Below are 57,671 nucleotides of genomic sequence, written 5' to 3' on the forward strand. Positions count from 1 at the left end.
TGCCATACGGGGACAGCATCTGGGCAACCTCCCTGTACGTGTAATTGCCCGGGGCGTTCAACAAGATTTGACTCAGTTCGGTATTAGTAAGCGCGGAAATGATCAGATCGAACAAAGCTGGCAAATGGGACAGCGCGAGATGCTTAACATCTCTACAAACAGCAAATTTATTGTTGCCAAGAAGAGCGAGCATATGATCATCCATGATCAACCGGAGCTTGTCATCCAGGTCATCCGTGAACTCATCACCGACACCAGTCATTTTCAGTCAACCATGTCTAAAGCATACACAGATGATTAGGGACTTTATATGTTAAGGACAGCATAAAAAAACAAAAGACGCCCGAGTTCCTTCTATATAAAGGAATCCGGGCGTCTTTGCTACCCTACACTATTCTCGTTGATTGATCTTAGGACAGAATAGGCTTGTTTTTAGATGAGGCTTCTGCAATTTTACCAAGTATTTGTTTCAGTACTTTAGCATTTTCCCCGACAAAACCGGAATCAAGCAGCACATCATGCGTTCCGATGACTTCGTATTCTTTGTATTGACCATGCGTCGCCTTTTGCCATAACAATTTATCTAATGATGTATCCGGACCAATACTATCATCCTCTGCAATCAGAGCATGGATATTCGCATGAACTTCACCTGCGTTAATAAGCTCATCGCGGTAGGTGGAGTAAACCAACATTTTGTCCATGACTCGCTCCCTGTCGGCTGGATCGGCGAGGAATACTTTGTACTGCTCCCTAATGCTATCCAGCACCGTCTCGACAATCTCTTCAAGCTCCTCAGGTGTCGATTCATCCTTGGACATCTTTCTCATAGCATCTACCATAATAATGTCACCAACATGGTAGCCTCGGCTTTCCATAGCTTTAGCTACCTCGAAGGCGAGATTTCCTCCAAGTGAGTATCCAAGGAATACATATGGGCCCTCGGCTTGAATGTTCACGATGGCATCGATGTATCGATCCAGCATATCTTGGCCCTGGAAACGATCGCCGATAAATTCCATCCCGTACACCTCGCAAAGCCCATCCAGCTCCTTGGCCATCTCATAGTACCCCAGAGAGTGACCTACCCGAGGAGGGAAGCAAAATACTTTAAGCGTTCCTTTCCCTGGGAAGTGGATAATTTCCATTTCTTGTTCGTCGGCAGTAGTTGTTGCCTGCAGCTTGAAAATTTCATGCGCCATTTCTTCCACAGTTGGCAGATTAAACACGGCCTGGAGTGGGAGATGGACGCCCATATTAGACGAGATCCTTTGGATCAAGCCCAATACTTTCAGGGAATGGCCCCCAAGGTCAAAGAAATGATCTCTGATCCCGATTTCCTGTACGCCGAGCACCTCGGACCAAATCTGAGCGAGCTCTACTTCTGTCTGCGTACGTGGCGCGATATACTCCGCTGTGCTCCGCAGAAGGGTTTCTGGTGCCGGTAGCGCTTTGCGATCCAATTTGCCATTCGGATTCAGCGGCATTTGTGCGAGCTGTACGAAAGCAGACGGAATCATATAGCTTGGCAGCTCGCTGCCCAGTGCTTCGCGTAATACGCCCGCTGCGAGCCCTTCCTCGGCCACAAAGTATGCGCAAAGCTGAGTACTTCCGCTGGAGTCAGCCAGTGCTAGAACAACCGCTTCCTGCACCGATGGCACCCTCAGAATTTGTGCCTCCACTTCTCCCAGCTCAATGCGGTAACCCCGGATTTTTACCTGGTGATCGATCCGTCCCAAATACTCAATATTCCCGTCTGGCAGCCATCGGGCCAAATCGCCCGTTCGGTAAATCCGTGCTCCCGGTTTGTACGGGTGAGGAATGAACTTCTCTGCCGTCAGGTCCGGCTGGTTGAAATACCCCCGCGCTACCCCTTCGCCTGCAATGCAGAGTTCTCCCGGTACCCCCACAGGTGATACCTGAGAAGCGCTGTCCATCATCCATACTTGGACGTTAGCGTACGGTTTGCCGATCGGCACATGCGTTAGAGCCGCAGTCTCAGGGCTAGTTGTATATCGGGTCGCATATACGGCCGCTTCGGTAGGACCATAGATATTCTCCAGTACTGCGTGTGGAGATACTTTATAGTACTCTTCTACAAGTTTGGCAGGCAGCGTCTCGCCGCAGGCAAACAGGTATTTCAGAGTAAGGAATCCTTGGGTGCCGCTTTCTTTCAAGTATTGAACGAGCACACTGAGCATCGATGGCACCAAATTAAGATGCGTGATTCGGTTCGTATCCACAGCCTCCAGCAGTGCCATCGGGTCTTTGTCCACGCCTTGTGGCAGGATCACGAGAGTCCCCTGTCCAAAGAACCAGCAGAACAGCTCTGGCACAGAGAAGTCAAAGGTGAATGTCGTTTTGAGCAGGAAACGGTCGCCTGCCAACATCGGATATTCAGCTTCCAGCTGACTCAGCGTATGGACGGCAGAGCGGTGTTCAATCATTACACCTTTCGGCTTGCCGGTTGAACCTGACGTGTAAATGATATACGCCAGATGCTCCGGCCCCGCAATTGGCTCCAGATTCGAGCTATCCTCATGGTACGCCTGCGGATCATCAAGTGCCAGGATCGTGCCAGTGAACGGGAACCGATCTTTAAGATGGTTCTTCGTCAGCAGAAGCTTCGCCCCCGAATCCTCCAGCATGTGGCGAATACGGTCTTCTGGGAACTCCGGATCAATCGGTACATAGGCCCCACCAGCTTTTAGAATGGCATGGATACCAATGATCATCTCAAGCGAGCGCTCGACCATGATGCCAACTGGTTGGTCCGGTCTGACCCCTTGGGCACGCAGTGTACGTGCAAGACGGTTCGCCTGCTGATGAAGTTCTCCATAGGTAAGCTTCGTTTCTCCGTAAACAAGTGCTGTACGATCCGGTGTGAGCGCAGCTTTTTCCTCAAATATGCCGTGGAGGGTCTGCTCACGCGGATAAGGAGCTACTGTATCTCCCCACACCTCTATTATTTGTGATTTCTCTTCTGGCGTGATCAGTTCCAGCTCATCAATACGGATAGCAGGTTGTACAGATACGCTTGTCAGAATTCTCGTCAAGTGTCCTTGAATCCGTTCCACGCTCTCCCGGTTATAGACGCGAGCATTATATCGATACAAGAACTCCAGACTACGTCCCGGCAGCACAATAAGGTTAAAATCATAATTCGTCTGTTCAAACATCTGAACATCTGTAATTTTGTATTCAGCCTCTTCACTGGCAATTTTCTCTTCCAGATGCTCTTCTACCGGGTAATTTTCGAACACCATAATATGAGAAATCAAATCTTGCTTTTGTTCGCTCTGTGCTTGAATCTCATAGAGCGGATAGGAATCATAAGCATGTCCTGCCAAATATAATTCCTGCTGTCTTTTCATCACATGGGAGAACGTATCGCTTCCCTCGGCCTGAACCCGAACTGGAACTGTATTAATGAAGAGACCGATCATGCTTTCGATACCCGGAATCTCGGCAGGTCTTCCCGATACCACACTTCCGAAGACGATATCCTGGCTTCTATTGTAGCGCTGCAGCACGATTCCCCAGGCTGCTTGCATCAGCGTATTCATTGTCACCTGATGTTGTTTGGCCACCTGTTCCAGGCGATCGGTCAGTTCCGCATCCAACGTGAATACCAGCTTCTCCGACACATAGGCCTCTGCTTTTGCCGATGGCTGTGTGATGGCTTGTGGCAGCTTCGTCTGCTGCTCGTAGCCTTTCAGGTACCCTCTCCAGTAAGAGGATGCCTCTTCCTCGCCTTGTTTCTCCAACCATTGAATGTACTGGCTGTACGATGCTGCTACAGGAAGCTCAGGTTCCCTTTGCTCACGTAGAGCTCCGTATGTTTCAAACACTTCCTGGAGCACAAGTGGCATACACCAGCCATCCAAAATGATGTGATGAGAGCTCCACAACAGATGGTAATGCTCTTTTGCAGTACGTAGAATAGCAACACGCAGCAAGGCTTCATTCGCAAGATCAAAGCCTCTTGCTTTGTCTTGGGCAACATAAGCTGCAAGACGCGCTTCTATTTCAGCGGAATCCAGCTCATGCAAATCCTCGTATACGAAATCGCATGCTCTTTCTTTGAACACAATCTGTATAGGGAAATCGCCCCATCCAGCATGGAAATTCGTTCTCAATATGGCATGCCGTTTCATCAGTTGCTGTAAGCTGCGTTTGAAAACCTCAGGATAGAACACTCCCTGAATTTCAAATGTGGCCTGCTCAAAGTAGACCTCTGAATGAGCCTCCAGCAAGCTGTGGAACAACATCCCCTTTTGCATCGGCGTCAGTTTATACATATTCTCAATACTACCGATATGCCGTGTCTGCTCTTCTAACTCCTCAATCTTTTCCAAGCTGATATCTTTGAGGAGTACATCGCTTGGTGTTAGTTCTGTTCTTTCCTTACTTACGCAATGTCCAATGACTTCACTAAGACAGTTCTTCAGAATGCCAACAAACTTAGCCACGGACTCCCCGTGGAACTGATGATGGTTATAGCTGACCGAGAGTTGAAGCTGCCCTTCGGCAATCAGTCCATTAATGTTCAATGCCTGATGCTGCACCATCTGCTCACTGACCTCAGGTCCTACGGAGTAAGGCGATACTTCCATCGTCCCTCCTGCAAGATCCTGATCGAACTGACCCAAGTAGTTGAACGTAATCTCCGGTTCAGCCGAGAAGGAGGAGGTATCGGGACTGTCGCTTAAATATTTCAAAATCCCATATCCGACACCTTTGTTCGGGATACGACGCAAGCCTTCCTTTACATGCTTGATTCTGGCCCCGATCTCCAATTCCCCGTCCATCTCAAGGGCGACAGGGTATTGACTTGTAAACCAGCCTATTGTGCGAGTAATATCCAGTTCCGGTACAACAGGCTCCCGCCCATGTCCCTCCAGAAGGATGCCTACACGTTCGATTCCCGTCCACTCGTGAACAGCCATACCAAGGGCTGTCAGGAGCAGATCGTTGACCTCCGTATTGTAAGTACGGTTCGCTTCTTTCAGGAACTGCTCTGTCTCTTCTGGTGACCATCTGACCGTGATAGCCTCGCTATCCTTGATGAGAAGTGCGCCATCTACCTTGTCTTTGGGAAGAGGGACAAAGCCATCTCCTTCTACCTCTGCCCAATAGCTGAGTTCTTGTTCAGCCGCCGGGCTGTTAGCAAATTGTGTGATTCCCTCAACCCATGCACGGTACGAATCCGTCTTCTGCGGAAGCTTGACTGCTTCTCCACGTGCTGCCTGCTCGTAGCCTTCCTGCAGGTCCTCAAAGAGGATACGCCAGGATACGCCATCCACAGCCAGATGATGAATAACGATCAACAGATGTTCGCCTTCCGCACAGCGGAACAGACCCAGTCTAAAGAGAGGTCCATCCTCCAGAGAGATGCTGCGCTGAATGGCTTCCGCACCCGCTTCTATTGCTGAAGCCGGGTCTGTCTCATCCCGCAGGTCGTGGATTTGGAGGCTATAGAGTTCACCCTCACCTACGCTCCGGTTCCAGGCCTCCAATCCCTGCTCTCCTTGGCGGAACACCAGTCGTAAAGCATCATGATGCTCTGCAATTGTCCGAACAACCTCGGCGAGCGCATCGGTATTGAAGCCATCCCGTCGGTACAACATGACCGACTGATTAAAGTGATGCAGATCCATTGACTGTTCATCGAAGAATCTGTGCTGAGCAGGTCCCAGTCTTACCGATCCGTGTACCTCGCTTTGGTCCGCAATTCGGCTGACCACACTAACGCGCTGCGCCAACTCTGCAATTGTCGGATAACCGAACAAATCCTTCATTTCAAGCTTGTAGCCTGCTTGAAGAAGCCTTGAGGATACTTGAATGGATTTGATCGAGTCACCTCCAAGTTCAAAGAAATTATCATGAATGCCGACAAGCGGCACGCCAAGTACACCTTGCCAGATTGAAGCCAAAATGTTCTCCACATCCGTCCGCGGAGCGGTAAAGTCTGCTCCCGCCTTTATACCCGAGTTCGGTTCAGGCAGTGCCTTGCGATCCAGTTTGCCATTCGGTGTCAGAGGCATCACGTCCAGTTGTACGAAGTAAGACGGAATCATATATGCAGGCAGTCCGGCAGACAGTTCGTTTCTCAGCTCGCTGACAGACATTTCGCGATCCGCTACAAAGTAAGCACACAGAGACTTCTGTCCATTGGCGTCTGCCCACGCAACAACGAGAGCTTCCTCGACAAGGGGCATATCCAGCAACTTGGCCTCAATCTCACCAAGCTCAATACGATAGCCCCGTATTTTGACTTGATGGTCAATACGCCCAATGTACTCAATGTCTCCATTAGGAAGGCGACGAGCCAAATCTCCGGTGCGATACATATTTCCTTCCGCAGCGAACGGATTCCTAATGAATTTTTCTGCGGTAAGATCCGGACGGTTCAGGTATCCACGGGCTACTCCGTCCCCGGCGATGTACATTTCGCCCTCCACACCTAACGGTACGAGACGAAGCTGTTCATCCAGGATATGAATGTATATATTGTCTGACGGCAAACCAATCGGTACGGATTCCCGTGTATCCTTCGCAGGATCGTACAGGTGAATCATGCAGCCGACGACCGTTTCGGTTGGTCCATATTCATTGTAGATTTTGATATTGCCACCAAAGAGGTCGGTAATCGTTTTTGACAAATGTGTGGTCAGATTCTCTCCACCCACAATAAGCTGCTGAATGCGACTCTCTACCGGGATGGTCATATCTTTAATCAGACTGAGATGCGTCGGCGTCAGCTTGAGAATATCCACCGCATTTTCGCGCAAAATATGCTGAACAACCTCCGCTTTATCTATACCATCATAAATCCGTACTATTCCTCCATTTATTAACGGAGTAAACATTGATGTCATCGTCAAGTCAAACGAAATGGACGAATACAGCGGGAAGTCCGTTGGTTGCCCTGCACAATAGACTTTATTGGCCCACCAGATGTAGTTCACGATTCCTTTATGGTTAATCATGGTTCCCTTCGGATTTCCTGTTGTACCCGAAGTATAGATTAGATACACCAAATCGTTTCCTCTCACAGGAATATTAGGATTATTCACTCCAGCTCCGTAGATGTGCGGGGCATCCAATTCCATAACCATTCCCTCAAAGGCCGCTAGTTTCGTCAGGTGGCTCTGTGTGAGCAGAATCTCAGCGCCAGAGTCCTTCAGAATATACTGAATCCGCTCCTGCGGATATTCAGGATCAATCGGTACATAGGCTCCGCCCGCTTTGAGTACCCCCATGATGGCAACCAGCAGTTCCACTGACCGATCCGCCAACAGCCCCACTACTTGTTCACTCCGTAGTCCTTGGGCTATCAAGGTGGAAGCTAGTCTGTTCGCCTGCTCGTTCAGCTCCCGATATGTGATCTGGATGTCGCCGCTTATTGCCGCGATCTTATCCGGCGTACGGGCCACCTGTTCCTCAAACAAGGTATGCAGGCCCTGATCACTTGGGTAGACATGAGCCTTGCCACCCCAGTCAAGCAGGTTTGTCCGTTCCTCAGATGTTACAATCTCCAGTTCCTGTATCGTCGCTTGCGGATGAGTAGCTACCTGATCGAGCATTTGCAATAAATGTCCTCCGATTCGCACAATGCTTTCTTGCTCGTAGACCGAAGCATTGTAGCGAATGCAGACCTTAATGTCTTCGCCTGGAATCACAACCAGGTTAAAGTCATAGTTGGTTTGTTCAAACATGGTGAAGTTGGCAACTTCGAGATTGTCCTCCGTTTGATTACCCGATTGCTCCACCTGTTCGTCGAGCGGGTAATTTTCAAAGATCATAATATGAGAAATCAGGTCCTGCTTTTGGGTTGTTTTCCCCTGAATCTCATACAGTGGATAGGTATCGTAGACACGACCAGCCAATGATTGTGCCTGTGTACGTTTCATTACCTCGACGAAAGCCTCGTCTTTGGATGACTGTACACGGATAGGTACTGTATTAATAAACAGACCCACCATATTCTCGATCCCTGCAATCTCAGCCGGTCTACCCGACACAACGCCGCCGAAAACGACATCCGAGCTGGCATTATAACGTTGAAGAATCAGTCCCCAAGCTGTCTGCATGAGTGTGTTGACGGTCACGTGATTGCGCTTCGCGACAACATCCATTTTACCGGTCAAAGATGCACCCAGATGGAGAACATGCTCTTTTAGGACATAGCCCGCTTCTTTGGCTTGAGATTTCGTTTTACCTTCCGGCAATACGGTATTCCCGTCATAATCTTCGAGATATTGGCTCCAATATGTTGAAGCTTCTTGATCATCCTGTGCATCAAGCCACTCGATATAACGGCTATAGGGCTGAGCTGGCGGCAGGACAGGCTGTAATTGCTGTTTCTTGGCAGAATAATAATCGAACAGCTCCTGTGTAATGATCGGGATACACCAGCCATCCATAACAATATGGTGGAAGCTCCACAATACAAGACAGCTTTGATCCTTCTGCAAGACGGTCACTCGCATCAGCGGATCATCTGACAAGCTGAACCCCTTAACCATATCTTCAGCAATATAAGCCTTGATCCGGGCTTCTTGTTCCTGCATAGATGCGTCGCGCAAATCTACGTAGTGCAGAGGGATTAACCGTTGCTTAAAGACAACTTGCAGCGGTACATCCGCAATGTTGTTGTAAAAGCCGGTACGTAGTATGGCATGTCGTTGCACCAAAGCCTGGAAGCTCTCGAAGAAGATATCTACATCGAAGCTGCCACGCATCTCAAACGTTGCCTGTTCGAAGTATGAAGAGGAATCCGGCTCCAGCAGGCTGTGAAACAGCATGCCCTTCTGCATTGCCGTCAGCTTGTACACATCCTCAATCTCTCCGATATGAGCCGTCTGCGCCGTAAGTCGATCAAGCTGCTCCAATGTTAATCCTTGGAACAGAACATCACTAGGTGTAAGCTGTGAACACTCCTGAGCTACACAATGCCGGATGACCTCACTAAGGCTTGACTGTAATAATTCAGCAAAATGACTCACCGTCTCGTTACGATACTGCCTGTTGCTGTACGTAATCGTCAGTGATAGCTGTCCTTCAGCAATCATGCCATTCACATCCAGAGCATATTGCTGTGGTGTGAGATCGCTGAGCGCCTTACCGACTGAATGTGTAGACAAGCTAAGAGCATTCCCCTCCAAATCCTGGTCAAACTGTCCAAGGTAGTTGAAGGAAACTTCTGGTTCTACGCTGAATCGAGTGTCTTTTTCCGGTGCCATATATTTCAGCAGACCGTAGCCGATACCTTTGTGCGGAACCTCTCGCAAATTCTCCTTGATGCGCTTGATCCGGGTAGATACTTCCTGCCCATCTTGCAGGTTCAGCAGAACAGGGTACTGAGTTGTGAACCAGCCCACGGTACGGGTAATATCCAGATCTGGTATGATCATTTCCCGTCCATGTCCTTCAAGGTTAACCAGAACCTGCTCCATGCCTGTCCAGCGCTGAATAGCTGCTCCCAGAGCAGTCAAGAGTAAATCATTCGTCTCCGTATGATAAGCCCGGTTTGCTTGTCGCAACAGCAGCTCTGTTTCTTCAGCAGACCACGTTACCGTAACCGACTCGGTATCCCGAACGGTGCCTGGCTCCTGATCCTTATCCTTGGGCAGTGGAGCCAGAAGCGTCTCCTCAATCTGCTGCCAGTATGAACGCTCCTCGTCCAGGGCAGGACCTGCTGCATACTTCGCCGCTTGCTCGGACCATACAAGATACGAATCGGTCTTTTGCGGAAGAACAATCGTTTGTCCATTCAACGCCTGCTCGTATCCTGTTGCAATGTCTTCAAACAGGATGCGCCAGGACACACCGTCAACCAAGAGGTGATGAATGACAATCAACAAATGATCGCCATCTTCACAATGGAACAGGCCTAGCTTGAACAGTGGGCCACCTTCCAAGTCAAAGCTTGCCTGAATGGCATTGGCTTGGGCCTGAACCGCAGCTGTCTGGTCTTCCGCCTGCCGCATATCAGCAATGTCCAATGTGTAGAGCTCGCCTTCATCCGTTCCCCGATTCCAAGCTGCGTATCCAGCTTCTGTAGGCCGGAAAACCATGCGCAGCGCGTCATGATGGATCGCAATTTGGTCCATTGTCAATCGGAGTGCAGCCTCATCAAAGCCGTCTTTCCGATAGAGCATGACGGCATGATTATAATGGTGCGGCTCCGCTGTATGGCGTTCAAAGAACCAGCGCTGAATTGGCATTAACTCTGCTGCACCTTTAATTTCGCCCTGTTCCGCTGTACGTCCGGCTGCCTGAAGATACGGGCTGAGCTCGGCAATTGTCGGATATTTGAAGAGATCCTTCATCTCTAATTTATATCCAGCTTGGAACAATCTCGAGGACACTTGAATCGCCTTGATGGAGTCACCACCCAGGTCGAAGAAATGATCGTGGATGCCGACCTGCTGTGCTCCCAGCACACCTTGCCATACGGAAGCCAAAGCTTCCTCAGCCTTCGTCCTTGGCGGTTCATAAACCGCTCCAGTCTGCACATTGGCCTCCGGAGCCGGAAGCGCTTTGCGATCCAGTTTGCCATTTGGTGTCAAAGGCAGCTGTTCCAATTGCATAAAGTAAGATGGAATCATATAAGCCGGCAGTTCGGCAGCCAAGGCTTTTCTCAACTCTCCTACCGTCAGCATCTGATCGGCTGTGAAATAGCCGACAAGCACTTTTTGTCCACTTCCATCCTCTTGGGCGAGCACAACGGCCTCTCTTACAGACGGAGCATGGAGCAGCTTCGCTTCCACTTCGCCTAGCTCAATACGGTAACCACGGATTTTTACCTGATGGTCAATCCGTCCCAAATACTCCATGCTGCCATCCGGCAACCAGCGTGCCAAGTCACCCGAGCGGTACATACGCTCGCCTGCTTCGAACGGATGAGCGACAAACTTCTCTTCCGTCAATTCCGGTCGGTTCAGATAACCTCGCGCCAGACCTACGCCCGCCACATAGAGTTCACCTGGAATGCCAATCGGCTGTGGACGGCGTTGTTCATCCAAAATGTACGCTCGCAGCGTCGGAATCGTGGTGCCGATATTGCTGCGGCCCTGTTCAATTTCCAACTCTGTAATTTCCTTGTAGGTTACATGCACGGTCGTTTCGGTAATGCCGTACATGTTAATGAGCTGCACTTGCGGATACTTCGTTCTCCAGTCCTTGAGCAGGGCCGGAGCTAATGCCTCTCCACCGAAGATAATCATACGGAGGCTCAGTTCTGCCGCCTGATGACCGAGCTCTTCCTGTAGCAACTGGTAGAAGTAAGTCGGTGTCTGGTTCAAAACGGTGACCTTCTGATCCTTAAGCAATTGTAAGAAACGATCTGGACTCTTCGCGGTAAGCGATGGAACGATGACCAACCGTCCTCCGTTCAGCAATGCTCCGTACATTTCCCATACAGAGAAGTCAAAACAGAATGAATGGAACAGTGTCCACGTATCCTGAGGACCAAAGTCAAACATATTTTTATCATTAAAGAGCAAGCGAACTACATTTTTATGCTCAATCAGTGTTCCCTTTGGCTTGCCTGTCGTACCCGATGTGTAGATGACGTAGGCAAGATTCCCCGGTCCGGCTGCAGACTCCAGGTTTGAGACATCCTCCTTGTAGGAAGCCGTTTTGTCCAGACTTACGATATCCCCGGCGAAGGAGACCCGTTGCTCCAGATGCGCTTGTGTCAGCAGTAGCTTGGCTCCTGAATCCTCAAGCATAAAGCGAATGCGGTCTTCTGGATATTCAGGATCTACAGGGACATAGGCCCCGCCTGCTTTCAAGATGGCTAAAATTCCGACCACCATTTCAAGGGAACGATCCGCCATGATTCCAGCCAAACCGTCTGGTTGCAAACCACGTTCCCTCAGCGTTCGGGCAAGTCCATTGGCCCGCTCGTTCAGCTCGATGTAGGACAGGGTTGCATCTTCACATACGACTGCCACTGCATTCGGAGTACGTGCGGCCTGCTCCTCGAACAGCGCATGGATCGTCTTGTCACGAGGATAATCTGCCTTGGCTTCGTCCGGCGCTTTCATCAGCCTTGATTTTTCCTGAGGTGTCACGATATCAAGGGATGACAACGGCAGTGCCGGATTGGCGATGGCTTCCCGAATAAGCTGTACAAAGTGGCCTGCCATCCGATCAGCAGTCTCTTGCTTGTAGATCGCAGTCGCATACTCAAGCGTGCAGTTCAATGCCCCGTCTGCTTCTTCACTCACGGTCAACGTAAGATCGAACTTGGCAGCCGGATGTACATTATCGTAAGGAGTGAAGCGCAATCCTTCTATTTCTTGTTCTCCCTGATCGATATTTTGCAGGACAAACATGGTATCAAATAGTGGGTTACGGCTCAAATCACGCTGAAGCTCCAGCTTTTCTACCAGCTCCTCGAACGGGTAATCCTGGTTTTCATAGGCCCGCAGCGCTGTTTCCCTCACTTCCTGCAGATAAGCCTCGAAAGGCTTCTCTCCTTCTGGATAAGTACGAAGTGCCACTGTGCCGACGAACATACCGATGAGGCCTTCGAGTGTCGCATGGGATCTTCCTGCCACAGGTGAACCGACGATGACATCTTCCTGACCTGTGTACTTGTGCAAGAGCGCTGTATAGGCTGCCAGCAGTACCATGAACAGAGTGGAACCCGTTCGGGTAGCCAGCTCCTGAAGTGAAGCACTCAGAGAAGAATCAATTTGGAAGTCGATTCGATCGCCCGCAAAGCTTCGCACCGCAGGACGAACTTCATCTCCTGGCAAATCCAGCACTGGCAAGCTTCCGCGGAAAGCATCCAGCCAGTAAGCCTCCTGGGCCTTAAGACGCTCGCTTCCGAGCTGCTCTTGCTGCCATACCGCATAGTCTGTGTACTGGATCTGTAGCTCAGGAAGTACGTCCTCCTCTTGGTAGAAGCGGAGAAACTCTTCTATGAGAATATTCATAGAAACCCCATCTGAGACAATATGGTGCATGTCAAACAATAGTAAATGGCGCTCATGTGCAATTCGAATAAGGCCGACCCGCAGCAATGGAGCTACACCCAGATCAAAAGGACGGACGAACTGCTGAAGGGTAGCTCCTGCCTCTTCCTCGCTCAACTCCGCATATTCCACAGCAAACGGAACATCCGTCAGGAGCTGCTGTACAGGTTCACCGTTCACGGTCACAAAACGAGTACGCAGCGAACCATGACGATGAATCAGACGACGGAATGCCTGCTCTAGTCGTTCCCGATCCAAAGCTCCCTCAACGGTAAGAATACCTGGCATATTGTAGCTCAGCTCTCCACCTTCCAGCTGACTTAGAATAAACAGTCGTTTTTGGGCAGAGGACAATGGATAATGCTCTCTCGCTCCCGCTGTAGGAATTTCTTCGAAATTCAGCGGTGTATAGCCCTCAATAGCACGGGCCAATCCTTCAATAGTAGGAGACTCGAACACTGCTCTCAGACTAATCTCTCGATTCATTTCCTTGCGAATTCGTGAGACTAGCAGGGCTGCACGCAGTGAATGACCTCCAAAATGGAAGAAATTATCCTTCACTCCCGCATTCTCTACACCTAGCACCTCTTGCCAGATTTGGGCTAATTGCATTTCTACAGGTGTCTTTGGAGCCTCAGATGAAGCAACTGCCCATCCACGCTCGCCCTGCAGCGCTTTTCGATCGATTTTTCCGTTCGACGTCAGAGGCATATCGTCCATTTGTATGAAGCGGGAAGGGATCATATATCCAGGTAACATCTCCGACAGGACGGCCCGAAGTTCGGATACCTCAAGTTTCTGAGCGGCTACGAAGTAAGCGACTAGATCTTTGTAGCCATCATTGCCCTCTACAGCCATGGCCACGACTTCCTGAACGGACGGCACTCTGAGCATTTGTGCTTCTACCTCGCCTAGCTCGATACGGTAGCCGCGGATTTTGACTTGGTGATCTATTCGACCTAAGTACTCGATGGTTCCATTCGGTAACCAGCGAACCAAGTCACCCGTCCGATACATACGCTCTCCTGGAGCAAATGGATTGTCCACAAACTTCTCGTCCATTAACTCAGGCTGGTTATGATACCCCCGCGCTAACCCGATACCCGAAATGCATAGCTCTCCAGCTACACCGACAGGTTGCAATCTAAAATGGTCATCCAAGATGTACACACTATGGTTAGCAATAGGTCGTCCAATAGATACAATATCCGTTGCTCCCTCACTGTCCGGGACAGACCAGATTGTGGTGCATACGGAGTCCTCTGTTGGGCCATAGCCATTAGAGTAACGTACATGCTTCCTCCACTCTTCGATCAACTCGATCGATGCGGCCGATCCAGCGGTTAGCAAGCACCGCAGTGTTGGCAAACGCTCTGGATCAAGGTGGATAGCGTAAGCGGGTGGCAAAGTCGCTACCGTAATCCCCTTATCGTTCATGAACTGCTCGAACAGGGCATGATCTAAAATATCTTGTGGAGAAGGGATGCACAGAACAGCCCCGTGGCTCAGCGCCGTTAAAATTTCCGAAACCGATGCATCAAACGACAGGCTTGCAAACTGAACGATCCGATCCTGCGGTGTAACTTCGAAGTGTGTCCCGTATACGTCCGAAAGATTGGGTAGTCCCCGATGCTCGACTAATACGCCCTTAGGCTGACCCGTCGTACCTGAAGTGTAGATCACGTAAGCCAGATCATCCGGGCCGGCAGTAGCCTCCAAATTCGAGGTGTCGGCATCATAGGTCGATGATTCATCCAGCAGCAAAACATTTTCCGTCCATCCGAGATGCTCCAAGAGATGGGCCTGTGTAAGGATCAGCTTCGCCCCGGAATCTTCAAGCATGTAACTGATTCGTTCTTTCGGATACTCTGGATCGATTGGAACATAGGCACCCCCGGCTTTCATAATGCCGTAGATCGCAACGATCATTTCGAGCGACCGTGCAGCAATCAGTCCCACCAGATCTCCCGTCTTGATTCCCTGAGTACGGAGCCTTCTCGCCAGTCCATTGGCTTTTGCATTGAGCTCGGCGTAGGTCAGCATCTCGTCCCCAAACAAAAGGGCAGTCGCGTCTGGCGTTCGTCCCGCCTGTTCCTCCAACAGCCCGTGGAACGTGTTACATTGCTCGTAAATGCCTGGTGTATTTCCCCATACGTTCAGAATCTGTTCTTTCTCCTGCGGCGTGACTAATTCTAGAGCATCCACGGAAATTGCAGGATTCTCCACAATTTGTTCCATCAGGTGGAACAAGTGGCCCTTGATTTGCTCGATCGTGGCTGGATCATAGACGAGCGCATTGTATTGGAACAACAATCTCATCTCTTTGCCCGGTAGAACAATTAAGTTAAAATCGTAATTCGTTTGTTCAAGAAGCTCCGCTTCCTCAATCTCAAAGGCAGCCTCGCCACCACCCAGACGCTCTACTTCCTCTTCCACAGGATAATTCTCAAACACCATAATATGAGAGATGAGATCCTGCTTCTGATCCGTCTGAGCCTGAATTTCAAACAACGGGTAGGTGTCATACATATGAGAAGCCATATATTGTTCCTGCTGCTGCTTCATCAGAACCGTGAAGGGGAGATTCTCCTCTGTCTTCACACGAACAGGAATCGTATTGATGAACAAACCAATCATCCGATCAATGCCCGGAATTTCTGCTGGTCTGCCTGATACTACACTTCCGTACACGACATCCCGGCTACCGTTATAGCGTTGAAGTGCAATGCCCCAGAGGGACTGCAGCAATATGTTCATCGTGACATGAGCATCCCTGGCCACCTTTTCAAGGCGCTCAGTTAATTCCTTGCTGAGAGGATAATTCAGCTTTTCTGCTACATAGCCTTCTCCCTTACTTGCTCCACCGACTTGAGGTAAAAGCGTCTGCTGCTCGTAACCGGCCAGATATCGGCTCCAATAGTTGGACGCAGCTGCTTCATCCTGCTGTTCCAGCCATTCGATATATCGACTGTACGGATGAACCTCTGCCAGCTGCGGCTCTCTTCCTTCCAGAAGGGCAAAATAGTGTTCAAATACCTCCTGCGTAATTAACGGAACACACCACCCATCCATGACGATGTGGTGAAAGCTCCATAAGAGACGGAAGCTCTCTTCATCTGTTTGTAAAATCGATACACGAAGAAGCTCGTCTTCAGCCAGGTTAAAGCCCCGTGCTTTGTCCTTAGCACCAAATGTCTTCAGGTAAGCCTCACGCTGCGATGCATTCATCTCCCGCAGGTCTTCGTACACCAATTTAGCGCCTCTGTGCCGAAATACAACCTGCAAAGGCTCGCTGCCCCATCCGCTGTAAAAGTTCGTGCGCAGGATGGCATGACGCTCCACCACTGCATCCAGACTGTGTCCGAAGGCGTTCGGATCAAAGCTACCTTTAAAGTCAAAAGCAGCCTGCTCAAAATAAGCGCCTGTACGCGGCTCAAACATATCATGGAACAGCATGCCCTTCTGCATCGGCGTCAGACTATATACATTCTCAATATCGCCAATGTGGCTCGTTTGCTTAGAAAGCTCCTCCAGGTCGGCAATGCTTAGACCTTTCGCAAGCACGTCGCTTGGTGTCAATACGGTTTTTTCTTGGGTTACGCAATGCTGAAGAAGCTCCCGCAGGCTTTCTTCAATATATCCAGCGAGCTGTTCCATCGTAGATGACTTATACTGTTTTCCGTTATAAGTAATCGTCAGAGTCAGGGCTCCGTCCGTCACCATGCCATTGATATCTAGCGTATAGGCCGGTTCCTCCAACAAGCTTTGCGCGCTTCCGGTCGGATAAGGAGAGATCTGCAATGAGCTTCCTTGCAAATCCTGATCAAATTGCCCCAGATAGTTAAAAGAAATCTCAGGTTGCAAGCTGAAGCTATCTTCATCCAACTGACTTGCCACCGTTTTGAGCAACCCGTAGCCAATACCTTTGTTCGGAATTCGGCGCAACCCTTCTTTCACAGACTTGATCAAGGAGGCCACTTCCGAGTTATCCCCCAAGTCTAAAATCACCGGATATTGACTTGTAAACCAGCCGACGGTACGGGTGATGTCGATATTCGGTATAATCGGCTCACGACCGTGCCCTTCCAGATTCACAGCAACCTTTTCGATCCCAGACCACTTGGATATCGCCATGCCTAGAGCAGTCAATAGCAGATCATTCGTCTCTGTTTGATAAGCACGGTGGGCCTTTCTCAACAATTGGTCGGTTTCTTCTATAGTCCATTGTGCTGTTACTACTTTGCTATCCTGTAAAAGAAGGCTTTCCACAGCCTCATCCTTCGGCAACTGTTCGAGTGGCTGATCCTCCAGCTCTCTCCAATACGCCCGATGAGTCTCCATTTCAGGGCCTTCCGAATAACGAGCAAGGGCGTCACCCCAGTCACGGAAGGAATCCGTCTTCTGCGGGAGTGTCAGTGCTTGGCCTTGAATCACCTGCTCATAGCCTGCTGCGATGTCCTCGAACAAAATCCGCCAGGATACTCCGTCCACCACCAAATGGTGGATCACGATCAGAAGGTGGTCTCCATCCTGACAATGGAAAAGTCCTAACTTCAGCAGCGGGCCTTCTGCCAGATGGATACTGCGCTGAATGTCATCCGACAGCGATGCAATGGCTGCAGTCGGATCGGATTCACTCCGTAAATCAACGGTGAACAGGCTATAAAGCTCTCCTTCTTCAAGATCACGATTCCAAGCTTCGTAGCCATGCTCTGTCTGACGGAAAACCATACGAAGGGCGTCATGATGCTCAGCAAGTTTTCTCAGCACCTGATGCAAGGCCTTTTCCTCAAATCCCTGTTCACGATACAGCATAACCGCTTGATTGAAGTGATGAGGCTCTGCCTGCTTCCGGCCAAAGAACCACTGTTGGACTGGAGTCAAGCGAGTCGCTCCACGCACAACTCCCTGTTCAGCCATGTGCACAGCCGTCTGTATTTCCGCGCCTAGCTCGGCAATGGTTGGCGATTTGAACAGTTGCTTCATCTCTAACCGATAGCCGGCCTGCAGTAACCGTGACGACACCTGAATGGCCTTGATGGAATCTCCACCCAATTCAAAGAAATTGTCATGGATACCCACCTGTTCGGCACCCAGCACCCCTTGCCAGACAGACGCCAAAGCTTCTTCGGCCGGTGTACGAGGAGCTGTATACTTCCGTCCTGTATGCGCACCTACTTGCGGAGCCGGCAGAGACCTGCGGTCCACTTTTCCGTTTGACGTTAATGGCATACGATCCATCTGAATAAAATAGGATGGAATCATATAGCCCGGAAGCACCTGCGATAGGGAAAGACGTACTTCGCCTGCCGTGAGCGTACGATCCGCCACATAATAAGCGCAAAGCTGCTTCTCTCCAAGCTCATCCGCGCGAACGACCACTACAGCGTCGATTACTGACTCCACCTTGGCCAGTTGGGCCTCGATTTCAGGGAGTTCGATGCGGTAACCACGTATTTTGACCTGCTCATCAATTCTTCCTTTAAACTCCAAATTCCCATCTGGAAGCCAGCGCACCAAATCCCCAGTTCTGTAGCAGGGTTCTCCGTCCTTCACAGGACTAGGGACAAATTTCTCTGCTGTGAGATCAGGACGATTGAGATATCCGCGCGCTACACCTTCACCGCCGACAATGAGTTCACCCCAAGCACCAATAGGCTGTAATTGCAGCGATCCATTGACCACATAAGCGGTCGAATTACTAATTGGGCGACCAATCGGTACGACCCCTTCGGCACGACCTGGAATCTCGTAGGTGGTGGAGAAGGTCGTATTCTCTGTCGGACCATAGCAATTGATAGGGACAAGATCAGGATTAGCCTCGATTACACGATTCATATGAGATATGGACAGTACGTCACCGCCGACTAGTAATGCTTTGAGCCCTCTGAACAGGTACTCATCCTGCAGGGAAAGCTGATTGAAAAGCGGTGAAGTAAGCCACAATGTCGTAATCCCGTACTTGGCAATAGCTGCTTTGAGCCTATCGGCAATCAGAATGTCGTCATTCTCTACGAAATAGAGCTGTCCACCGTTAAGCAAAGCTCCCCATATCTCGAATGTAGAAGCATCAAAGGCCACTGCTCCCGTTTGCAAAATCCGCGTAGATTCATTCAGCTCCACATAGTTGGTCTCTTTGACCAGACGAACCACGTTCCGGTGTTCAACCATAACGCCCTTCGGTCTACCCGTCGTACCCGATGTATAGATGACATAAGCAAGCCCCTGCGATCCTTGGGCAGTCTCCGGCTGGGCAGGTTCAGCTGCATAAGCCTCTTCACTGCTAAGATCGACAATCGGTATACCGTAGTCTACATTTATAAGCTCGCTCTTTTGCACCAATAATAGCTTGGCGTCGGAATCATTAAGCATATAACGCACCCGATCTTCCGGGTAATCAGGATCAATAGGCACATAGGCTCCACCCGCTTGAAGCACCGCGAGCATACCAATGACCATTTCGATGCTTCGTCCGCCCATCACGGCCACAGGCTGCTCCCTTAACGTTCCCAAACGACGCAGTGTTTGGGCCAATCGGCTCGCCTTGTCTTCCAATTCAAGGTACGTTAGCTGGACATCTCCAAATACAAGCGCCGTTTGCTCTGGTGTACGCTTGACTTGTTCTGCGAACAGCTCATGAATGGTCTTGTCCCTTGGATAAGGAGCCGATGTCGCGTTAAATACTTCAACGATCTGTACTTTTTCCTCCGGTGTGATCATTTCTATCTCGGCCAGTTGCAACTGGGGATTGGCCGAGACTGCGTGCAGAATCCGGAGCAAGTGCGTTGCAAGTCGCTCTACACTTTCACGGCGATATAAAGCCGTACTATACTCGAGGCCAAAGGCTAATTTTGAGCCCTTCTCCTCTACATTGAGGGACAGATCAAATTTGGCTGTGACGGTGTCCATCAAGTAAGGAGTAAAGTGCACTCCGTCCATTTCCTGCTCTTCCTGCTCGGTATTTTGTAATACCAATAGGGTGTCAAAGAGCGGATTGCGGCTGGCATCACGTCCTACGCCCAGCTTTTCGACCAATTTTTCAAAAGGGTAATCCTGATGCTCAAACGCCTTGAGCGCTGTTTCCTTGATTTCCAGAAGATAATCCTGAAAGGTTTTATCTCCTGCCGGGTAGCTGCGCAAGGCCAGTGTGTTGACAAACATTCCGATGATACCCTCAAGCTCAGCCTGCGGCCTTCCGGCTACTGGAGAACCTACGACGATGTCCTCCTGTCCTGTATATTTGTGCAGTAGTACCGAATAAGCGGCCAGCAATACCATATACAGTGTAGTACCTGTACGGGACGCAAGCTCTTGTATTGCCTTATTTCCAGACTCATCCAATGTAAAATCAATTCGACTACCCTCGAAGCTCCGAACCGAAGGTCGTTGGAAGTCTGTAGGCAGATCCAATACTGGCAACTCTCCTTCAAAGGCTTGCAGCCAATATTTCTCAAGATCTTGCCATTGGTTCTCTGACTGTTCCCGTTGCCATACGGCATAATCCTTGTACTGGATGTGCAGCTCTGGTAGCTGTTCTCCTTGATACAAATGAGTAAGTTCCTCTATCAATATTTGAATAGAAACCCCATCTGAAATGATGTGATGCATATCAAACAGCAACAGATGACGCTCCTCCTGGAGCTTCACCAAGCTAACACGCAGTAATGGAGCCTGACTCAGATCAAAGGCACGAATAAAGCTGTGAATGAGCGTATCCGTCTCCTCCACCGAAGCCTCTGTGTAGTTCAACACGAACGGCACATTCCTATGCACACGCTGAACAAGCTCTCCATCCTGCATATAAAAGCCGGTTCTCAGGGATTCATGGCGCTGGATCAGTGCCTGGAACGCAGACTCCAGCCGCGTGCGATCCAACGGTCCATCCACCGTGAAGACCCCTGGCATATTGTAGCTGAGCTCTCCCCCATCCATCTGTCTCAGCACGTATAACCGCTTTTGCGCTGAGGACACTGGGTAAGCTTCGCTTTCCGCCGCCTGTGGGATGGATTCGTACATGGTTGGAATGTGTTTCTTCACAAGTTGCGCCAAGGATTCGACTGTAGGTGACTGAAACACCTCACGCAGCGAAATGCTACATCCCAATTCTTTGTGAATCCGTGAAACGAGCACGGTTGCCCGCAAGGAGTGACCCCCAATTTCAAAGAAATTATCCCTGACACCAACGCGGGTAACACCCAAGATATCTTGCCAAATGAGTACCATCTGAGCTTCCACAGCAGTTCTCGGAGCCAAATAAGCCTCGCCGGATTGTACGCTGCTTTCAGGAGCCGGCAACGCACGGCGATCCAGTTTGCCATTTGGCGTAAGCGGCATTTGCTCCAGCCGGACAAAATAAGAAGGAATCATGTAAGCTGGGAGTTCCGCCGCCAGCTGAGACCGCAATTCCCCCGGCGAAAGGTCACTGGAGGCTACATAGTAGGCGCACAGCAATTTTTGGCCCTGTTCGTCTTCCCGTGCGAGGACAATCGTTTCCCGTACGTTCGGAGCCTTGAGAATTTGGGCTTCTACCTCGCCAAGCTCAATTCGATAGCCGCGAATTTTGACCTGATGGTCGATCCGCCCCAAATATTCAATATTGCCATCAGGCAACCAACGAGCAAGATCCCCCGTTCGGTACAGCCGCTCTCCCGCCCGATACGGATGTTCAACGAATTTCTCAGACGTCAAATCCGGCCGATTCAAATACCCACGGGCAAGACCGTCCCCCGCAATGTATAGCTCTCCCGGAACCCCAACAGGCTGCAAGCGTCTTTGCTCATCGAGAATGTAAGCGCTAAGTGTGGGGATCGTTCTGCCAATATTGCTTTTCCCCGCTTCAATCTCATGTTCCGTGATTTCCTTGTAGGTGACATGGACCGTTGTTTCCGTAATTCCGTACATATTAATCAGCTGCACATCAGGATACTTGACCCGCCAGTTTCTCAGAAGAGATGGACTTAAAGCCTCTCCACCAAAAATGATTTTTCTAAGGCCAAGCTCTGTCGAAGAGTGCGTTAGTTCTTCCTGTAGCACCTGATAAAAATACGTCGGCGTCTGATTTAAAATGGTGACTTGGTTATCTTTCAACAACTCCAGGAAAGCTGCTGGGCTTTTGGCTGTGAGAGATGGAACAATCACCAATTTCCCTCCATAAAGAAGCGCTCCGTACATCTCCCAAACGGAGAAATCGAAGCAGAACGAATGGAATAGCGTCCACGTATCCTGAGAGGTGAAATCAAATAAATTTTTATCGTTAAAGAGCAGTCGAACTACATTTTTGTGCTCAATCAGCGTGCCCTTCGGCTTGCCGGTTGTACCCGACGTGTAGATGACATAGGCCAGATGGTTTGGTCCCGAAATGCTCTCCAGATTGGAGGCATCTCCTGTATACGTTACAGAATCGTCCAGACTCACAAGCTTTCCGTCAAAAGTGGTACTCTCCCACAGATGACTTTGGGTGAGCAACAGACGGACACCTGAATCCTCCAGCATATAATGGATACGCTCTTCCGGATAATCGGGGTCAATCGGTACATAGGCACCCCCTGCTTTCAAAATGGCCAACATCCCGATGACCATCTCCAAGGAACGGTCAGCCATAATCCCTACGAGCGTATCTGCCCCTACTCCCTCGGAGCGCAAATATCTCGCAAGCTGGTTAGCCTGCTCGTTTAGAGCTAGGTATGTAATGCTCTGCTCGTCCATCTGAACGGCTACGTGATCTGGCGTGCGCTCGGCTTGTTCTTCGAATAAGCCATGGATGGTCTTCTCACGTGGATAATCGACTGCAGCGCCTTCCGAAAGAGCCAAAATGGATTGCTCTTCGGGTTCGCCCAATAAGTTTACCTCTGCGATAGAAAGCTGAGGTGAATGAATGATCTGCTCGGCGATCGTAAGCAACTGGGAAACCATGTCCTTAACTTCGCTGCGTTCAAACAGCTCCGTCCGATAATCGACATCCAGTACCAGTTCGCCTTCATCCAGGATCTCTACGATATGAAGTACGAAATCGTTCACTTCATCCCCGCAGAAATCATAATCTGTCAAAATACGCACATCATCCAAATCAACCCAATTGATAAGACGATATTCCATTGAAACGCCAAAAAGCCGCTGAATATCCTTGTTGCCATGCATTTCTCTAAGATCCTGAATTAACTGATTGTATGGATATTTCTGATGCCGCAGGATTGACATCTGATCTCTGGCTACATCCTGCACGAAGCTCAGCACATCCATATCCTTTTCGACGTATGTTCTGGCAGCAGCGGTGCTGACGAACATACCTATCTTTTGCTTCTCTTTTTTGTTCCCCCGGTTAGCGAACGAAGTTCCAATCACCACATCCGGCTGATTCGTCATTTTGTGTATGTAGATATACATCGCACCCATGAAGAACTGGAACAAGGAAATTCTGTTCTGTTGGCAAAATGCCTGCAGCTCGTGATACAGCACTTCTGGTACAGTAAAATGCTCCCGAACAGCGTGGGTGCTTAAAGACAATGGATTATATGACTTCCAACCCGTAAGCTCAGGCAAATCAGAAAATTTATCCAGCCAGTATGCCTTATCTTTCTGGTATCTGTCAGAAAGTTCGTATGCATTCTCATCTGCAATATATTCAATATACGAGCAATCGTCGCCCAGCTTCGGCTCATTTCCTTGAATTAACTCCATGTAAAACGCTGTTAGCTGATTGCCATAGACCACCATTGATATTCCGTCAGAAATAATATGGTGCATCTTGATATTAATCCAATACTCTTCCTCGCTAATCTTCACAATTAAAAACTGGAAGAGTTCAGAATCCAGCAGGGGCAAGGGTTTGCTTTTGTGTTGCTCAAGTAAGGCTTCCACTTCAGATATACTTTCATAGTGGGAAAGATCCAGGCACTCCAACTGTCTTTCTTCATAAGGAACGACATACTGTTGAGGCACTCCATCCACTGAGGTAATACGAATACGGAACGCATCATACTGTTTGATAATCAAATTAATAGACTGCATGAAGGCAGCGATATGGATATGCCCCTTCATCTTAGCTGTACCGGAAAGCTGTGACACTGACGTATCTGGGTAGAGTAATTCGGTATACCATATACGCTTCTGCGCATTTGTTAAATCATATAACTGCATGTCATTCATCTCATTCACTCCTATTCCATGATGTGAATATCCTCCCGCTGCACCTGGCAGTCAGGAGGACAAAAGGAAAGTTTAACGTGCGCTTCCACACCGTCATTGATCCAGTGAAACAATTTCTTCCGCCTCAACTACCAATCGATCCCCTACGGAAGCACGACCACTTCCCAGAATATAGCCCCGTCGACGCTTGATCACTTCAAAGTAGAGATCAATTCGGTCCCCAGGCTTCGCCAAGCTATGGAACCGAATCCCATTGAGATTGGTCAGGTATGAAATCCCTTTTTTATCAACCGCCACGAATGCCGCCAATTGTGCAAGCGACTCCACAATCAACATAGGAGGCATGTATGGATTACTGTCTGTAATGAACCACTCACTCCAGGTGACAAGCTTGTATCCCTTCGCCCACTGCGACGTTTCGTACCCGGTCACGCCATCCAACAGAAGAAAAGGGTACCGGTGAGGAAGCACATCCGGGATATGGATTAGCTCTTCGCTCACAGGCTTATTCCCCTTCCCACTTGCGAACAGCAAGGCAGACGTTGTGCCCTCCGAAACCAAATGAATTGCTAATCGCTGCGCGGACCTCGCGTTCCTGATATACATGCGGCACAAAGTTCAATTCAGGAGCTTCCGGATTGTCACAATTGAGTGTCGGTGGTATTTTGCTGTGAATCATGCTCTGCACAGTCGCAATTAATTCGACTGCCCCTGCACCGCCCATTAAATGGCCAGTCATGGATTTAATAGACGATATCGCCAAAAGGGGGGCATGCTCCCCGAACACTTTTTGAATAGCATTAATCTCCATACGATCATTAAATGGCGTACTCGTACCGTGGGCATTGACATAGTCGATTTCCTGCGGTGTTAAGCCGCCATCCTGCAGTGCGATGTTGATCGCTTCTGCCGGGCCGGAGCCAGAGGGATCTGGAGCCGTGATATGATACGCATCCGTTGTGCATCCGTAACCCACAACTTCGGCCAGAATGGTGGCTCCGCGGTTCAAAGCATACTCCAACTCCTCCAGCACCAAGACTCCTGCTCCTCCACCGATGACGAATCCATCACGATCCACATCAAACGGACGACTAGCCTTCTGCGGCTCTTCATTACGTCTGGAGAGAGCATGAATATTCGCAAATGATGCCAGATCAAGCTGACTAAAATTGGCTTCTGCTCCACCGGCAACCACGACATCAGCCGTGCCGTACTGGATCGTACGTAATGCTTCACCGATGGCATTGCTTCCTGTAGCACAAGCTGTAACCACAGCAAACGAAGGCCCCTTGGCCCCAATAGCAATGGAGATTTCACCAGGTGCTGAATTAATCATCATCGAGGAAACAAAATAAGGAGAAACTCTTTTGGGACCAAGCTTTGTTAATTTCCCATAGTTCTCCTCTATAACGTCGAGGCCGCCTGCTCCAGAGCCGACAATAACCCCCACGCGACTTGCATTCTGCTCATCAATCACTAATTTGGATTGCTCCACCGCCTGCCGGGCAGCCGCCAAAGCAAACTGAGTGAACTGTGCCACTTTATTAGCTTCCTTCTTGCTCATATATTGCAATGGGTCAAAGCCCGTAACCTGTGCACCGATCTTTGTCGGAATGTCCGCTGTATCGAAAACAGTGACAGGTCCAATTCCGCTTTTTCCTTCTAACAGTGAATTCCAGAAATCCGTAAGATTAAGCCCAACCGGCGTTACGACTCCCTGTCCAGTCACTACAACACGTCTTCTCACTGTATCCACGTCCTTCGTTGAAATTAATTCTTGGAAGCCTGTTGCTCGTAGAGAGGAAAGTCGCCATACACATGACTGATTTTTTCATGCACATCCGCAAGATCAGCATATACCTCGACGACCACAAGCTTGTTCTCCTGATACTTTTGCCAAGCAAGCTGAAGCTGTTCCCGTGCCTCTCCCTTACTCCGAATTGCGAGGCTTTCCACAAACTCATACTGGGGAATTTGAATTCCTGTCTTGGCCGCCTCAGAAACAAATGGGAGGGACTGCCCTGTGAGATGTTTATAATTCATCTGATTCTGCAACCAACCATAGCCACCATTATTGAGTACGATATAGATTAACGGTATTTGATACTCCACCGCCGTCATAAAATCCGAAGAGAAGAGATTGAACGCACCGTCACCTACAAGTGCCACTACTGGACGTTGCGTTGCCACACTTGCTCCCAGAGCAGCAGCCGCACCGAATCCAAGACTCGTTTGATCACTAGGAACAATCGAAAGAGAGCCTTGGGCAAAGCGGAAATATGGATAAAAATAGGACCACATATCCTGCAATCCATTTTCTTGAAGAAGCACTAGATTTTCAGGAAACTCCGTCTGAATGATTTCCAACAGCTCAGGAACGTGGATCCCAGGAGCTTTTTTCAATTCCTCCAGATAGATAGCCCTTTGAGAAAAAGCCTTCTCTTTACAGCTCCTAATCGTTTCAAGCCACACTCCATCAGGCTTCTGTCCTAGCCGATCATGCCATTGCTCCACTGCTGCATATCCATCACCAAGCACTTTGATACCCCTGTATTCGTGTGCAAAATCCTCCAGATTTACATTGACTTGAATCAAAGGTGTATCCTGTAGCAGAATATCCCACTCGAACGTAGCCGTTTCTTCCAAGCGGCTGCCCAGTGTGATCACCACATCAGATTCCTTCCAGATTTGTCTTAGACTGAGATCCGTATAGAGTCCGGCAACACCGCAGAAAAGTTCGTGTTCTTCATCCACTACACCCCGTCCCGAGGCAGTTGCGAACAAGGCCGCTCCATGTTGGTGAGCGAACCGCTCAATCACATCACCTGTACCTGACTTCATTCCCCCTCCGACTAGAATGAGCGGCCTGCGCGCCGTCTTTATAATCGCCCAAGCCGCATCCAACTCCCGCAGAGACGGAGAACACGAAAGCTTCTCGGGCGGGGTAAACTGAAGTCCTGTTGGCACAGGCTGGTCCATCAGGTTTTCAGGGAGTTCGATATAGACAGGACCCGGCGCTCCATTGATGGCCAAAAAGGCAGCCCGCTCCATCGCCCATACAAGCCGATCTACATGCTCGACACGATAAGCCCATTTTACAAGCGGCTTCACAAGTGAGATTTGATCGGCTTCCTGAAAGGATCGGGTACCCAGCTTATCTCCTCCGGTACCAAGCGCCAGAAGCAAGAGCGGAGCGCCCAGGTTCTTGGCTTCCAGCAGCCCTGTAAGTGTATTACTGAGCGCAGGCCCTTTACCCACAACACATACGGACATCTGGTTGGTCGTGAGCGCATAACCTGCTGCCATGAACACAGCATTACGTTGATCTTTGCACAAAATAAAATCCATACCGGATGAGGGGAGTGACGATACGATTTTGAGGTCATCACTTGGTAATCCAAAGAGATGCTGAACCCCAGCCGATTTTAAGTAGCCAATGATGGCATCCCAGGGAAAAAAGCTCGCAGTCATACCAAACTCCTCTTTTCCGACAAATATTCTGCGACAATTTCTGAAATCAAGATCGGCTTTGAAATGAGCTTGAAATCGTAAAAAATATAGTTCGACATCGTGCCGTAGCCACCAAAAGGCTTATTGCCTTGATCCACATCCTCAAGCGTCTGATTAATGGTCAATGTGTGCTTCTTTCGTAGAACGTCAGTCAGGTGCTCCGATCCGTATAAGCTGCAACCCATTGCACGTTCACTGAAATAACTGGAGGAGATACGCTTGATCAGTTGCTCGTCGTTTTGGTAGCTAACTACATTGAAGACTGGCGAAAAATACTCAATAATCTCCAGATTCTGATCCAATTCACTATATACAACCGTTGGCTCCATTTTTTTCGTACGGAAATCAATGCCGCCGCCGTAAATAATAAACTTATCGTTCGTGTTAAAATATTCAGAAACCGAATATAGCGTGTCTTTATAGAATATAGGGGTATAGTTTGCATTCGGGTCATCGTTGGCTCCAAACACGAGTTGGTCAAGCTGTTGAATCAGCAGATCCTTGAAATGCTCACTCACATCTTGATGTACCAGAATGATGTCGGGGCCTAGGCAGTCCTGTCCAGAGTTGAACAATCTCATTCGGATCACATCGGTAACCGCCAGCTCCAGATCTGCATCAGGCCCGATGATGAAAGGATTTAGCCCTTGTCCGTAAAAAATGTAGAGCTGATCTTTTCGAATCTGTTTTTTGATCTTCTCCGCATTGGTATAGCTCCCGGTGAACACCACAATATCAGCTGGCATCACGGAATTCTCCATGAACACCTTCTGGCTAACTTTGCGAATATAGATGGGTAATCCATGTACAGCCTGAAGCTTTTCATGCAGCATGTTGACGTACTCATTTACGTGAGAAGAAGGGCGAAAGTCTATATTTTCAACGTACAGGGACGGAATCAAAAGGTATAATGCATAGGAGTATAAAATGACGTTGGAAGGCATGAATACAGCCATAGATCGTTGCCGACTTGGCTGATAGGTCTGCACTTCTTGCAGAGCACCTTGAAGTGTGAGGATCGTGGAGTCAATTTCTGCATTGGCGGCCCGATAGGATGAAAATTGCGTGAGAATATCCATCACTTCCTGCCGATTTTCAATCAAATAATTGAGGCATTTCAGAATAGATTCATGCCTTTCCAAAAACAGTGTGTTTTCTGCCAATTCTGGATTTATATTCATGGCACATTCTCCCTTTCCTATATGCGGTTTTGGTAAATATCTTGCTATACTTTGCGGGAGGCAACTTTTTCCAGGGCAATACGCTCCATCTCCAAACGATCCACTTTTCCATTGCGATTTAAAGGAAAGTGGTCGAGCGGAAGCAAAAGATCGGGAAACATGTATGAAGGGAGCACACGATTTATTTCTTTGCGGAGTACAGACAAGGCTTGCAAGGATTCGCCTTCGATGAAGGCAAAAAGTAATGTCCCTTTAGCCTCATCCTCCAAGGTGATCACGCAGGATCGGTAACCTAGAGAACCAATGCGGTCCTCAATATAGACCGGAGATACCATATAGCCCATCCGGTTGACCGTCTTGCCGCTGCGTCCAATGACATACAGCATTCCGTCATCCAGATAGCCCAGATCCCCCGTCTTGAACCAACCGTCCTGTAGAACGGATTGCGTCAGGTCTGGACGATTCAGATAACCTTCCATGCATCCAGCACTGCGTATCCACACTTCGCCTACGACACCGTCCGTCTGCTGTTTGCCTGTAGAATCTAGTATTTTCAAATCCACACCAGGTAATGGTAGACCACAACCCTTAGGACACTCTAGCGTCCCTAGCGTAACGTTGCCCAGTTCAGAAAGGCCGTAACCATTCAGCAAGGGCTGTCCAAATATGTTGTTAAATTTCTCTTCAAGGTCTTGGGTAAGTGGGGAACCGCCTACGCACCACATGCGCACCGGGGCTTCCTTGACCATTTCCAGTTGTTCGGGTTTTCGGTTTAGCATACGCAACAAGGTGTAAAAAGCAGAGGGGTTAGCATCTACGACCGTCGCCCGGTCTTTCGTAATACTTGCAATGACGCTCCAGAGGTTTTTTGGATTGCAGATGATGAGAGAACATGAGGTTAACCACCAGGAGAAGATAAGTGAGATTCCATAAAAATGAGAGAATGGCACAACGGGGAGCATATGGTCAGACGGTAGGTAGTTCATGGCGTGTATAGAATGCCTGATATTCTCCATAAAAGCTGAACCAGCTTTCACGATTCCCTTGGGTTTTCCCGTCGTACCTGAAGAATACAGAATGAGCGCATCTGGCCTCTCGCACCACTTGTTAAAGTCGAGGGCTTCGAGCTTTGGCTCTCCCACCCAATCCGGATGTGCTGTTTCTTCTTGAATCAAATCTTGAATCAGAATAACGAGAGCATGAGGGAGTTCTAAATCGGAATCCGTAAGGATACAACAGGCACCTGCTTCATCATAAATTTGGGCCACCTCATCGAGCACAGTCTGCTCGTCCACCACAGTCACCGAAACAGCGATATTGCACAGGGAGAACAGAGACACAACAAACCAATAAGAATTGGCCGCTTTCAGAATCACTCTACCGTCTTCGGGAATGCCTCTGAGAGTCAACATCCGGGAGAAGATCGTAACGTCTCGCTCCAGACGCTCCCTGGTCATAATTCCTTCAGATGAGATAATCCGGCAATCCGTATGCGTAATAAGCACAACGTTCCCTCCTTACATCCCCGTAATATGGTATCCAGCATCTACATGGATAACTTCACCCGTAATGCCTCTCGATAAATGGGAAAATAGGAATAACGCCGTATCTCCGACTTCAGACGTATCAACCGTCTTGCGTAAGGGCGTAGTTTCTTCAATATGTTTGAGCATTGTGTTAAAATCCTTAATGCCATAGGCAGCCAAAGTCCGTATCGGACCAGCGGAAATCGCATTTACACGAATGCCATATGTGCCCAGATCATTCGACAGATAGCGCATGCTGGCTTCCAGTGAAGCCTTCGCCACACCCATAACATTGTAATTTTTGATCGCTCGTTCTGCGCCAATATACGTCATGGTGACGATACTCCCACCCTCTGTCATCAGTGGGTACACTCGACGGGATACAGCAGCCAAGGAATAGGCGCTGATTTCTTGTGCAACGGCGAATCCCTCGCGAGAAGTGTCAACGAACAAGCCATCCAAATCCTCAGCCTTAGCATAGGCGACACTGTGAAAATAACCATGCAACACGCCTACTTTTTCTTTTAGAAAATCCGCCAATGCATCAAGCTCTTCATTGCTTTGTACATCGCAAGGACAGACCAGTGCTCCCGGAATGGTTTCAGCAAGCTTTAGTACCCGCTCTGCAACCCTCTCATTTTCGTAAGTAAAAATGAGTTGTGCCCCTTCAGCAGCTAAAGATTGAGCTGTCCCCCAAGCAATACTCCTGTTATTAGCCACGCCCATAATCAAAATGTTCTTACCGCTCAGTAGTACTGCCACAGAAACCACCTTTCTTTTTTTACATTATTAAACAAAATAACAACTTAATTGAGTATGTCTACATTTATAGACATATGTAATCTTTCCTGGAATATTATCGCGTTAATTGCCAAACTTAGATAGGCGACGTTTTAGGCAAATCACAAAATTTATTTTAAAATTTGTGTAACACATCATGTATGCTGTCTGTCATCTCACAAAAAATAATTGTGTTGCTTCTGTTGGTCTGTGTTCAAATCGAAAGGGATACATGTGTGTGAAAAAAGATAGCGAGGCGAAAATAAGGTGACTGTCAAAGTAAGTTAAACATAAAATCCGCATATTTTTGTAAATATTTACATTCCGATGACAGACTCACCCCACTACCGGAAGTAACCACTTCATTTTCACCAACAATGACTCTCCCGATTTGAACATCCTGAGTGACCAGCCAGATATCATCTAAGTGTAAAACCTTAACCTTTATAGACTACGCTTTTGTTTTTTGGGAGCTAAAGTATAGCTAAAGGAGACAACAAAGTCGATTACCAGAACGATCGCCCATGTTTGCATAATGCCCTCCAAAGACGCCGTACGCTGAGGATCATCAACATACACAATGATGGCGAGCAACAAAGCATTACCTATAGCCCAACCCAAAAGGTGAAGCAACCAACCTATCCGTTCCTCTTTTGCATGAGCAGCACCATACTTGCGTTCAGGCTTGGGTCCCTTACCAAACCAATGGGAGAACCGTACATCCGCCCACTTAATTAACCTATGACCAAATGCTACTGTAATACCAAAATAACAGGCCGCCAAGCCAGTAGCAGTCGTAATCTCCATGCCACTTTTCACCGTGATGAACACCGCAATTAGTAACAGGATATCAATAATTGGGGTAAAGACTAAAAGAAGCCCACCTAATTTCTTCAACCCAAACATATACCTTGCGACTAACCCTGCAACAACAAAAACCCAAAACAAAACCTCAGCACTAATAATAAATAAATACATAATGGACGATTCCTTTCAAATTAGAAATTGGTATTCACCTCAACTATCCCCCTTTCATGCCCACTATCATACAATATTATACATAATATTCCTAGTATTTTGTCTATAATTACATAAAAGGAAACAAATAGCCGTTTTTTCTATGAAAAACAGTATCTGTTCAAACTATTTCGTCTCGTTCTCAAAATGGGCATTTTACATCATATGCTACCCATAAAGAATTATGATGATCTGAAATGAAAAAAAGATGTACCTATGCTAATCAGCACGGGTACATCTTTTTTACAGATACACTATCCAATTACGATATGCCCTTCGGGACGACGGTACAATGTCTTGGTTGAGCGTGGACGAATGGCATAGGCAATCGTAAGAGGACCAATTCGACCAATAAACATAGTCACACAAATAATCAGCTTGCCTGCGTCAGACAACCCTGGCGTCACTCCTACGGACAACCCTACCGTTCCAATTGCGGAAGCAGCCTCAAATGCCAGGGAGAGAAATGGGGCATCCTCTGTCATTAAGAGCAGTATAACCACAATCGAGAATATAAATAGGGCTAGTACAATAATGGTCAGCGCCCGCATCATGATATCTTTGGGGACCCTATGACGGAAAAATACAATTTCCTTCTGTCCTCGCATGACGGCGATTAGCGCACCTACCATAAGCAGAAACGTAGTCGTTTTGATTCCTCCTCCCGTGGAGCCCGGAGAAGCACCGATAATCATCAGCAACATAATAAAAAACTGACTTGCCTGCCTTAACCCGCTGATATCGACTGTGCTCGTACCTGATGATCTCGTGGAGACCGATTGAAAGACAGCTCCATATACTTTGCCTTCCCAGTTCAGCGCACCCAAGGTTCGTGCATTGGTAAACTCAAAAATAAATAAAACCAGCGCACCAATCACAATGAGCGCTCCCGACACGCTTAGCACCATTTTGGAGTGTAGAGATAGTCTCCGGGTACGGCGAAAATCGAACAAATCGCTAAGTACAAGGAAACCCAAGCCTCCTGATATAACGAGCACAGATGCAATCATATTGAAAACAAAATCTCCAGCGTACTGTTGGAAGCTAGTCCCGAACAGATCGAATCCCCCGTTATTAAAGAGGGATACGGAATGGAATATTCCATAATAGATCGCTTGTCCGACAGGCATCTCTCGCATCCACCGCAAAGCCAAGACAACGGCAGCTATCGCCTCAATGGTAAAAGAAAAGATCAGCACCTTGCGAATAATACGCACGATCCCTTCCATGCTATCGGCATTAATAGCCTCCTTAAGCAGCAACCGATCCTTCAGCGATAATCGCCGCCCCAATAACAGCGCAAACAAGGTCGCTAAGGTCATAAACCCCAGCCCGCCTAGCTGCATCAGCACCAAAATGACGGTTTCGCCAAACATCGTATACGTTGAATCGACGTCAACGACGACCAGTCCTGTGACACAAGCGGCTGAGACGGACGTAAAAAGCGAATCAATCCAATGCGGAGCATGACCACTATGATTGGCAACAGGAAGCATCAGTAGCAAAGTACCCAATGCAATAATCAATAAATATCCAATGACCAATATAAAAGGAGGCGATGCGAACCGACTAAGCTTGACGCTGCGTTTCATTAGAGTATTCTCTCCATCCGTTCTTATGAAAAAGAGGAACAAGACACGGGAAACCCGGCTGATCCTCTATATTCATAATGTTATGTTATTCTACTGTACGGTTACGCATATGCGGGAAAAGCAGCACATCGCGAATGGAAGGCGCATCTGTCAGCAACATGACCAAACGATCGATGCCGATGCCCAATCCGCCTGTTGGCGGCATACCGTATTCCAAGGCGCGGATAAAGTCATCATCCATTTCATGAGCCTCATCGTTACCGTGCTCACGTTCCAGCAATTGAGCTTCAAAACGTTGGCGCTGGTCGATTGGATCATTCAGCTCAGTGAACGCATTCGCATGCTCACGAGCGACCACGAACAGCTCAAAGCGATCCGTAAACCGCGGATCTTGTTCGTTTTTCTTGGCCAACGGCGAGATTTCAACCGGATGTCCCGTAATAAAGGTTGGCTGAATGAGCGTTTCTTCTACGAACTGCTCAAAGAATGCATTCAGGATATGGCCAAAGGTCATGTGCGGTTCAACCGGAACTTTATGCTCTTTCGCAAGGCGATGAGCTTCTTCATTACTCATCTGCACGCTAAAGTCTACGCCTGTTACTTCTTTAACAGCATCAACCATGGAGACTCTGCGCCATTGCGGCGTCAGATCCACTTCCTGGCCTTGATATTGAATGTGCTGTGTGCCCAGTACTTCTTGCGCAATATGTGCAACCATGTTTTCCGTCAATTGCATGATATCTTTATAATCAGCATACGCTTCATACAGCTCAATCATCGTAAACTCAGGGTTATGGCGGGTCGAAATACCTTCATTACGGTAAACACGACCGATCTCATATACTTTCTCCATTCCGCCGACAATTAGTCGTTTCAAATGGAGTTCAATAGCAATACGCATATAAAGCTGCATGTCCAATGCATTATGGTGCGTAACAAATGGCTTCGCTGCCGCTCCGCCAGCAATGGAATGCAATGTTGGGGTTTCAACTTCCAAATAGCCGAGCGAATCGAGATAACGACGCATGGATTGAATAATACGGGACCGTGTAATGAACGTTTTTTGTACTTCAGGGTTCATAACCAGATCGACATAGCGCTGACGGTAACGCAATTCAACATCCTTCAGACCATGATATTTCTCTGGTAATGGATACAAGGATTTGGACAAGACCTCAATATCCAGCACTTTGATTGTCGTTTCGCCTGTTTTGGTCTTAAAGAGCACACCCTTAACACCAACAATATCGCCCAGATCCAAAATGCCAAATGCTTTATATTTGGATTCAGGTACTGTGTCTTGACGAACATAAATTTGAATACGTCCGCTAAGATCCTGTATATGAGCAAAGCTGGCTTTTCCCATAACACGTTTAGCCATAATGCGGCCTGCTATGCTAACTTCAATATTCTTTTCTTCCAGTTCTTCCTTAGTCAAACTGTCATACTTGCTCAGTAGTACGCCCGCTTCAGCCGTGCGTATGTATTTGCGTCCAAAAGGATCAATGCCCAATGAGCGAAGCTCGTCCAATTTGGCACGACGAATTTGCAATAATTCACTTAATTCCTCGCGGTTTTCTTGTGTTTCCTGGTTAGTAGTTTCATCCGACATGGTGCTAAATCAGCTCCTTCAATATGAATAGACGGGCCGGGGTCCGTCCGGGTGTAGAGAAAAAAAGCTTCCACAAGGAAGCTTTTACATTAAATTCCAAAGTCCGTGTCTTATTTCTTGATATCCACGATTTTATATTGAATAACGCCTGCTGGAACGGTGACATCCACAACAGTTCCCTTTTTCTTACCGAGAATTGCCTTGCCAACCGGACTTTCATTCGAAATCTTGTTCTGTAGCGGGTCGGATTCGGCAGAACCTACGATAGCATACTCTGTAATATCTCCGAATTCCAAATCTTCAACAGTCACAGTTGCGCCTACTCCCACAACATCGGTGTCAATTTCATCACTATTGATAATGCGGGCATTGCGTAGCATCTTTTCCAACGTAATTACACGGCCTTCAATAAAGGCCTGCTCATTCTTCGCATCCTCATATTCGGAGTTTTCACTAATATCTCCGTATCCGATGGCTACCTTAATCCGTTCAGCCACTTCGCGGCGTTTGACAGACTTTAAGTTCTCAAGCTCATCTTCGAGCTTTCTAAGACCTTCCTGTGTCAGAATGACTTCTTTATCGCTCATCTTAACCGATTCTCCTGTCATGGGAAAAGTTTAAAAGTGCATCGGAATGCACGCTTTCAAAACATAATATGCCACTCTGAGGGAATGAGAACATTTCCTGCTGTTGTCTTGAGAGCTGCACACAATTTGTAGCATACATCAAGATTTTATACTGAACGATTATAGGGCAAGCAATTGGAAAAGTCAATCGCACGCACAGGCAGGAACAGCTTCCTTATTGCGCAACAGCAGCAGGAGATGCAGCACTTGTAAAAGGCTCATCGTTTTCTACCATGTGCAATTGAGATACAAATTGATCCAAAATACGTACCATATCGTCGCGCTTTGTTTCTTCCATAATGACATCCTTAATACGTGCTGAACCTTTAAGTCCCTTGAGGTACCAAGCCAGATGCTTGCGCATTTCACGAACAGCTACTGCTTCACCCTTCAAAGCAACCAGACGATCCATATGCAGAATGGCAATACGAATTTTTTCTTCCGGTGCAGGATCGGGCAACAGCTCACCTGTTTGCAAGTACTCAATCGTACGATAGAGCATCCACGGATTCCCCAGAGCACCGCGTCCGATCATAACGCCATCACAATTGGTCAAATCCAGCATACGGCGAGCATCTTCCGGTGATGCCACATCGCCATTTCCAATTACAGGAATGGAAACTGCTTCTTTAACTTCTTTTATAATATCCCAATTCGCAAGTCCCGTATACAGTTGCTCCCGTGTACGGCCATGTACGCTAACGGCCTGTCCTCCGGCACGTTCAACAGCGCGAGCGTTCTCTACGGCATAAATATGCTCACTATCCCAACCAATACGCATTTTCACAGTAACCGGCTTGTTTACTGATTCCACTACCGCCGATACCATTTCATAAATCTTGTTTGGATCGAGCAGCCAACGAGCACCTGCATCACATTTGGTCACTTTGGGAACCGGGCAACCCATATTGATATCAATAATATCTGCATTCGTTTCCTGATCTACGACCTTCGCTGCTTCCACCAGAGTTTCACGGTCGCCTCCGAAAATTTGCAAGCTAAGCGGCTTCTCGCGCTCATCTACAAACAGCATCTCACGTGTACGCTTGTTGCCGTGAATGATCGCCTTATCACTAACCATCTCTGCACATACCAAGCCTGTACCGAATTCCTTGGCGATCAGGCGAAAAGCAGGGTTGCACACGCCTGCCATCGGAGCCAGAACGACTTGGTTTTTCATTTCAATACCGCCGATTTTCAACATATCTGTTCACCCCTTTATTCTTTCTTTTGTATCATTATTTATCGTCATTCCGTCAGTTCCCGGACTTCAATTTCTAGCGTTTGGGCGATAATGTTCAGCATGTCTAAGTCTATTGTACGATTGCCTCGCTCCACAGCACCTAATACAGTCAAAGATATACCGGTACGCTCTGCCAACTCCTGCTGTGTGAACCCTTTTAGTTTCCGAAAGGCGCGGAGTCGTTGCGCCAGCTGCATGTTTTCCAAAGCTGTATGCCGTCCTTTCCATCCACAGAATTCAATGCAGTATGCACGATACTGTACAGACCGGACGGATCTTGGTTCGGAACGATGTCAGCCAAGGGAACCAGTACAAAAGCACGCTCCAACATGCGAGGGTGAGGAAGCTCCAAATCCGGTGTAGCCAGTTGTGCCGCTCCCATCCATAACAAGTCCAGATCAATGGTTCGTGGACCATTAGGAATATGTCTTACTCTCCCCAGACGACTCTCCACCTCCAGCATATATACCAGAAGCTCCTCTGGAGCAAGTGTTGTAGATAGGGCTACCGTCATGTTCAAAAAAGAAGGTTGATCCAGATACCCAACAGGCTCTGTTTCGTACAGGCTGGAGCACCGTATTACCCGGATACCCGGATGTTCGTCCAGCGTCGTAATGGCTTCATACAGGGTATGCTCGCGCTCCCCCAAATTAGCCCCTAAAGCAATATAAGCCTCTGATGCCTCAGAGGTCGAATGTGCATTCATGTATCGTTCCTACTTTCTTGCGCGATAAAGCTCAACCGTCACGCCTTGAAAATGAATATCAAATGGCGGATGCGGCTTCGTGACTTTGACAGTCAGTGCATTGACACTAGTATAAGTGTCCAGTAGGGAAGATGCAATACGTTCGCCCAAAGCTTCAATCAATTGGTAAGACTCCTTTTCTACAATATCTTTAACGGTGTAATGCACCTCGGCGTAATTAACCGTTTTGTCCAAAGCATCCTGCTCACCCGCTTCACGCAGATCAAGCTCCAGTTCCAAATCAATATAGTAACGTTGTCCCAGCTTACGTTCCTCTGGAAAAACGCCATGATATCCGTAATACTCCATACGATGCAATTTCATTTTATCCATTGTGGGTAGGCCCCCTGTTATTTATTAGATTTTTCTAAATAAGCTCAACTAAAGGTGTACACGCGGCACCACTACGCGGTCGGATGGTACTTCCCATCGCTGTTGTGCCCAGATTTCCTTATATTAGGATAAAATGGTTGGAATCCTGGCACAAAGGCGACCGCTTCGCTTGTACAGCACCATTCCGTCCACTTCGTTTTCGTTCTACTATTTTTTCCGTTCTTCTTACATTAATTTCTCTCTAAAAAATACAGTGACTTTATGGTGCGTTGTAGCGGAATGAAGGATTTGAATCCGGAGAAGCGTAGCGCTCGCCTCCAAAGCTTTTCAAGGAAAAGCTACATCGTAAGCATATACTCAACGGGATTCCTACAGTCATATGTTTTACCAATTCAAAAGAATCCCGTTGCAACAGCGATCACAGGATCAAATCATTCATGAAGCGTCTCCTAACCACCATAACTCAGTGCATTTTTAGACCCGTACACCATCGCATCACACATACGTACGGTGCGCTTGATTTGCGCCACATCGTGTACACGCACAATCTGGCACCCTTGAGCAATGCCAAAAGCAACAGTAGCCGCCGTGCCCTCCACCACATCATTCACAGGCAAATCCAGTGCTGTACGAATAAATCTTTTGCGCGACGTAGCCAATAACAGCGGAAAGCCCAGCTGACCCAATCTATCGAGAGAAGTCATGGCATGAATATTTTCATCGTAATCCTTGGCAAAACCGATACCTGGGTCTAAAATGATCTGTTCCTCACGTACCCCCGCATCCAGCGCTAATCGGATACTCTCTTTTAAATCGGACAGCATATCAGAAACTAAATCACTATAGTTACGGTCATGACGATTATGCATCAAAATGACCGGGCAATCGAATTCCGAAGCTACACGTGCCATATCAGGGTCTGCCTTAAACCCCCACACATCATTAATGATATGTGCGCCAGCTTCGAGTGCCTTTCTGGCTACTTCAGCTTTGTAAGTATCTACAGATAATGGAATGTGCGGTGCGATACGATGGATGGCCTGAACGACCGGAATGACCCGAGCCAGCTCCTCTTCCACACCTACTGGATCATGACCGGGACGGGTAGACTCCCCGCCAATGTCAATGATATCGGCTCCATCTTCCACCAGCTTCAATGCATGTAAAACAGCAATCTCCGGGTTATAATGTAATCCTCCATCGGAAAATGAATCTGGGGTCACATTCAGTATACCCATGATCTGTGTAGAATGTCCGAGCGTAAGCTCGGCATCCCCCATTCGGTAACTACGTTGATAAAGGGTCGGTATGTTCACTTGATCCCTGCTTTCTGTCTATAATCGTGCAACAGCAAAGCTGTTATGGACTTGGGGTGCGTCAAGAGAACCGATACATGGTTGGTTGCTCCTCCCGGCTCCAACAACAAATCCACGGGCCGTATTTCTTGTATAGAGTTGGTCATAAAAATTTCATCAGCCTGTTTCAGCTCGTCCCAGCGGTACAAGCCTTGCTCACAAGGAATGTCTCGCAGATGCGCCAGCTCCAAAATGAATTCACGTGTAATGCCTGGCAGAATCCCTGTAGACAAGTCAGGGGTATACAGCGTATTATTCCGCACAAAAAACAAATTGCTGACCATTCCCTCTGCCAGAAAACCATCCGCCGTAAGCATCATTCCTTCAGCCTTATAACGGACAGCCTCGGCATACTGCTGAAGTTCCCGCTTCGCAAGAATGTTATTCATATAATGGAGCGACTTTAAGCGAACCTCACCCTCTGGAGTGTTTCTGGGGGTTCGCAACAACTGAAGCGCCGATGGGGAAGTGGATTGCCCGGTTTGTGTATTGGTAGAGGGCAACGGTTTGGCAAACAAAATATGGTTGGGGCGCGTATAGTCACCCGTCGGCAATCCTAGCGCCTCTTCACCCGCTGATACGGTGTAGCGGATATAGGCTTCATCCAGTCCATTCGCCACCATCAGATGTTGGATGTGTCTCGTAAGTTGCTCCTCATCCGGTTGAAAAGGAATGCCGAGCATTCGGCAGCCTTCCTCCAGTCGACGTAGATGCCGATCCAGCAAGAACGGAACACCCTTATAGGTCCGGAATGTTTCAAACAAGCCCATTCCGTATAAAAAGCCGTGATCACTTACGTGAACCACGGCTTTTGCGGCTTCCGTGAGGACGCCGTTGACTCCGATATATTTCATGAATCAGACGCCTACCTTGCGTTTTAGGAAATTGCGTAACAGTTGATGCCCGTAATCCGTAATAATGGATTCTGGATGGAACTGAACTCCTTCTACGGAAAATTCTTTATGCCGCAAACCCATAATTTCACCTTCTGCGGTTTCAGCGGTAATCTCTAGACACTCAGGCAGACTCTCGCGCTCTACCAGCAATGAGTGATACCGGGTTGCTGTGAACGGAGAAGGCAAGCCTTCAAATACTGACGTATTGTGATGAAGAATCGGTGAGGTTTTACCGTGCATGAGTCGTTCAGCCCGGATAACCTTACCGCCAAAAGCCTGTCCGATGGCCTGATGGCCGAGGCAAACGCCAAAAATCGGAATGCGACCTTTAAAATGGCTGATCACATCCAGTGATATCCCCGCCTCATTCGGCGTGCATGGACCCGGCGAGATCAAAATATGCTCTGGTGCCAGCTCTTCTATGCCTTTCACATCAATCTCATCGTTCCGTTTTACGGTTACTTCTTCGCCAAGTTCACCCAAATACTGAACAAGATTGTACGTAAACGAATCATAATTATCAATCACCAAAATCATACGACTCACCCTCCTGTGATACCGCTTCTGCTCAAAGCGGCTTCTTCTTCACCACATTGTACCGCCTTCATGACAGCTTTGGCCTTGTTCCGACATTCCCGATATTCCCTGTACGGGTCTGAATCAATGACGATCCCCGCACCTGTCTGTAAATAGGCAGTGCTGCCTTTAACAGCTAGTGTTCTTATTATAATATTTAATTCCATATTACCGTTATAGTCAATCCATCCAAGGGACCCAGTATAAGGCCCCCGCCGGACAGGCTCTAATTCTTCGATGATTTCCATCGTGCGCACCTTGGGTGCCCCGGTAATGGTTCCGCCTGGAAAAGTAGCCGCAATTACATCTATAGCTGTACGACCTGAGGCTAACTTCCCCTCCACCTGAGAAACCAAATGCATAACGTGCGAATAATACTCGACAGTCAGCAGTTCAGGTACATGCACCGATCCGTATTCGGCAATCCGTCCGATATCGTTACGCTCCAGATCGACGAGCATAATATGCTCGGCGCGTTCTTTTTCGCTTGATAGAAGCTCTGCTGCCATAGCGGCATCTTCGTCCGGTGTTAGCCCCCTTCTTCTCGTACCTGCAATAGGTCGGGCGCTCACACGTCCATCCTCCAGCTTCACCAACAATTCTGGCGATCCACTGACGATCCGTAAATCCGGCATACGCAGCATACCCATATAAGGGGATGGATTCAGCAGACGAAGCCATTCATATATATTCTCAGGAAGGGCTGCAAGCGTACGTTGCTGACGAATCGACAAGTTAACCTGGAATACATCCCCTTGGGCAATATATTCCTGCACACGTCTTACGGCCTGTTCAAAATCTTGTTGGCTGAATGCCGCTGTCCAACCTTCAGATTCTTGATGAGCAGCCTCTAATCCTTTTTCGGACAGCCGAGCACAACGGCGAGGATGAGCTGGATCAGTCTCTCCCGCATGTATGATGTTCTTCCACTGAGTCAGCATGCGTTCTGCACGTTGGACCGCTTCGGCATAAAGTTTGCCAAGTATCGATATGGTCTCATCCACCATAAGCTCATTAGCCAAATCAGTCTGGCTACTGAATTCACCGGAGCGGGCAGGATTGGGCATATGAACAGCACAATATATGCAGGATTTTTCGTGATCATAAATCCATAACTCATTCACCCTCATCCATACATAATCAGGTATGCCCGTATCGTCTGCAGCTTGAGATGGCAAACGCTCCAACGAGCGAGCTACATCGTATCCAAGATAACCCGCAAATCCTCCAGAGAAAAAGGGCATGCCAGGTACACGCGGTGCACGGTAAGGAGCGATCCAGTTGTTCATGACTTTCAAAGGTTGACCATGTATATCTCCATGCTTCCCACTTTGCAAGTCAGTCCAAACTGCATGTTCTCCCTTGCCTTCCAATACAGCAACCGGATTTAAGGCCAGATAGGTGTACCTCCCACCTTTAGCGCTCTCCAGCAAAAAGGCATATGGCGACGAATCCTCCCAAGCCTTCCGCCACGATGACGGTAGCCCTCCCACGGGTAATGGGTACTCAGCGATATAGGGAAGTATGCTCCAGCCTTCCTCCTGCCAAACCTGCCACTGCGCCTCCGTCACTCTAGCTGTCGATTTCATCCGTGTGTGCTTCCCCTTCCCAACTTTTCAATAAGTCTACATTCTCTCCTTAAAAAGAAACCCCCACTCCCCTGCAACAGGGAAATGAGGGAATCCTTACGTATAGTATACACAATTACGACATAATTACAGCTCGAAATTGTACAGTGGTGTACTCAGGTAACGTTCTCCATTACTTGGAATAATGACAACGATCCGTTTACCCTTGCCCAATTGCTTAGCAAGTTTCAAAGCCGCATGGACAGCCGCGCCAGATGAAATACCGGACAAAATGCCCTCTTCCTTGGCCACTCTACGTGCTACCTCGAAAGCTTCGTCGTTTTCTACATGAATAATTTCATCATAGATATCACGGTTTAAAATTTCAGGAATAAAGTTGGCACCCAACCCTTGGATCTTGTGGGGTCCTGGCTTACCGCCTGCTAACAGCGGGGAAGAGGCAGGTTCTACGGCCACAACTTTAATATCAGGGAATTCTTTCTTAAGCACTTCACCGGCTCCAGAAATGGTTCCGCCAGTACCTATTCCCGCTATAAAAGCGTCCAGAGTTCCGCCAATGGAATGAATGGCTTCCACAATCTCAGGACCGGTCGTTTCACGGTGAATTTTGATATTAGCTTTGTTCTTGAACTGCTCAGCAGCAAAATAATCCGGATTTTCACTCAGCAATTCTTCCATTTTCTTAACGGACCCGTTCATGCCTTCTGATCCTGGTGTTAACACAAGTTCGGCTCCATAAGCGCGCAACAAATTACGACGCTCTATGCTCATCGTTTCTGGCATAACGATGACTGCCTTATAGCCCTTCGCAGCAGCAACCATAGCCAAGCCGATTCCTGTATTACCGCTAGTTGCTTCAATAATGGTACCGCCTGGCTTAAGCAGACCTTCACGTTCAGCTTCTTCTACCATACTAATCGCAATACGGTCTTTTACACTGGAGCCTGGGTTCTGATATTCCAGTTTCAAATAGATTTCAGCGCTATCTTCCGGTACGATCCGGTTGAGGCGAACGAGGGGGGTTTCCCCGATAAGTTCGGTGATGTTATTAACAACTTTAGCCATGATAATTCCTCCCTGACTGTAGATGATATATTAAAAAATGCGAAATCATATTGTAGATCAATCTTAGTCAATCACTTTAATTTTGTACCGTTCATTTAATTTCCGATAAAAATAGTGGGTTTTATACGCTAATCATAACAATCTTCAATTCCAATGTCAATACGAGTGAGTAAGCTGCGATGCTGTCAACCCGCGTTATCAGCATCGCGCTTCCTTCAAACCAATGTTCTTTCACTACGTTACAGAGAAGCGGAGGATGCATTCTTTCCAGATAAAATACGCGCTCCATACTTATCACGCAGACTCTTCTCAACCTCTTCCAAAGGAGCGGCTTGTGCAAGCGCAAGAGATCGACGAATTTGCTGCCGGATCTGCTGCTTATCCGGAGAATTCTTCAACCGGACATCCTGTACATAAATGACAGCATAGCCATCGTTAACAGAGATTGGACCCGCAACATCCCCAGAGCTTAGCTCTCTCGCCGCCTTCATAATCGCCTCCGGTTGCAATGGATCATATTCATCCACCCATCCCATCTGTCCACTGCTATCTTTGTCGAAAGGCTTACCTGAATGCTCTTGAATCAGCACATCGAAGCTCTCCCCCTGCTTAACCCGGTCTAGCAACGCTTCTGCTTCCTCCGCATTATCCACATAAAGAGCTGCCAATTGGATCTGCTTACCGACGGCAAATTCCTCGGGATGCTGCTCCCAATACTCGTCAATCTCAGCTTCCTGAACTTGAATACCCTGCGTAGCTATTTTCTCCAAACCAATCCGGTATTCCGCTTCATTCCGCAAGTCAACCGGATCTAAGCCAAACTGTCGCTGCATTTCATCAAAGTAGGTATGATCTGATTCATACCCTTTACTATCCTGCTCCAGCACCTGCTGTAAATCCTCTTGGGTGATCTTGATACCGAGACGCTTGGTTTCAGCCTGCACGGCTTTACGATTCAACATTTGCAACAGCGTATTGGTTCCATATCGCTTTTTCAGTTCCGCTACCCACTGTTCCTCCGATATGCCTTCCTGACCCATCTCCGCCACAGTATGATCGCCGTCATCCTTGCTTACATCACCCGGCTTTGACAGCCCCCGAAGCATGATAAGACCACCCAAGGCGGCGACGCTAACGGTCAGAATAATGACAGCTGTCCATAATCCCTTTTCCCGTGTAGTCATCGCTTGCACCGCCCATCCGGTTAGGCTTTGGCTTGATCTAACAGATTTTGCAGCTCATCTTTATTAAACTGATAAGCCTCATTACAAAAGTGACATACGACCTCAGCCTGTCCTTCTTCCTCAATTAACTGCTCTAATTCGCTTTCTCCCAAACTGATCAATGTTTTTTCCACGCGCTCACGTGAACACTCACATTGAAAATGGATATCCAATTCATCGAGAATCCGAACGTCCGGCAACATCCAGCGCAGCATTTCATCAAGTTCCAACCCTTGATCCAGCAAAGCGGTAACGGGCGGAATGGAGCTGACTGCATTTTCGATCGCAGTTATCTCATCATCATTCAAGCCTGGAAGCAATTGAATAATAAATCCACCGGCCACAATAACCGAGTTATCAGTATCTACCAGCACACCCAAGCCCACCGCTGACGGGGTCTGCTCCGATTTGGCAAAATAATAGGTAAAGTCCTCACCCAGTTCACCGGAAATAATCGGAGTACTGCCGCGATACGGTTCTTTTAACCCCAAATCCTTGATGATATGAATGAACCCCTCTGTACCTACAGCACCCGCTACATCCAGTTTGCCCATACTATTGCTCGGCAAATGCACATGTGGTTCAGTAACATAACCTCGTACTTCCCCTACAGCATTGGCATCAACGACGATTTGCCCAATCGGTCCATCACCTTTAACTTGAATGGTCAATCGCTCTTTGCCTTTTAGCATAGAACCCATAATAGCTCCTGCTGTGAGGGTTCGCCCTAAAGCAGCGGTAGCCGTTGGATACGTATCATGTCTTCTCCGCAATTCCTCTACCAATTGAGTTGTCCGAACAGCAAAAGCTCTAACCCTCCCATCCATGGCTGTGCCACGAATAAGTCGATCCTGCTTATTTTCCATATTGATATCCTCCCCTATTCTCCAGGACAGCTATGCTGCTTATTTTCGTTAGTATTGCTCATCATTAAAGCATAATTTCCTACTATATAAACAACCTGCATCGACAGATCACGCGAATTGTTCAAAAACGTAACATATTTCAGTATAGACGAAAAACGCCGCTAATCCAAACCGATAAGATCATCGGTTGGACGCAGCGGCAGCTTATATCCACTTTTTTTATTCAGCGTTACGTTGGTAAATGATACGTAATCCTTCAAGCGTCAACATCGGCAACACTTTCTGAATGCTCTCTGTCTCTGATGCGATTAGCTCTGCAAGACCTCCGGTAGCAATAACCGTAGGCTCCGCCTGCATTTCTTCCTTAATGCGCCTCACAATGCCATCCACTTGCCCAGCATAGCCGAAGATAATCCCAGCTTGCATGGCATGAACCGTATTACGACCAATAACCTTTTTGGGTTTCTCCAACTCGATGCGGGGCAGCTTGGAAGCCCGTTGATACAGTGCCTCTGTCGAAATCCCGATACCCGGTACAATTACACCACCCAGGTAGTTTCCCTTATCGTCAATACAATCAAACGTCGTCGCGGTTCCAAAATCCACCACAACCAGCGGCCCGCCAAACCGTTCGACAGCTGCAACAGCGTTCACGATCCGATCCGCACCTACTTCACGCGGATTCTCATAACGCAGGTTAAGACCGGTCTTGATTCCCGGTCCGACGATTAACGGCGTTTTGCCTATGTATTTATCGCACATTTCTTCTAATACACGGACCAATGGCGGAACGACAGAGGAAATAATAACTCCATGGATGTCATCCTTTAATACGCCACCCATACTAAAAAGATTATGTATGAGTACGCCGTATTCATCTGCGGTTGCCTGTCTGGAGGTACTGATCCGGTAATGGTGCAACAGCTCCCGCCCTTCGTACATCCCCAGAACAATATTGGTATTACCTACATCCACTACTAGAATCAATGGGTGTCACCTATCTTTCTTTGCGTTAAGGTCAAGGCTGATATCCAGACTATGAAAAGAGTATGTCAGCCTCCCTACAGAAATCACATCTACGCCACTCTCAGCCATCTCACGCACTGTATCCAGCGATACATTGCCCGAGGCTTCTGTTTTGACATGTGGTGCCCGTTCCCGAATGAACCGAACGGCTTCCTTCATATCTGAGGCAGACATGTTATCCAGCATAATGATATCCGCCCCAGCTTCCAGGGCTTCCTGCACTTGTTTCATGTTTTCCGTCTCAACTTCAATCGTCATCGTATGCGGTATATTAGCGCGCGCTCGACTCACAGCTTGTTCAATCCCACCTGCGCCCTTAATATGATTATCCTTAATCATAACAGCATCGTACAGGCCAAAGCGATGATTCGAGCCACCGCCTACACGAACAGCATACTTCTCCAGCAGCCGATGTCCCGGTGTTGTTTTGCGTGTATCCACCAAGCGGGTGGACAAACCATGCAATTGATCTATAAAAGCTCGAGTCCGCGTGGCAATGCCAGACATTCGTTGGAGCAAATTTAACGCCAGTCGCTCTCCAGTCAGAATCGCATGGGTACTTCCATTTACTTCAGCCAAAACGCTTCCCTTTTCAATCCACTGTCCATCGGTCACCAGCGGAGTGAACGACAAGGAAGGGTCCACTACCTGAAATACAAGGGCAGCCACGGGTAAACCCGCAACTACGCCGCTCTCCTTGGCATGAATGACAGCCTTGGATTGGTGGCCCTGCTCAATCGTCCAGCGCGTGGTCACATCGCCAGAGCCCGTATCTTCTCGCAGCCAGCTGCGAATTTGTGCCGTCAGTTCCTCCTGATATCCACTAAACTCTCCATAAAGCTCGCTGTTAGATGTCATGAACGTACTCCTCCGTTATCCCTTGATCACGTCGCTGCTGAACATGCTTTCGCCAGGCGCTATCATCTGTCTCAGGAAAATCCTCGCGATAATGCGCTCCCCGGCTCTCCTCACGCAGTAACGCACCATCTGTTACTAATAAAGCACATGTGAGCAAATTGGCAAATTCGATCTCTTCCCGGCTAGCGATCACAGCCTCGAAAATAGGCAATTGCCCTTGCAGCTCATCTAATGCTGCTTGCAGCCCCTCGCCGTGCCGACGAACTCCAGCATAACGAACCATTGCTTCTTGCAGCTTATGCCGTTGCTCCGTGACGGATGAAGCCGGGAACTCTGTGCGGTTATCGCTATAAGATATCAACGTATGGCCGACCAGCGGTGGCAATGAATGCAGTCGCTCAATAATCCTGCTGGCGAATACAATAGCTTCAGATAATGAATTGCTCGCAAGACGATTAGCTCCGTGAACACCTGTAGAAGAGGTCTCCCCGCAAGCGAATAAACGCGCAATGGAGCTTTCCCCGTGTAAATTGGTCTGAACACCACCCATCATATAATGGGCAGCAGGCGCAATGGGAATCCAGTCTGTCGTCATATCCAAACCAAATGACAGACATGTCCGATAAATGGTTGGAAAACGTCGCTTCACCCGCTCAGGCGGCTCATGCGTAATATCCAAGTATACAAACGCAGCTTGGGTGCGTTCCATCTCATGAATGATAGCACGAGCTACGATATCTCTGGGTGCAAGCTCCTGCCGTGAATCATACTTGTCCATGAAGTGTTCTCCGTGAATATTGCGTAACACGGCTCCTTCTCCCCGTACAGCTTCGGAAATTAGAAACCTTGGAGCGCCCGGATGGCACAACGCCGTAGGATGAAACTGTATGAATTCCATATCCCGGACAATCGCCCCAGCACGATACGCCATAGCAATACCATCCCCGGTTGCAATATCCGGGTTAGTCGTATAACGGTATAATTGCCCGCTACCTCCTGAGCACAAAATCGTTGCATTAGCAGTGATATACGACCTTTCCCCACCTGGCTTTTGGACGAGGGCCCCAATACACTCACCATGCTCAGTCAGCAGGTCGATGACCATGCACTCTTCCCACACTTCGATACCGGGATGAGCAGCAACCTGCTTTGACAACGCACGAACAATTTCATAACCCGTAGCGTCTCCATTCGCATGCAAAATACGCCGATGGCTATGCGCTCCTTCCCGTGTCAATGCTAGTTCACCATCCACACGATCAAAAGCCGTTCCCATACGTATTAACTCTTGAATACCAACTGGACCTTCATGGACAAGCGTTCTGACCGCCTCTGGTTCGCACAAACCTGCACCAGCAATCAGGGTGTCCTGCATATGATAAGCAGGTGTATCCTCATCCGATGTGACAGCAGCAATGCCGCCTTGAGCATAACGTGTGTTGCTTTCCATCAAAGTCTTCTTGGTGATCAGCAACACTTTCCGATTCTCTGCAGCCTTAATGGCTGTATATAAGCCCGCAATGCCCGAGCCGATAATTAACACGTCGGCTTCCAATCGGGTCAATTCCGCTACATCAAAATCAACTAGATATCTTGGAATCATGCCTTCACCTGATTTCACAGAAGAATAGCGCACACCATAGGTTCTACAGTATGCGCTCACGTATATGTTCAAAATAATAGAAAGTCGATTGCAGCAGCTGTTGGCTTTTATAAGCTAAGAAGACGACAGCCGTTTATTTAACAATAAATGTACACAACGTTCCGGTGTCTGTCAAATCACGTTAGCAATAATCTTCCATTTAAAAAGCTCCGGAAAACCAATAATACCTGGTTCCCCGGAGCTTGCATATAAGCTTATTCAACTATCCATTGAATGATTAGGTTGTTGTCGGTGGAGTACCACCGGAGTTGCCCGAATTGTTATCATCCTCTGGCTTTTGCAGATTAGGGATATCATTCGGTTGATCTGTTGTATTCTTAGGCTCTTCATCCTTACCTTGAATACGTACACGGACGTCTCCAATGTTGTCGATCACAGGCTCACCGTTTTCCGGTGTTCCTTCTCCCTCAGTCGTGCCACCATCCAAAGAACCTGTCTCAATCAAACGTTTGATTTGTTCAAGTTCCAAGGTTTCTTCTACCAGCAAGGTTTGAGCAATCAAATGAACCTCTTTGGAATACTTGGTCAGGAGTTCTCTAGCACGCTCATAAGATTCAGTGATGAAACGATTCATCTCCTGGTCAATCTGATAAGCGATCTGATCACTGTAGTTCTGCTCATGACCGATATCGCGTCCAAGGAATACTTGGCCTTGTGAAGTACCGAACTGCATCGGACCAAGTTTCTCACTCATACCATATTCTACGATCATGCTACGTGCGATGCTTGTTGCTTGTTGGAAGTCGCTATAGGCTCCTGTTCCGATCTCACCAATGAACAGTTCCTCGGATACGCGTCCACCCAACAATCCAGTGATTTTGTCCAGCAATTCCTGCTTAGTTGTCAGCATGCGGTCTTCCTTCGGAAGCATGATGACATATCCGCCTGCACGTCCACGTGGAATAATCGTTACCTTGTGAACCATGTCGGCATTTTCCAAGAAGAAACCAATAATCGTATGGCCTGCTTCATGATAAGCAACAATTCGTTTCTCGCGGTCACTGATTACGCGGCTGCGTTTTTCTGTACCTACGATAACACGGTCGATTGCTTCATCTACTTCTCGCATCGAAATATCCCTGCGGTTACGACGAGCCGCCAACAAGGCAGCTTCGTTCAACAGATTTTCGAGATCAGCGCCTGTAAAGCCTGTTGTACGTTTCGCAATTACGTCCAATTTAACATCCTTCGTTAACGGCTTGTTGCGAGCATGTACATACAATACTGCTTCACGGCCTTTAACATCTGGACGGTCAACCGTAATTTGACGGTCAAAACGTCCTGGACGAAGCAACGCCGGGTCGAGAATATCCGGACGGTTTGTAGCAGCTACGATGATAATACCTTCGTTTGCGCCGAATCCATCCATCTCTACGAGCAATTGGTTGAGCGTCTGCTCACGTTCATCATGTCCGCCACCCAATCCAGCGCCACGTTGACGTCCAACGGCATCAATCTCATCAATGAAAATGATACAAGGTGCGTTCTTCTTAGCGTTCTCGAACAAATCACGAACACGGGAAGCACCGACCCCGACGAACATTTCTACAAAATCAGAACCTGAGATACTGAAAAACGGTACTCCAGCCTCGCCTGCAACAGCTCTTGCCAAGAGTGTTTTACCCGTACCTGGAGGGCCCACTAACAGAACACCTTTCGGAATACGAGCGCCCACAGCTGCAAACTTGCGTGGGTCCTTCAAGAATTCTACGACTTCGACAAGCTCCTGCTTCTCTTCGTCAGCCCCTGCCACGTCCTCGAACGTAACCTTCTTCTTCTCTTCGTTATACAGACGGGCTTTGCTCTTGCCGAAGTTCATAACTTTGCCGCCACCGCCCTGTGCCTGATTAAACAGGAAGAAGAACAACAGGAACATGATCACCAAAGGAATGATAGAAGTCAAAAACGTCAGCCAGATGCTTTCGCCTTCCATTTTCTTCTGTACATATTCAAACCCGTTCGTTTCGCTGGCATTTACCAGTTCACTTAGTGCTTGATCCGTTGGTGGAACATATACGGAAAAATTGGTCGATTTAGCATTAGCCGGCTGCTTCTTATATGCACCGGTTACAAGATAGGCGTAACCGTCAAATTGGACCGTTACTTTAGAGATGTTATTAGCTTTAACCTCTTGCCGTAATTGGTCATATCTAGGGAGATCGGAGGCTTCGTTACTGTTACTAACAAACTGAACGATACCCACCACAACTAAAAAAAGAATCAAATAAAAACCAGAATTCCGGATGAACCGATTCATCCCCTACCTCCTCTCGAGACACTTAAGTTATTTTACCATAGCCTGTAAGTCCTTCTCAACAAAGGGCCTTATTTAGTCCTAGGACTGGAGGCTGAGATTAGCTGGTATAGATTTCCGGCTTCAAAATCCCTATGTATGGGAGGTTCCGGTAGTGCTCGGCATAGTCCAGACCATAGCCGACAACAAACGCATCTGGAAGCGTAAATCCAGTATAATCTGCTTCAAGATTAACCGTCCGGCGTGCAGGCTTGTCGAACAAGGTTACGACACATACCGAATTGGCATTACGATTCTTGAGCAGTTCAATCAAATGTGTCAGCGTCAGGCCGCTGTCGATAATATCTTCGACAATCAGAACGTCGCGTCCTTCCACAGATGCGTCCAAATCCTTAATGATTTTGATGATACCTGAGGATTTTGTGGACGCTCCATAACTTGATACAGCCATGAAATCAAGCTCCAATGGCACTGTAATGGATTTAACCAAATCAGCCATAAAGATAAACGCACCTTTCAGTACGCAAATCACCAATGGATTTTTCCCTTCATATTTTACGCTGAGCTGTGCACCCAATTCCTCAATTTTACTCTGAATTTCTTCTTCGCTGATCAATATTTCCTGAATATCATTTTGCAACGGTGTAAACCTCCTAAGTTTATACTATGAAAGCCGTTCCTGTGCAATTACCGGTGCCCCGGACTCTCTCGTCTTTGCCATGACATATATATAACCGAAGACGTGTGCTCTTGCACCGCGGCATGTACAGAACGTCGTACGCCCGGAATCCAGAGAATAGCTCCAGAGTGGTCGCAGACGATGGGAATAACGGAACGCATTGAAGGAGGTATTTTTTCATTAATAAAAATATCTTTAACCTTTTTTCTTCCGTTTAATCCCATTACATACATGGTATCTCCAGGTAATCGCGAGCGTACAGTCAAAGGCAGACTCAATTGATCTGCGTCGAACCACGCTTCCTCCTTATTGGCCGGATGATCCCCATCCAAATAGGAAGCCCTTCGCCACCGAAGTATACCACCTGCCTCAGGCAACTCTAGCTCACCGGAAATAGGCAATACACTTAGTCCATAGCACCATTCGCCCATAACGACTTGCGTACGGTCAAACAAAACCGCTTGGTCATATTCGCGGACTCCAACCGCACCGCCTCCCAAATCCAAACTCCATGTAGACGATGCCTCTTGGAGAAGTCTTAGTCGAACGGTCTCAATTTTACGAAAATCAAAATTTTCACTGTCCGAAGGCAGATAATTTAATATTAGTTTAATCAACCTCCGTTGTAAAGCAACGGGTAGCTTACGGTATGAAGCGATGGGAAACATGTACCTGCCATTATCCAAGCTCACCATTTTCTCGTATACTGACAGCGTAGATGCCTCCATAAAGTCATTTTCGTCAGCCATCGTTTCGGCCAGCCGGTTCAGAGATGGTGTCAGTCGCTCATTATATTGCCCCAAAAAAGGAAGCACATCCATGCGGATGGCGTTACGGCGGTATTTGGACGATAAATTAGTGCTGTCTATCACGTAGGAAAGACCATACAAGTTACAAAACTCAATCAGGTCAGCCTTGTACATACGTAGCAGCGGGCGAATGAGTTGCACATTTTTTTCATTGCGTGCCAAACGCATACCCGCCAAACCTGCTGGGCCGCTACCACGCAGCAAGTGCAAGAGAACCGTTTCGGCTTGATCGTCGCCATGGTGAGCCATTGCAATATGCTGTGCTTCCCACTTTGTAGCCATATCATGTAAAAAGCTGTAGCGCAGCTCGCGTGCTGCTTCCTGTGGTCCCTTACCACTCTCCTTCATATAAGCGGGTACATCGACCCGAGTCATTTCAAATGGAAGTTCAAGCTTTCGGGCAATATTGCGTACCACTTCAGCCTCCGCATCCGATTCCTCTGGTCTGAATCCATGATGAACGTGAGCGCAGACGAGTTGTAAAGGCATATGTATAACGGATATTTCATGTAAAATGTGCAAAAGGGCCACCGAATCCGGCCCACCGGATACAGCAACCACAATGCAGTCTCCGGGGCTCCACAGTGAATGATCTCGCGCCAAGGCGAGCACTTCCTGTACAACACCGGTCGGTTTTGTTGTTCCCATTCCCGACCCTCTTTTCTTCCGACCGTAAAAATGATGATCATCTGTTATCTTATGTAAGTCATGCTGCTACCTTAACGCAATCCAGAGCGCTCCGGCAAGCAGCAAAAGCGATACCGTGAAAGCATATCCCAGCCAGCGTGGATTCCCTCTTTTGACCGACGATTGCCTGACATGTGCGGAAGCCAAACGTGACCAAGATCGGGCCGCTGCACGAGTATCGGAATATTCTCCACGCACTGCACCCAGTAGCCATTCGGCATAGGGGCGTAATACACGGCTGCGGCGAATGATGACCGTCAATTCTGCCGTATTACGCAACTGTGGCAGCCTGCTGGCAGCCGCCTTTAACGATTCGCTCTCCAATATATGAATCGTTAGAAGAGCGAAGGCAAACAGGTCATACTGGGAATCGGCATTTCGGCTGCCAGCATTCCAAAATCCCCTGTCATACCATTCTGTAAATTGTTTAACACTCCGGCCAGCAAGAGACACCCCACCGTAGTCAATTAATTCAGCCTCTCCATAGGCATTGACCAAAATATTCTGCGGCTTCAGGTCGCCAAACACCCACCCTGCCTGATGGAGATCCGCCAGACGATTCAGTATACCGGTTCCAGCCACGCCATACCATTCCGGCCCTTTGGCTGCCACAAAGCGATGAAGTGGATCACCCTTAACGTACCGCATAACATAAAAGGGTATCTCTCCGCTGCGTAACACTACATCATCCACCTCAAACAAAAAGGAAGGATTTCCATTTCGCTGGAGGGCGGCCTGAGTGCCCTGAGACTGCAATGTGGTCAGCACATTAATCTCCGATTGCAGATCAAGCGTGTTCTTCCCCATTTTCAGAGCAAATTGCCGATCGGCCTGTGCTTCTTTTACCAAATATACAGTTCCGTTCGCTCCCCGGCCCAGCAAGCGCTGGATGACATAGCTGCTCCGCTTCCACTTGCCCTTGATGACCGTTCCGGGTGCAAGAACGGGATCAGACGACGTAGTCACCGAGCATCCCTTCTCCTTTGCCATAGGATTCTTCCAGATCTTTCTGTTCCCCTAGTGTAACATATCGGTAATAATCAATCACTTGTAAAATGGCAGGACCTGTCGGCGTCGCCCCTTTCATCCGCAAGCGTCCAAATATCGATTTGATCTGGTTAAGCTCAGAGGTCCAACCGATATCCATGACTGCGTCTTCTCCCATTTTGCCGCCCGGAAAATGAAATACCGATAGACGGCTGTGTCCGCTTCTCGACTGCAAGCTGAGCAGCAAATCGCGAATGCTGTCCTCTACAGCAGGCAGCTTGGGCTTCATGCTCGCACTTGCATCAATGAGCAAGGCAATCTCCAGGGTGCTTGTTTCTGTCAGCTCGTCCATCACCTCAACTACTTGGGCTCGTTTTGCCGGAGGAAGTTCACCGATATGTTTGGCGCCACCCTCGCCCAAAATGTGCGTTAACTCTCTATTAACCGCCTGCTGAATGGTTTGAACCACCGTTTTGCGCGTCATCATCTGCATGGTCTGTGCCAACTGCTTCGTCCCAACGATTTGGCTAAACCCTCCCCCTGCTTTAGCAATTTCTTGAATCTCCGCGCTGCCAAGCTCGCCAATAGTTCCATAATCTATGACTCCGGCGACATTCACTGTAATACCTTCCCGTAGAGCTTGGGCAGCCGCCATGACTGGACTAACACCTACATTTGAGCACCCGTCTGTAATGATCAAAATTTGCTTCATCGTTTTTTGACCTCCGCTTCCTCTTAATCTATTCCGATAGATTCTATCTTTGCCTAATCCGGAACGATTCAAACGAAGGATGCGGATTTTTAAAAAACGAATAAGGAATTTCCCGGGCAATGTCGGATTAGCTCACCGTCCGTGGACGTTCCAACCACCTCATGCCAGGTACATGGAGAGTTGCCCATTCTGGGCGGAAGTGATCTATTTTACTAACGACTACTGTCATATCGTCATAGATTTGATTTTGTTGGTATCGAATAACCCTTTCTAGTAAACAGTCGGCCAACTGCTGAGGATCTTCGCTTTCAATTTCCTGAATCATGCGTTTCATCCATATTTCCTTATTAACCGCATAACCCGGTGAGTCGTATATACCGTCTGTAATCATAATGAGAATATCACCCGGCTGGAGCTGCAGGGATACCAAATCAATTTCAATATCCTGTATAATGCCAATCGGCAAATTGCTGGCAGATACGGGAATGACCTCCTCTCCTCTTTTAATAAAGCTTGGCGTAGACCCAATTTTCATAAAGGTTGTCTGGGCCGTATACTGATCAATCAGCGCCATATCGACCGTAGCATACATTTCCTCAGGTGATCGCAGCATCAGGACAGAGTTAACCGACTTGATCGCCAATTTTTCGTCCATACCCGATTGCAGTAATTCCTCCAAAATGTTAAGTGCTGCACTGCTCTCTTGCTGCGCGCGCTCTCCGTTTCCCATGCCATCGCTTAAGGAGACTGCAAAAGTCCCGTTCCCTAGCTCCATCATGCTGTAGCTGTCTCCTGAGAAAAAATCACCTCCTTTGGCCGCACTAGCTACCCCTGTAGCAATCTCATACGTTTTAGCAGAGCCGAACATGACTGTAGCCAAGCCTTGGCGGCGATCTGCCTCCGTTTCGCGCATCACAGCTATATGCTCGTCCAGTATGTCCGACAGCAGTGGAGCAATGATTTTCCGACATTCATCAAATCCCCTTGTATAGGCATGGACAATCTCTATTTCTACCTGACCTGCATCCAGGTTAATAATCTCAATAGATTGGATGGACAATCCCAGTCTATCAAGAGCCTCTCGTATTTGCTCCTCCTGCCGATGCATGGTCTGCCCTTCCCGCTGAATTTCTCGCGCTAAATCCTCCATAATTTGTGATACACCCGATAGCTGGTCAGCAACAAGCTGACGACTATCGTATACTTGGCGCTTCCATTGCATATTATGTTGGTAGAGGCTATACTGCTGCTTCATCACTTGCAGGACAGCGCCCGTTTTAGCACATGCCTTGCTCCATTGCGGGGGTATCTGCTCCGGCTCCAAATCCGGGTTATCCTCAATGGCGCTCATCATTTCCGTCATATACTGATGGGTTTGCATAAACTTGCCGTCCCAGCACTGCTCACACTTGAAGCAGGAGGCACATGTCCCTTCGGCCACCGCATTCATAAAATGTTCGATTTCTCCGTCCGACTTCGTACTCTCACTCGCAGATATCTGGTGAAAGCTGCGGGATAACTGACTGAATACACGGGAAAACTTCGTTACCCGCTCTGCGGTGAGATCGCGAACCCTTTTGGCATATTCATGCTGAGATTTAGCATGGTCCTGCGTACCGGGAACATAGGTAGAAACCGCTTTAAAGAAACTTTTTGGGGTCATTAAAAATAATAGAATCGCCGCACAGCTCTCCCAGGTTGACGTCAGCACGTCCCCGGTCCCATCCAAATAGATCGTCAGAATGGAGGAGCCTAGCAGCATCCCAAGCGCAACAGCACCTTTTTTCCCTTCACGCAGCATCCCTGCCAGCAAACCTGCAAAAGCGAGTAAACTCATCTGCACAATTGCAGACATATTGGCCAAGCTTAAAATTAAACCGGTAATTACACCGACCGATGCACCCAGCGAAGCACCTCCCACCAAAGCAAACACCAAGACCAAATATCGCGACAATACATGATCGACAGACAATGAATGAACAGTCCATCCTACTGCTCCCGTCATCACAGAGGCTAATAATATAATAAGACATAAAATTTCCTCATTTTTGAGCTGGCTTGTCTTCTTGCGGTACGTAAACAACGGTATGGCCTGTGTAAATACCAGCGTAAGCATAAAGC

General features: G+C 48.2%; 32 protein-coding genes (2 of these 32 cut by a window edge). 1 reads left to right on the forward strand and 31 read right to left on the reverse strand.

The window, feature by feature from the left end; genetic code table 11:
• A protein-coding gene (locus ACEN8J_RS21910) for an alpha/beta hydrolase (RefSeq protein WP_029514649.1) crosses the window boundary here: on the forward strand, positions 1–301 show its 3' portion. It extends 734 nt beyond the left edge of the window; 301 of the gene's 1,035 nt are visible here — the last part of the coding sequence; its start codon lies off the left edge, out of view; the stop codon is at positions 299–301.
• 109 nt (positions 302–410) lie between these two features.
• Here ACEN8J_RS21910 and ACEN8J_RS21915 read toward each other — a convergent pair whose 3' ends face one another.
• The 31 genes from ACEN8J_RS21915 to spoIIE form a co-directional block, all read right to left on the reverse strand.
• On the reverse strand, positions 411–24,140 hold the full coding sequence (locus ACEN8J_RS21915; RefSeq protein WP_495593972.1) for a non-ribosomal peptide synthase/polyketide synthase: 23,730 nt from the start codon (positions 24,138–24,140) through the stop codon (positions 411–413).
• 93 nt (positions 24,141–24,233) lie between these two features.
• Positions 24,234–24,626, reverse strand: coding sequence for a 3-hydroxyacyl-ACP dehydratase FabZ family protein (locus ACEN8J_RS21920; protein ID WP_029514647.1), 393 nt, complete (start codon positions 24,624–24,626; stop codon positions 24,234–24,236).
• 19 nt (positions 24,627–24,645) lie between these two features.
• Positions 24,646–25,887, reverse strand: coding sequence for a beta-ketoacyl-ACP synthase II (gene fabF, locus ACEN8J_RS21925; protein WP_495593973.1), 1,242 nt, complete (start codon positions 25,885–25,887; stop codon positions 24,646–24,648).
• 23 nt (positions 25,888–25,910) lie between these two features.
• Positions 25,911–27,611 (reverse strand): thiamine pyrophosphate-binding protein, encoded by a 1,701-nt coding sequence (locus ACEN8J_RS21930; protein WP_029514645.1) that lies wholly within the window; start codon positions 27,609–27,611, stop codon positions 25,911–25,913.
• The gene (locus ACEN8J_RS21935) at positions 27,608–28,831 is read right to left on the reverse strand and encodes an aldehyde dehydrogenase family protein (protein WP_029514644.1); all 1,224 of its coding nucleotides are present in this window, start codon (positions 28,829–28,831) and stop codon (positions 27,608–27,610) included. The genes ACEN8J_RS21930 and ACEN8J_RS21935 overlap by 4 nt, the downstream gene beginning before the upstream one ends.
• Before the next feature lie 44 nt (positions 28,832–28,875).
• On the reverse strand, positions 28,876–30,336 hold the full coding sequence (locus ACEN8J_RS21940) for a class I adenylate-forming enzyme family protein (protein ID WP_495593974.1): 1,461 nt from the start codon (positions 30,334–30,336) through the stop codon (positions 28,876–28,878).
• 12 nt (positions 30,337–30,348) lie between these two features.
• Positions 30,349–31,119 (reverse strand): enoyl-ACP reductase FabI, encoded by a 771-nt coding sequence (gene fabI / locus ACEN8J_RS21945; RefSeq protein WP_029514642.1) that lies wholly within the window; start codon positions 31,117–31,119, stop codon positions 30,349–30,351.
• Positions 31,120–31,581: 462 nt separating this feature from the next.
• Positions 31,582–32,115, reverse strand: a complete 534-nt coding sequence (locus ACEN8J_RS21950) for a hypothetical protein (RefSeq protein WP_029514641.1) — start codon at positions 32,113–32,115, stop codon at positions 31,582–31,584.
• Between the two features lie 293 nt (positions 32,116–32,408).
• Positions 32,409–33,746 carry a TrkH family potassium uptake protein gene (locus ACEN8J_RS21955; protein WP_209950324.1) on the reverse strand — a complete coding sequence of 446 codons (1,338 nt, stop codon included), beginning with the start codon at positions 33,744–33,746 and terminating at the stop codon, positions 32,409–32,411.
• Positions 33,747–33,831: 85 nt separating this feature from the next.
• Entirely contained in the window at positions 33,832–35,358 is a 1,527-nt protein-coding gene (gene lysS, locus ACEN8J_RS21960; protein WP_029514639.1) for a lysine--tRNA ligase, read from the reverse strand.
• A gap of 110 nt (positions 35,359–35,468) precedes the next feature.
• The gene (gene greA, locus ACEN8J_RS21965; protein WP_013308160.1) at positions 35,469–35,945 is read right to left on the reverse strand and encodes a transcription elongation factor GreA; all 477 of its coding nucleotides are present in this window, start codon (positions 35,943–35,945) and stop codon (positions 35,469–35,471) included.
• A 214-nt stretch (positions 35,946–36,159) separates the two neighbouring features.
• Positions 36,160–37,188 carry a tRNA dihydrouridine synthase DusB gene (gene dusB / locus ACEN8J_RS21970; protein ID WP_165150712.1) on the reverse strand — a complete coding sequence of 343 codons (1,029 nt, stop codon included), beginning with the start codon at positions 37,186–37,188 and terminating at the stop codon, positions 36,160–36,162.
• Positions 37,189–37,232: 44 nt separating this feature from the next.
• Positions 37,233–37,433: a helix-turn-helix domain-containing protein gene (locus tag ACEN8J_RS21975; protein WP_185156379.1), complete on the reverse strand. Its 201-nt coding sequence runs from the start codon at positions 37,431–37,433 to the stop codon at positions 37,233–37,235.
• On the reverse strand, positions 37,385–37,933 hold the full coding sequence (gene folK, locus ACEN8J_RS21980; RefSeq protein ID WP_495593975.1) for a 2-amino-4-hydroxy-6-hydroxymethyldihydropteridine diphosphokinase: 549 nt from the start codon (positions 37,931–37,933) through the stop codon (positions 37,385–37,387). Before folK ends, ACEN8J_RS21975 begins: the two co-directional genes overlap by 49 nt.
• 9 nt (positions 37,934–37,942) lie before the next feature.
• Positions 37,943–38,305: a dihydroneopterin aldolase gene (folB, locus tag ACEN8J_RS21985; protein ID WP_013368705.1), complete on the reverse strand. Its 363-nt coding sequence runs from the start codon at positions 38,303–38,305 to the stop codon at positions 37,943–37,945.
• Positions 38,306–38,754: 449 nt separating this feature from the next.
• The gene (gene folP / locus ACEN8J_RS21990; RefSeq protein ID WP_165150714.1) at positions 38,755–39,621 is read right to left on the reverse strand and encodes a dihydropteroate synthase; all 867 of its coding nucleotides are present in this window, start codon (positions 39,619–39,621) and stop codon (positions 38,755–38,757) included.
• Positions 39,618–40,514: an aminotransferase class IV gene (locus ACEN8J_RS21995; RefSeq protein WP_495593976.1), complete on the reverse strand. Its 897-nt coding sequence runs from the start codon at positions 40,512–40,514 to the stop codon at positions 39,618–39,620. Before ACEN8J_RS21995 ends, folP begins: the two co-directional genes overlap by 4 nt.
• Before the next feature lie 3 nt (positions 40,515–40,517).
• Entirely contained in the window at positions 40,518–41,093 is a 576-nt protein-coding gene (gene pabA / locus ACEN8J_RS22000; protein ID WP_165150716.1) for an aminodeoxychorismate/anthranilate synthase component II, read from the reverse strand.
• Positions 41,094–41,098: 5 nt separating this feature from the next.
• A complete protein-coding gene (locus tag ACEN8J_RS22005) occupies positions 41,099–42,721 on the reverse strand; it encodes an anthranilate synthase component I family protein (protein WP_340883967.1) in 1,623 nt (540 codons plus the stop codon).
• Positions 42,722–42,847: 126 nt separating this feature from the next.
• A complete protein-coding gene (gene cysK, locus ACEN8J_RS22010) occupies positions 42,848–43,786 on the reverse strand; it encodes a cysteine synthase A (RefSeq protein WP_029514630.1) in 939 nt (312 codons plus the stop codon).
• Positions 43,787–44,025: 239 nt separating this feature from the next.
• A complete protein-coding gene (locus ACEN8J_RS22015) occupies positions 44,026–44,970 on the reverse strand; it encodes a peptidyl-prolyl cis-trans isomerase (protein ID WP_495593977.1) in 945 nt (314 codons plus the stop codon).
• Positions 44,971–44,990: 20 nt separating this feature from the next.
• Positions 44,991–45,875: an Hsp33 family molecular chaperone HslO gene (hslO, locus tag ACEN8J_RS22020; RefSeq protein WP_025718327.1), complete on the reverse strand. Its 885-nt coding sequence runs from the start codon at positions 45,873–45,875 to the stop codon at positions 44,991–44,993.
• A gap of 219 nt (positions 45,876–46,094) precedes the next feature.
• The gene (locus tag ACEN8J_RS22025; protein ID WP_039274025.1) at positions 46,095–46,862 is read right to left on the reverse strand and encodes a type III pantothenate kinase; all 768 of its coding nucleotides are present in this window, start codon (positions 46,860–46,862) and stop codon (positions 46,095–46,097) included.
• 6 nt (positions 46,863–46,868) lie between these two features.
• The gene (gene nadC / locus ACEN8J_RS22030) at positions 46,869–47,759 is read right to left on the reverse strand and encodes a carboxylating nicotinate-nucleotide diphosphorylase (protein WP_495593978.1); all 891 of its coding nucleotides are present in this window, start codon (positions 47,757–47,759) and stop codon (positions 46,869–46,871) included.
• Positions 47,749–49,362: an L-aspartate oxidase gene (gene nadB, locus ACEN8J_RS22035; protein WP_495593979.1), complete on the reverse strand. Its 1,614-nt coding sequence runs from the start codon at positions 49,360–49,362 to the stop codon at positions 47,749–47,751. The genes nadC and nadB overlap by 11 nt, the downstream gene beginning before the upstream one ends.
• A 277-nt stretch (positions 49,363–49,639) precedes the next feature.
• The gene (gene ftsH, locus ACEN8J_RS22040; protein WP_029514626.1) at positions 49,640–51,679 is read right to left on the reverse strand and encodes an ATP-dependent zinc metalloprotease FtsH; all 2,040 of its coding nucleotides are present in this window, start codon (positions 51,677–51,679) and stop codon (positions 49,640–49,642) included.
• Between the two features lie 97 nt (positions 51,680–51,776).
• Positions 51,777–52,316: a hypoxanthine phosphoribosyltransferase gene (gene hpt, locus ACEN8J_RS22045; RefSeq protein WP_495593980.1), complete on the reverse strand. Its 540-nt coding sequence runs from the start codon at positions 52,314–52,316 to the stop codon at positions 51,777–51,779.
• 47 nt (positions 52,317–52,363) lie between these two features.
• On the reverse strand, positions 52,364–53,812 hold the full coding sequence (tilS, locus tag ACEN8J_RS22050) for a tRNA lysidine(34) synthetase TilS (protein ID WP_165150730.1): 1,449 nt from the start codon (positions 53,810–53,812) through the stop codon (positions 52,364–52,366).
• Positions 53,813–53,878: 66 nt separating this feature from the next.
• The gene (locus ACEN8J_RS22055; RefSeq protein WP_023986445.1) at positions 53,879–54,817 is read right to left on the reverse strand and encodes a protein kinase domain-containing protein; all 939 of its coding nucleotides are present in this window, start codon (positions 54,815–54,817) and stop codon (positions 53,879–53,881) included.
• A complete protein-coding gene (locus ACEN8J_RS22060; protein ID WP_029514624.1) occupies positions 54,801–55,550 on the reverse strand; it encodes a vWA domain-containing protein in 750 nt (249 codons plus the stop codon). Before ACEN8J_RS22060 ends, ACEN8J_RS22055 begins: the two co-directional genes overlap by 17 nt.
• A gap of 127 nt (positions 55,551–55,677) precedes the next feature.
• Positions 55,678–57,671 carry the 3' portion of a stage II sporulation protein E gene (gene spoIIE / locus ACEN8J_RS22065; protein WP_029514623.1) on the reverse strand. 514 nt of this gene lie beyond the right edge of the window, so the window shows 1,994 of its 2,508 coding nt (coding positions 515–2,508); its start codon lies off the right edge, out of view; the stop codon is at positions 55,678–55,680.

It is taken from the genome of Paenibacillus sp. Paensp38 (genome assembly GCF_059491915.1).

What these genes read in the sequence shown, in the direction of transcription:
- lysS (WP_029514639.1), bottom strand. Translation starts at nt 35,358, where the DNA reads ATGTCGGATGAAACTACTAACCAGGAAACACAAGAAAACCGCGAGGAA.
- ACEN8J_RS22060 (WP_029514624.1), bottom strand. Translation starts at nt 55,550, where the DNA reads ATGAAGCAAATTTTGATCATTACAGACGGGTGCTCAAATGTAGGTGTT.
- cysK (WP_029514630.1), bottom strand. Translation starts at nt 43,786, where the DNA reads ATGGCTAAAGTTGTTAATAACATCACCGAACTTATCGGGGAAACCCCC.
- dusB (WP_165150712.1), bottom strand. Translation starts at nt 37,188, where the DNA reads ATGTTGAAAATCGGCGGTATTGAAATGAAAAACCAAGTCGTTCTGGCT.
- pabA (WP_165150716.1), bottom strand. Translation starts at nt 41,093, where the DNA reads ATGATTTTGGTGATTGATAATTATGATTCGTTTACGTACAATCTTGTT.
- folK (WP_495593975.1), bottom strand. Translation starts at nt 37,933, where the DNA reads ATGAATGCACATTCGACCTCTGAGGCATCAGAGGCTTATATTGCTTTA.
- ACEN8J_RS21930 (WP_029514645.1), bottom strand. Translation starts at nt 27,611, where the DNA reads ATGACTGCGAGCTTTTTTCCCTGGGATGCCATCATTGGCTACTTAAAA.
- nadC (WP_495593978.1), bottom strand. Translation starts at nt 47,759, where the DNA reads ATGACATCTAACAGCGAGCTTTATGGAGAGTTTAGTGGATATCAGGAG.
- ACEN8J_RS21955 (WP_209950324.1), bottom strand. Translation starts at nt 33,746, where the DNA reads ATGAAACGCAGCGTCAAGCTTAGTCGGTTCGCATCGCCTCCTTTTATA.
- ACEN8J_RS21915 (WP_495593972.1), bottom strand. Translation starts at nt 24,140, where the DNA reads ATGAATGACATGCAGTTATATGATTTAACAAATGCGCAGAAGCGTATA.
- ACEN8J_RS22015 (WP_495593977.1), bottom strand. Translation starts at nt 44,970, where the DNA reads ATGACTACACGGGAAAAGGGATTATGGACAGCTGTCATTATTCTGACC.
- ACEN8J_RS21995 (WP_495593976.1), bottom strand. Translation starts at nt 40,514, where the DNA reads ATGAAATATATCGGAGTCAACGGCGTCCTCACGGAAGCCGCAAAAGCC.
- greA (WP_013308160.1), bottom strand. Translation starts at nt 35,945, where the DNA reads ATGAGCGATAAAGAAGTCATTCTGACACAGGAAGGTCTTAGAAAGCTC.
- tilS (WP_165150730.1), bottom strand. Translation starts at nt 53,812, where the DNA reads ATGGGAACAACAAAACCGACCGGTGTTGTACAGGAAGTGCTCGCCTTG.
- ACEN8J_RS21935 (WP_029514644.1), bottom strand. Translation starts at nt 28,831, where the DNA reads ATGAATATAAATCCAGAATTGGCAGAAAACACACTGTTTTTGGAAAGG.
- ACEN8J_RS22005 (WP_340883967.1), bottom strand. Translation starts at nt 42,721, where the DNA reads ATGAAATCGACAGCTAGAGTGACGGAGGCGCAGTGGCAGGTTTGGCAG.
- ftsH (WP_029514626.1), bottom strand. Translation starts at nt 51,679, where the DNA reads ATGAATCGGTTCATCCGGAATTCTGGTTTTTATTTGATTCTTTTTTTA.
- nadB (WP_495593979.1), bottom strand. Translation starts at nt 49,362, where the DNA reads ATGATTCCAAGATATCTAGTTGATTTTGATGTAGCGGAATTGACCCGA.
- folB (WP_013368705.1), bottom strand. Translation starts at nt 38,305, where the DNA reads ATGGATAAAATGAAATTGCATCGTATGGAGTATTACGGATATCATGGC.
- hslO (WP_025718327.1), bottom strand. Translation starts at nt 45,875, where the DNA reads ATGGAAAATAAGCAGGATCGACTTATTCGTGGCACAGCCATGGATGGG.
- ACEN8J_RS21950 (WP_029514641.1), bottom strand. Translation starts at nt 32,115, where the DNA reads ATGTATTTATTTATTATTAGTGCTGAGGTTTTGTTTTGGGTTTTTGTT.